55 protein-coding genes and 1 pseudogene are annotated in these 55,589 nt (G+C 70.7%); 31 read left to right on the top strand and 25 right to left on the bottom strand.

Annotated elements, in window-relative coordinates; all coding sequences use genetic code 11:
- Positions 1-266: 266 nt before the first annotated feature.
- The 4 genes from ACWC1K_RS34040 (at position 267) to ACWC1K_RS34025 (ending at position 5,200) form a co-directional block, all read left to right on the top strand.
- Positions 267-1,667, top strand: a complete 1,401-nt coding sequence (locus ACWC1K_RS34040) for a hypothetical protein (protein ID WP_450836782.1) — start codon at positions 267-269, stop codon at positions 1,665-1,667.
- A gap of 417 nt (positions 1,668-2,084) precedes the next feature.
- Positions 2,085-3,683, top strand: a complete 1,599-nt coding sequence (locus ACWC1K_RS34035; RefSeq protein WP_344403742.1) for an ABC-F family ATP-binding cassette domain-containing protein — start codon at positions 2,085-2,087, stop codon at positions 3,681-3,683.
- Between the two features lie 362 nt (positions 3,684-4,045).
- Entirely contained in the window at positions 4,046-4,267 is a 222-nt protein-coding gene (locus ACWC1K_RS34030; RefSeq protein WP_004002281.1) for a helix-turn-helix domain-containing protein, read from the top strand.
- Positions 4,268-4,396: 129 nt separating this feature from the next.
- Positions 4,397-5,200: an enoyl-CoA hydratase/isomerase family protein gene (locus tag ACWC1K_RS34025; protein WP_450836781.1), complete on the top strand. Its 804-nt coding sequence runs from the start codon at positions 4,397-4,399 to the stop codon at positions 5,198-5,200.
- A 100-nt stretch (positions 5,201-5,300) separates the two neighbouring features.
- On the opposite strand, the gene ACWC1K_RS34020 is transcribed toward ACWC1K_RS34025, so the two are convergent.
- Positions 5,301-6,014, bottom strand: a complete 714-nt coding sequence (locus ACWC1K_RS34020; RefSeq protein ID WP_450836780.1) for a nucleopolyhedrovirus P10 family protein — start codon at positions 6,012-6,014, stop codon at positions 5,301-5,303.
- A gap of 87 nt (positions 6,015-6,101) precedes the next feature.
- On the opposite strand from ACWC1K_RS34020, the gene ACWC1K_RS34015 reads away from it, so the two are divergent.
- The 5 genes from ACWC1K_RS34015 (at position 6,102) to amaP (ending at position 8,458) form a co-directional block, all read left to right on the top strand.
- Positions 6,102-6,599: an Asp23/Gls24 family envelope stress response protein gene (locus ACWC1K_RS34015; RefSeq protein ID WP_450836779.1), complete on the top strand. Its 498-nt coding sequence runs from the start codon at positions 6,102-6,104 to the stop codon at positions 6,597-6,599.
- 62 nt (positions 6,600-6,661) lie between these two features.
- A complete protein-coding gene (locus tag ACWC1K_RS34010; protein ID WP_450836778.1) occupies positions 6,662-6,847 on the top strand; it encodes a hypothetical protein in 186 nt (61 codons plus the stop codon).
- Positions 6,844-7,227: an Asp23/Gls24 family envelope stress response protein gene (locus tag ACWC1K_RS34005; RefSeq protein WP_450836777.1), complete on the top strand. Its 384-nt coding sequence runs from the start codon at positions 6,844-6,846 to the stop codon at positions 7,225-7,227. The genes ACWC1K_RS34010 and ACWC1K_RS34005 overlap by 4 nt, the downstream gene beginning before the upstream one ends.
- On the top strand, positions 7,224-7,874 hold the full coding sequence (locus tag ACWC1K_RS34000) for a DUF6286 domain-containing protein (RefSeq protein ID WP_450836776.1): 651 nt from the start codon (positions 7,224-7,226) through the stop codon (positions 7,872-7,874). The genes ACWC1K_RS34005 and ACWC1K_RS34000 overlap by 4 nt, the downstream gene beginning before the upstream one ends.
- 5 nt (positions 7,875-7,879) lie before the next feature.
- Complete coding sequence (amaP, locus tag ACWC1K_RS33995; RefSeq protein WP_450836775.1) at positions 7,880-8,458, top strand: alkaline shock response membrane anchor protein AmaP; 579 nt, start codon at positions 7,880-7,882, stop codon at positions 8,456-8,458.
- 31 nt (positions 8,459-8,489) lie between these two features.
- Here amaP and ACWC1K_RS33990 read toward each other — a convergent pair whose 3' ends face one another.
- From ACWC1K_RS33990 to ACWC1K_RS33970, 5 genes are all read right to left on the bottom strand, one after another.
- Entirely contained in the window at positions 8,490-9,245 is a 756-nt protein-coding gene (locus ACWC1K_RS33990) for an SDR family oxidoreductase (protein ID WP_450836774.1), read from the bottom strand.
- A 5-nt stretch (positions 9,246-9,250) separates the two neighbouring features.
- On the bottom strand, positions 9,251-11,038 hold the full coding sequence (locus ACWC1K_RS33985) for a glycoside hydrolase family 15 protein (RefSeq protein ID WP_450836773.1): 1,788 nt from the start codon (positions 11,036-11,038) through the stop codon (positions 9,251-9,253).
- A 70-nt stretch (positions 11,039-11,108) separates the two neighbouring features.
- Entirely contained in the window at positions 11,109-11,900 is a 792-nt protein-coding gene (locus ACWC1K_RS33980; RefSeq protein WP_450836772.1) for an SURF1 family cytochrome oxidase biogenesis protein, read from the bottom strand.
- Between the two features lie 49 nt (positions 11,901-11,949).
- On the bottom strand, positions 11,950-12,183 hold the full coding sequence (locus ACWC1K_RS33975) for a hypothetical protein (RefSeq protein ID WP_099934050.1): 234 nt from the start codon (positions 12,181-12,183) through the stop codon (positions 11,950-11,952).
- Between the two features lie 80 nt (positions 12,184-12,263).
- Entirely contained in the window at positions 12,264-13,253 is a 990-nt protein-coding gene (locus tag ACWC1K_RS33970) for a DEDDh family exonuclease (RefSeq protein ID WP_450836771.1), read from the bottom strand.
- 315 nt (positions 13,254-13,568) lie between these two features.
- On the opposite strand from ACWC1K_RS33970, the pseudogene ACWC1K_RS33965 reads away from it, so the two are divergent.
- The 3 genes and pseudogenes from ACWC1K_RS33965 to ACWC1K_RS33955 form a co-directional block, all read left to right on the top strand.
- A pseudogene (locus ACWC1K_RS33965) lies at positions 13,569-14,646 on the top strand (amidohydrolase family protein); the annotation flags it as partial.
- A gap of 24 nt (positions 14,647-14,670) precedes the next feature.
- Positions 14,671-15,384, top strand: coding sequence for a VIT1/CCC1 transporter family protein (locus ACWC1K_RS33960; protein WP_351481638.1), 714 nt, complete (start codon positions 14,671-14,673; stop codon positions 15,382-15,384).
- 127 nt (positions 15,385-15,511) lie between these two features.
- Entirely contained in the window at positions 15,512-16,558 is a 1,047-nt protein-coding gene (locus ACWC1K_RS33955) for a zinc-dependent alcohol dehydrogenase family protein (RefSeq protein WP_450836770.1), read from the top strand.
- 3 nt (positions 16,559-16,561) lie between these two features.
- Here ACWC1K_RS33955 and ACWC1K_RS33950 read toward each other — a convergent pair whose 3' ends face one another.
- The 4 genes from ACWC1K_RS33950 to ACWC1K_RS33935 all read right to left on the bottom strand — a co-directional run bounded on the left by ACWC1K_RS33950 (position 16,562) and on the right by ACWC1K_RS33935 (position 22,283).
- Positions 16,562-17,566 carry a CopD family protein gene (locus ACWC1K_RS33950; RefSeq protein WP_450836832.1) on the bottom strand — a complete coding sequence of 335 codons (1,005 nt, stop codon included), beginning with the start codon at positions 17,564-17,566 and terminating at the stop codon, positions 16,562-16,564.
- Positions 17,567-17,672: 106 nt separating this feature from the next.
- Positions 17,673-19,037 (bottom strand): CoA transferase, encoded by a 1,365-nt coding sequence (locus tag ACWC1K_RS33945; protein WP_450836769.1) that lies wholly within the window; start codon positions 19,035-19,037, stop codon positions 17,673-17,675.
- Positions 19,038-19,122: 85 nt separating this feature from the next.
- On the bottom strand, positions 19,123-20,649 hold the full coding sequence (locus tag ACWC1K_RS33940; protein ID WP_450836768.1) for a S8 family peptidase: 1,527 nt from the start codon (positions 20,647-20,649) through the stop codon (positions 19,123-19,125).
- A 107-nt stretch (positions 20,650-20,756) separates the two neighbouring features.
- Entirely contained in the window at positions 20,757-22,283 is a 1,527-nt protein-coding gene (locus ACWC1K_RS33935; protein WP_450836767.1) for a S8 family peptidase, read from the bottom strand.
- A 252-nt stretch (positions 22,284-22,535) separates the two neighbouring features.
- Here ACWC1K_RS33935 and ACWC1K_RS33930 point away from each other — a divergent pair, with 252 nt between their 5' ends.
- From ACWC1K_RS33930 to moaA, 3 genes are all read left to right on the top strand, one after another.
- Complete coding sequence (locus ACWC1K_RS33930; protein ID WP_266953941.1) at positions 22,536-22,892, top strand: DUF485 domain-containing protein; 357 nt, start codon at positions 22,536-22,538, stop codon at positions 22,890-22,892.
- A complete protein-coding gene (locus tag ACWC1K_RS33925) occupies positions 22,889-24,514 on the top strand; it encodes a solute symporter family protein (RefSeq protein ID WP_450836766.1) in 1,626 nt (541 codons plus the stop codon). Before ACWC1K_RS33930 ends, ACWC1K_RS33925 begins: the two co-directional genes overlap by 4 nt.
- A gap of 178 nt (positions 24,515-24,692) precedes the next feature.
- Positions 24,693-25,682 (top strand): GTP 3',8-cyclase MoaA, encoded by a 990-nt coding sequence (moaA, locus tag ACWC1K_RS33920; protein WP_450836765.1) that lies wholly within the window; start codon positions 24,693-24,695, stop codon positions 25,680-25,682.
- Positions 25,683-25,696: 14 nt separating this feature from the next.
- On the opposite strand, the gene ACWC1K_RS33915 is transcribed toward moaA, so the two are convergent.
- Complete coding sequence (locus tag ACWC1K_RS33915; RefSeq protein WP_450836764.1) at positions 25,697-25,915, bottom strand: hypothetical protein; 219 nt, start codon at positions 25,913-25,915, stop codon at positions 25,697-25,699.
- A gap of 237 nt (positions 25,916-26,152) precedes the next feature.
- Positions 26,153-26,551 (bottom strand): DUF3099 domain-containing protein, encoded by a 399-nt coding sequence (locus ACWC1K_RS33910; protein WP_450836763.1) that lies wholly within the window; start codon positions 26,549-26,551, stop codon positions 26,153-26,155.
- 246 nt (positions 26,552-26,797) lie between these two features.
- Here ACWC1K_RS33910 and ACWC1K_RS33905 point away from each other — a divergent pair, with 246 nt between their 5' ends.
- Positions 26,798-27,076, top strand: coding sequence for a GlsB/YeaQ/YmgE family stress response membrane protein (locus tag ACWC1K_RS33905; RefSeq protein ID WP_351481612.1), 279 nt, complete (start codon positions 26,798-26,800; stop codon positions 27,074-27,076).
- Positions 27,077-27,189: 113 nt separating this feature from the next.
- Here the strand turns inward: ACWC1K_RS33905 and tyrS are convergent, their stop codons facing one another.
- Genes tyrS through ACWC1K_RS33890 form a run of 3 tightly spaced genes read right to left on the bottom strand, consistent with a single transcriptional unit; the run spans position 27,190 to position 31,429 of the window.
- Entirely contained in the window at positions 27,190-28,458 is a 1,269-nt protein-coding gene (gene tyrS / locus ACWC1K_RS33900; RefSeq protein ID WP_450836762.1) for a tyrosine--tRNA ligase, read from the bottom strand.
- Between the two features lie 56 nt (positions 28,459-28,514).
- Entirely contained in the window at positions 28,515-29,909 is a 1,395-nt protein-coding gene (locus ACWC1K_RS33895) for a metallopeptidase TldD-related protein (protein ID WP_450836761.1), read from the bottom strand.
- Entirely contained in the window at positions 29,906-31,429 is a 1,524-nt protein-coding gene (locus ACWC1K_RS33890) for a TldD/PmbA family protein (protein ID WP_351481607.1), read from the bottom strand. Before ACWC1K_RS33890 ends, ACWC1K_RS33895 begins: the two co-directional genes overlap by 4 nt.
- A gap of 256 nt (positions 31,430-31,685) precedes the next feature.
- Here ACWC1K_RS33890 and fabG point away from each other — a divergent pair, with 256 nt between their 5' ends.
- The 3 genes from fabG (at position 31,686) to ACWC1K_RS33875 (ending at position 33,719) form a co-directional block, all read left to right on the top strand.
- Entirely contained in the window at positions 31,686-32,405 is a 720-nt protein-coding gene (gene fabG, locus ACWC1K_RS33885; RefSeq protein WP_450836760.1) for a 3-oxoacyl-[acyl-carrier-protein] reductase, read from the top strand.
- A gap of 5 nt (positions 32,406-32,410) precedes the next feature.
- Positions 32,411-33,178, top strand: a complete 768-nt coding sequence (gene fabI, locus ACWC1K_RS33880) for an enoyl-ACP reductase FabI (protein WP_450836759.1) — start codon at positions 32,411-32,413, stop codon at positions 33,176-33,178.
- A gap of 193 nt (positions 33,179-33,371) precedes the next feature.
- Entirely contained in the window at positions 33,372-33,719 is a 348-nt protein-coding gene (locus ACWC1K_RS33875; protein ID WP_450836758.1) for a hypothetical protein, read from the top strand.
- Here ACWC1K_RS33875 and ACWC1K_RS33870 read toward each other — a convergent pair.
- Positions 33,700-34,389 (bottom strand): FadR/GntR family transcriptional regulator, encoded by a 690-nt coding sequence (locus ACWC1K_RS33870; RefSeq protein WP_450836757.1) that lies wholly within the window; start codon positions 34,387-34,389, stop codon positions 33,700-33,702. The genes ACWC1K_RS33875 and ACWC1K_RS33870 overlap by 20 nt on opposite strands.
- Positions 34,390-34,459: 70 nt before the next feature.
- On the opposite strand from ACWC1K_RS33870, the gene ACWC1K_RS33865 reads away from it, so the two are divergent.
- From ACWC1K_RS33865 to ACWC1K_RS33850, 4 genes are all read left to right on the top strand, one after another.
- Positions 34,460-35,758 (top strand): CynX/NimT family MFS transporter, encoded by a 1,299-nt coding sequence (locus ACWC1K_RS33865; protein WP_450836756.1) that lies wholly within the window; start codon positions 34,460-34,462, stop codon positions 35,756-35,758.
- Positions 35,759-35,801: 43 nt separating this feature from the next.
- Positions 35,802-35,918: an SGM_5486 family transporter-associated protein gene (locus ACWC1K_RS33860; protein WP_097262240.1), complete on the top strand. Its 117-nt coding sequence runs from the start codon at positions 35,802-35,804 to the stop codon at positions 35,916-35,918.
- A gap of 171 nt (positions 35,919-36,089) precedes the next feature.
- Positions 36,090-36,296, top strand: coding sequence for a hypothetical protein (locus tag ACWC1K_RS33855; protein ID WP_450836755.1), 207 nt, complete (start codon positions 36,090-36,092; stop codon positions 36,294-36,296).
- Positions 36,297-36,361: 65 nt separating this feature from the next.
- On the top strand, positions 36,362-36,880 hold the full coding sequence (locus tag ACWC1K_RS33850) for a SixA phosphatase family protein (protein WP_450836754.1): 519 nt from the start codon (positions 36,362-36,364) through the stop codon (positions 36,878-36,880).
- A gap of 109 nt (positions 36,881-36,989) precedes the next feature.
- Here the strand turns inward: ACWC1K_RS33850 and serB are convergent, their stop codons facing one another.
- Both serB and ACWC1K_RS33840 read right to left on the bottom strand, forming a co-directional pair.
- Complete coding sequence (gene serB, locus ACWC1K_RS33845; RefSeq protein ID WP_450836753.1) at positions 36,990-38,204, bottom strand: phosphoserine phosphatase SerB; 1,215 nt, start codon at positions 38,202-38,204, stop codon at positions 36,990-36,992.
- A gap of 615 nt (positions 38,205-38,819) precedes the next feature.
- Positions 38,820-40,673 (bottom strand): streptophobe family protein, encoded by a 1,854-nt coding sequence (locus tag ACWC1K_RS33840; RefSeq protein ID WP_450836752.1) that lies wholly within the window; start codon positions 40,671-40,673, stop codon positions 38,820-38,822.
- Between the two features lie 241 nt (positions 40,674-40,914).
- Here ACWC1K_RS33840 and ACWC1K_RS33835 point away from each other — a divergent pair, with 241 nt between their 5' ends.
- On the top strand, positions 40,915-43,434 hold the full coding sequence (locus ACWC1K_RS33835) for an FHA domain-containing protein (RefSeq protein WP_450836751.1): 2,520 nt from the start codon (positions 40,915-40,917) through the stop codon (positions 43,432-43,434).
- Between the two features lie 103 nt (positions 43,435-43,537).
- On the opposite strand, the gene ACWC1K_RS33830 is transcribed toward ACWC1K_RS33835, so the two are convergent.
- The 3 genes from ACWC1K_RS33830 to ACWC1K_RS33820 all read right to left on the bottom strand — a co-directional run bounded on the left by ACWC1K_RS33830 (position 43,538) and on the right by ACWC1K_RS33820 (position 46,366).
- A complete protein-coding gene (locus ACWC1K_RS33830; RefSeq protein WP_450836750.1) occupies positions 43,538-44,287 on the bottom strand; it encodes a transglycosylase SLT domain-containing protein in 750 nt (249 codons plus the stop codon).
- Between the two features lie 340 nt (positions 44,288-44,627).
- Positions 44,628-45,671 (bottom strand): S-adenosylmethionine:tRNA ribosyltransferase-isomerase, encoded by a 1,044-nt coding sequence (locus ACWC1K_RS33825; RefSeq protein ID WP_450836749.1) that lies wholly within the window; start codon positions 45,669-45,671, stop codon positions 44,628-44,630.
- Positions 45,668-46,366 carry an SDR family NAD(P)-dependent oxidoreductase gene (locus tag ACWC1K_RS33820; RefSeq protein WP_450836748.1) on the bottom strand — a complete coding sequence of 233 codons (699 nt, stop codon included), beginning with the start codon at positions 46,364-46,366 and terminating at the stop codon, positions 45,668-45,670. Before ACWC1K_RS33820 ends, ACWC1K_RS33825 begins: the two co-directional genes overlap by 4 nt.
- 225 nt (positions 46,367-46,591) lie before the next feature.
- Here ACWC1K_RS33820 and ACWC1K_RS33815 point away from each other — a divergent pair, with 225 nt between their 5' ends.
- From ACWC1K_RS33815 to ACWC1K_RS33805, 3 genes are all read left to right on the top strand, one after another.
- On the top strand, positions 46,592-47,770 hold the full coding sequence (locus tag ACWC1K_RS33815) for a GAF domain-containing sensor histidine kinase (protein ID WP_450836747.1): 1,179 nt from the start codon (positions 46,592-46,594) through the stop codon (positions 47,768-47,770).
- Complete coding sequence (locus tag ACWC1K_RS33810) at positions 47,763-48,404, top strand: response regulator (RefSeq protein WP_450836746.1); 642 nt, start codon at positions 47,763-47,765, stop codon at positions 48,402-48,404. Before ACWC1K_RS33815 ends, ACWC1K_RS33810 begins: the two co-directional genes overlap by 8 nt.
- Positions 48,405-48,573: 169 nt before the next feature.
- Positions 48,574-48,819 (top strand): chaplin, encoded by a 246-nt coding sequence (locus tag ACWC1K_RS33805; RefSeq protein ID WP_450836745.1) that lies wholly within the window; start codon positions 48,574-48,576, stop codon positions 48,817-48,819.
- 198 nt (positions 48,820-49,017) lie between these two features.
- Here ACWC1K_RS33805 and ACWC1K_RS33800 read toward each other — a convergent pair whose 3' ends face one another.
- Positions 49,018-49,806: a hypothetical protein gene (locus ACWC1K_RS33800; protein WP_450836744.1), complete on the bottom strand. Its 789-nt coding sequence runs from the start codon at positions 49,804-49,806 to the stop codon at positions 49,018-49,020.
- A gap of 140 nt (positions 49,807-49,946) precedes the next feature.
- Between ACWC1K_RS33800 and ACWC1K_RS33795 the strand changes: the two genes are divergently transcribed.
- The 3 genes from ACWC1K_RS33795 (at position 49,947) to ACWC1K_RS33785 (ending at position 52,339) form a co-directional block, all read left to right on the top strand.
- Positions 49,947-50,738: an ABC transporter ATP-binding protein gene (locus ACWC1K_RS33795; RefSeq protein ID WP_389082847.1), complete on the top strand. Its 792-nt coding sequence runs from the start codon at positions 49,947-49,949 to the stop codon at positions 50,736-50,738.
- A 93-nt stretch (positions 50,739-50,831) separates the two neighbouring features.
- Positions 50,832-51,263 carry an NfeD family protein gene (locus ACWC1K_RS33790; protein WP_450836743.1) on the top strand — a complete coding sequence of 144 codons (432 nt, stop codon included), beginning with the start codon at positions 50,832-50,834 and terminating at the stop codon, positions 51,261-51,263.
- A gap of 131 nt (positions 51,264-51,394) precedes the next feature.
- The gene (locus ACWC1K_RS33785) at positions 51,395-52,339 is read left to right on the top strand and encodes an SPFH domain-containing protein (RefSeq protein WP_450836742.1); all 945 of its coding nucleotides are present in this window, start codon (positions 51,395-51,397) and stop codon (positions 52,337-52,339) included.
- A gap of 62 nt (positions 52,340-52,401) precedes the next feature.
- On the opposite strand, the gene ACWC1K_RS33780 is transcribed toward ACWC1K_RS33785, so the two are convergent.
- From ACWC1K_RS33780 to ACWC1K_RS33770, 3 genes are all read right to left on the bottom strand, one after another.
- Entirely contained in the window at positions 52,402-52,908 is a 507-nt protein-coding gene (locus tag ACWC1K_RS33780; protein WP_450836741.1) for an HNH endonuclease, read from the bottom strand.
- A 144-nt stretch (positions 52,909-53,052) separates the two neighbouring features.
- Positions 53,053-53,592 carry a YbhB/YbcL family Raf kinase inhibitor-like protein gene (locus tag ACWC1K_RS33775; protein ID WP_115908979.1) on the bottom strand — a complete coding sequence of 180 codons (540 nt, stop codon included), beginning with the start codon at positions 53,590-53,592 and terminating at the stop codon, positions 53,053-53,055.
- 42 nt (positions 53,593-53,634) lie between these two features.
- Positions 53,635-54,417, bottom strand: coding sequence for a sporulation protein (locus ACWC1K_RS33770; RefSeq protein ID WP_450836740.1), 783 nt, complete (start codon positions 54,415-54,417; stop codon positions 53,635-53,637).
- A 137-nt stretch (positions 54,418-54,554) separates the two neighbouring features.
- Here ACWC1K_RS33770 and ACWC1K_RS33765 point away from each other — a divergent pair, with 137 nt between their 5' ends.
- A complete protein-coding gene (locus ACWC1K_RS33765) occupies positions 54,555-55,196 on the top strand; it encodes a DNA-3-methyladenine glycosylase (RefSeq protein ID WP_450836739.1) in 642 nt (213 codons plus the stop codon).
- The last annotated feature ends 393 nt before the right edge of the window (positions 55,197-55,589 follow it).

Raw genomic sequence — 55,589 nt, 5'->3', positions numbered from 1 at the left:
CGCACCCGCTCCGCCGGCCCCCCCGCCCCGCCCGCGGGGTCCTCTCTGCCGGTGTCTCACCCCGCTCGTGCGACCCCGTCCGGCACCCCCGCCCACGGCGCCGGGCCGGAGCGGAGCTGAACAGTCGAGACGATTCCGTTTAAGGCCGTACCACTGGCCTGTTCCCGTCCCCGAGCCGCTCGCCGGTCCCCGTGCGTTGGCCAGTCCCGGCACCGGCGGTGACATTCCGTTTGGGTTTTCGGACCGTCAACCGGAAGACTGCACCCGTGACGTCCCGTATCCCGCGCGACTCCAGGCTTCGACTCGTCGGCCCGCGATCCCTGTCCGCCGCCCCCAGAGCCGTGAACCAGCGCCGCCCGCGCCGCGCCGCGCCCCGCCCCCCGGAGGGCACACCGGCACCCGCGGAGCTGGCCAGAATGGCTCGCTCCCAGCTGGCCGCCGCGGCCCGCGTCGCCCGCTGGGCCGACGCCGCGCTCGGCCCGGGCAGCGACGGCGCGACCGCCGACGGCAAGGCCACCCTCGCCGACGCGACCGCGGAACGGGCCGCGCGGGACCTCGGCCTGACCGTGGCTCAGGTCCGCGCCGACTGGGACACCGCCCGCCTCGCCGGCCTCGTCGAGGTGCACGGCGACAGCGCCCGCCCCGGCTGGCGACTGCGCGCCTGGAACCGCGACGACAGCGCCGTCCTGCGCGGCTGGGTCGCCCTCTTCGACGCCTGGTCCCTCGCCCACGGCGAGCCCGCGGACCACGAGCCCGCCGCCGTCGCCGAGGTCGTCTCGGCCATGCCCCAGGTGCTCTCCTTCCTCCAGCTGTCCGCCGGGCCCGTCCCGGTCGACCAGCTCCTCGACCTCCTGGAGCAGCGGGTCACCGAGCTGCGCACCGAGCGCTGCGAGATCCCCTACGGCCCGCAGCCCGAGCCCGCCGAGCAGCCCGAGGCCCTCGACGCCCCGCTCGCGCCCCTCCTCGACTGGGCCCTGCACGCCCTCGCCTCCGTCGGCGCCCTCACCTACGGCGGCGGACAGGCCACCCTCACCCCGCTCGGCAGCTGGGCCGTCTGGGTCAAACTGGAGCAGATCTGCGTCGCCGCGCAGAGCCCCGCAGGCAACATCGAGGTCGCCGCCGACGAGATGCTCCGCGGCTGCGCCCAGCTGCGCCCCAACGCCGCCCGCGCCGAATACCGCGCCTGGCTCGCCGCCCGCCCCGTCGGCAGCGCCGTCACCGAACTCATCGCCGCCGCCCGCGGGGACGACGCCCTGCTGCGCGGCCTCGCCTTCGAGGCCCTGCGCGTGGTCGGCGCCCCCGCCGAGCCCGACGTCCGCTCGGTGGCCGAGGAGCCGACCCTGCGCCCGTACGCCCTGCTGTGGCTGGCCGAGCACGACGGCATCGACCCCGAGGACGCCCACGAGGTCCTCACCCGCGAGGAGGCCACCTGGCTGTGGGTCGACACCGCCGCCGCGGTCGCCGACCACGGCGAGGCCCCGATGCTCGTACGCCACCTCGAGTCGGCCGTTCAGCCGACGGTCCCCCTGCTCCTGGAAGAGGTGCGCGCCGTAGGCCACCCCCGCACCGTCCAGGTCCTCGTCGCCCTCGCGGCGGCCCACCCGGACCCGGCCCTGGCGAAGGCGGTCCGCCGGGCTGCCTTCCAGGTGCACACCGGCCGTAGTTGAGCAGGAGGCGAAGCCCTCGGCGGCCCGGCGGGGCTTTCGGGCGGGCGGTCTGGCAGCGGCTTTCAGGGGCGCGGGGCTGTGACATCAGCGGCTCCGCCGCGGGGCGCGCCCAGCCATCACGGCGCCGCAGTCGCACGACGGCATATCGCGGCACATGACACGGGGCTCGGCGCATGGCCTACGTGCCGTACGTCACGCCGGCGCCTGATCGTCACCCAGCCCTGCCCGGCGGCGGCACGGACGTCCCAGCTCATCGCGTTCGACGACCCGGGCCGCAGGCGGCCCGAACACCCGAACACAGAAAAAGTGCTTGCACGGCCCCGTTAGACTTGGCCCATGGCCATTCTCCTCGCGCATTAGACGGCGGGAACGCCTCAGCCGCCCACCCGCCAACCCTTTCTGCCCTGGAGCCTGTCCGTGATCTCCGCCTCCGGTATCGAGCTGCGCGCCGGTGCCCGCGTCCTCATCGAGTCCGCCTCCTTCCGCATCGCCAAGGGCGACCGCATCGGCCTGGTCGGCCGCAACGGCGCCGGCAAGACCACCCTCACCAAGGTCCTGGCCGGTGAAGGCATCCCGGCCGGCGGCACGGTCACCCGCTCCGGCGAGGTCGGCTACCTCCCGCAGGACCCCCGCACCGGCGACCTCGACATCCTCGCCCGCGACCGCATCCTCTCGGCCCGCGGTCTCGACGTGCTGATCCGCAAGATGCGCGACAACGAACAGCGCATCGCCAACGGCCAGGGCGCCACCCGCGAGAAGGCCCTCAAGCAGTACGAGCGCCAGGAGACCGAGTTCCTCACCAAGGGCGGGTACGCCGCCGAGGCCGAGGCCGCCACCATCGCGGCCGCGCTCAACCTGCCCGACCGGGTGCTCGGCCAGCCGCTGCACACGCTCTCCGGCGGTCAGCGCCGCCGTATCGAACTGGCCCGCATCCTGTTCTCCGACGCGGACACCCTGCTCCTGGACGAGCCGACCAACCACCTCGACGCGGACTCGATCGTCTGGCTGCGGGACTACCTGAAGACCTACCGCGGCGGCTTCATCGTGATCTCCCACGACGTCGACCTGGTCGAGACGGTCGTCAACAAGGTGTTCTACCTGGACGCCAACCGCGCCCAGATCGACATCTACAACATGGGCTGGAAGCTCTACCAGCAGCAGCGCGAGGCCGACGAGAAGCGCCGCAAGCGCGAGCGGGCCAACGCCGAGAAGAAGGCCGCCGCCCTGCATTCGCAGGCCGACAAGATGCGCGCCAAGGCCACCAAGACGGTCGCCGCGCAGAACATGGCCCGGCGCGCGGACAAGCTGCTCTCCGGCCTGGAGGCGGTGCGCCAGAGCGACAAGGTCGCCAAGCTGCGCTTCCCCGAGCCCGCGCCCTGCGGCAAGACACCGCTCACCGCCGAGGGACTGTCGAAGTCGTACGGCTCGCTGGAGATCTTCACCGACGTCGACCTGGCCATCGACAAGGGCTCCCGCGTCGTCATCCTCGGCCTCAACGGCGCCGGCAAGACGACCCTGCTCCGCCTGCTCGGCGGCGTCGAGAAGCCCGACACCGGCGAGGTCGTCCAGGGCCACGGCCTCAAGCTGGGCTACTACGCGCAGGAGCACGAGACCCTCGACCCGGAGCGCTCGGTCCTGGAGAACATGCGCTCCTCCGCGCCCGACCTGGACCTCGTCGAGGTCCGCAAGGTGCTCGGCTCGTTCCTGTTCTCCGGCGACGACGTCGACAAGCCGGCCGGTGTCCTCTCCGGCGGTGAGAAGACCCGCCTGGCCCTCGCGACGCTGGTCGTCTCCTCCGCGAACGTGCTGCTGCTGGACGAGCCGACCAACAACCTCGACCCCGCCAGCCGCGAGGAGATCCTCGGCGCCCTGCGCACCTACAAGGGCGCGGTCGTCCTGGTCACCCACGACGAGGGCGCGGTCGAGGCGCTGCAGCCCGAGCGGATCATCCTGCTGCCGGACGGCGTCGAGGACCTGTGGGGCGCGGACTACGCGGACCTGGTCGCCCTCGCCTGAGCGGGCCGGAGCGTCAGCACAGCTTGATCGAAGGGGTGATCCACAGCGTATGGATCATTCGGCCGATCCGTGATCCATCATCTGTGTGAGATCTCCTCGTACCGAGGTGTGTCCTACATCCATTTCGCGGCCGAGCCCTTTATCGACAAGGGCTCGGCCGTCGTACGTCTCTGACCTGGCACTTCATAAAAGAACCCGTTCGGCGGTACGAACGCAGCCGGGAGGAATTACTGATTCCGCTTGTGGGGATGCGCTCCTGTCGTCAAAACCCTGTCTCACGGACCTTGCCGAATGGGTGGCCATGAAAGCCCGGAGGGGTGATCATGAGGGGACCAGAGCGCACTTCCCATGAGGAGGCACGGGTGGCCGAGACTCTGAAGAAGGGCAGCCGGGTAACCGGCGCCGCGCGCGACAAGCTCGCGGCAGACCTGAAGAAGAAGTACGACTCCGGTGCGAGCATTCGGGCGCTGGCCGAGGAAACCGGCCGCTCGTATGGCTTTGTGCACCGGATGCTCAGTGAGTCGGGCGTCACGCTCCGTGGGCGTGGCGGGGCGACGCGGGGCAAGAAGGCCGCCTCGTCCTGATCCCGGGCGGCCCATCGGCTTCGATGGTGGCCACCCGGTCGGTCGGCAGATCGGCCGGGTGGTTACTGTGCAGTCACTTAGCTTTGCGCTTTAGCTTGCTCTGCTGACCGCACTCATCGGAGGCACTCCATGGCTTCGCCCGCCCAGGACCTCGGTCCGGTACTCGACAAGGACGGCGTACGGCTCACCGTCGACGACGCGATCGCCACGGTGACGCTGACCAACCCGGCCAAGCGCAACGCGCAGAGCCCCGCGATGTGGCGTGCGCTCGCCGAGGCCGGGCGGGTCCTGCCGGGGTCCGTCCGCGTCGTCGTGCTGCGCGCCGAGGGGCAGTCCTTCTCGGCCGGGCTCGACCGGCAGATGTTCACGCCCGAGGGAATCGAGGGCGAGCCGACGTTCATCGACCTCGCGCGCAGCAGCGACGGTGAACTCGACGCGAGCATCGCCGAGTTCCAGGCCGGCTTCACCTGGTGGCGGCGGAGCGACCTCGTGTCCATCGCCGCCGTCCAGGGCCACGCCATCGGTGCGGGCTTCCAGCTCGCGCTCGCCTGTGACCTGCGCGTCGTCGCCGACGACGTGCAGTTCGCCATGCGCGAGACCAGCCTCGGGCTGGTGCCGGACCTGACCGGGACGCATCCGCTGGTGGGGCTGGTCGGCTATGCCCGCGCGCTGGAGATCTGTGCGACCGGGCGTGCCGTCCTGGCCGAGGAGGCCGTCAGTACGGGCCTCGCCAACATCGCGGTGCCGGGCGATCAGCTCGACGGTGCGGTGCGGGATCTGGCGTCGGCGATTCTGGCTGCGCCGCGGGACGCCGTGATCGAGACCAAGGCGCTGATCCGGGGGGCGTCGGGGCGGTCCTACGACGAGCAGCGTGCGGCTGAGCGGGCTGCGCAGGCGCGGCGGTTGCGGGACCTCGCCGGCCTCGGCGAGTGACCCTCCGGCGGTGCGGGGTCTTTTGCCTGCGGCGTCGTGGCTGGTCGCGCCCCGCGGCGGAGCCGCATGTCGATACGGCCCCGCGCCCCTTGGGGGCGCGTCAGCCGACCGCCGTTACCAGCACCGCCACCGTCGGGTGATCCGGTAGCGACTCCGCGACCGCCGCACGGACCTCGCGGGCCACGTCCGCCGCCCGGTGGTTCGCGCTCACCGCGAGTTCCACGCGCGCGTGGCGGTGCGGCAGGCTGCCCTCCTCCTCGAGGTCCGTGAGGTGCACCGCCGCCCGGCCCAGGCCCCCTGTCAGATGGGCGACCCCCGGGACCATCAGGGCGGCGGACGCCACCCGCAGCTCGTCCGCGTCGTCGGGCTCCGCGGCGCGTGGCGGCTCCGGGGCTCGTACGGGGGCGGGTTCCGGTTCCTCGTCCAGCAGGGCCGTGACCCGCAGGTCCACCTCGGCCAGCGCCAGGCCGAGCAGCTCCGTCGCCGCGGCTGCCAGCGTCGTACGTACGAGGGCCGCCCTCGCCGGCAGCGGCTCGGACGCCGTCGTGGCGAAGTCCGCCGTCACGCGCAGCGGCCCGGGCGGCAGGGCGCTCGGCGGTGGCGGTACGGCGGGGTCGTGAGCGGTGTCCGGGTCGGCGAGCGCGATACGGAGCGCGTCCAGCCGTACCCCGCGCAGTTCCCCGGCCGCGCGCCGGAGCACCGCCTCGGCCGCCTCCTGCGAGATCCACGCGCCGTCGTGCGGCCCGCCCAGCGGCAGGAGCCTGCCCAGGCCCAACTGGTGCCGTACGGTCTGCGCCCACCGTTCCGTCGTCATTCCTCCAGCCTGCCGCATCCCCGGCGCGCGGTGGCGTAACCCCACTTACCGTGGTCATAGGACGACGACCGAAAGGGACGTGCGGCGATGACGGACATGACGGAGCAGAACCGGACGAGGAACCCCCAAGGAACGAGCGAGGCCGCGGACCCCTCGACGCTGCGCAAGGCGCAGCCGACGCGGCGCGGCGGAGGAGACCCCGCCACCCGGGGGCGGACGACCATCGCCGACGGGGTCGTGGAGAAGATCGCCGGACTGGCCGCGCGGGACGTGGTCGGCGTGCATGCCCTCGGCAGCGGGCTCAGCCGCACCTTCGGGGCCGTGCGCGACCGGGTCCCGGGCGGCTCGAAGTCCGTGACGCGGGGTGTCAAGGCCGAGGTGGGCGAGGTGCAGACGGCACTGGACCTGGAGATCGTCGTCGACTACGGGGTCTCGATCTCCGATGTCGCCCACGCGGTCCGGGAGAACGTCATCGCGGCGGTGGAGCGGATGGCCGGCCTCGAGGTCGTCGAGGTCAACATCGCGGTGAGCGATGTGAAGCTGCCGGAGGAAGAGGACGAGGAGCCGGAGCCCCGGATCCAGTGACCGGCCGGCCCGGACGACCGCACCACCGAACCGGACAACCGCACCACTGAGGGGAGCGCACGATGAGCAGGGCCGTGGTCGGCATGATCGCCGGAATGGCGCTGGGCTTCGCCGGATACTTCGGCGGCTTCGGCGCCTTCCTGCTGGTGGCCGCCCTGGGCGCCATCGGGTACGTCGTCGGCCGGTTCCTGGAGGGGGATCTGGAGATCGGCGAGTTCTTCCGTACGCGTGACGACCGCCGTCGGTGAGCACGGTGAGCGACGGTGTCGGTGAGCTGCGCAGATCCACGGCCACCGTCGCGCCTGGCGAGCGCGGGGCCACCAGGATCGCCGACCGGGTGGTCGCCAAGATCGCCTCCCAGGCGGCCAGGGAGGCCCTCAGCGACCGGACCGAGGACAGCTCACCCCCGCACGCCACCGTCGTCGTCCACCATGAAACCGCACATGTGCGCGTCCACATCGAACTCGACTACCCCTGCGACATCGGTGCCCGGTGCGCGGATGTGCGTCGACATGTCGCTTCGCGGGTAGGCGCGTTGGTGGGCATGGAGGTGCCGGAGGTCGCCGTCCACGTGGAGCGGCTGCATCTGACTTCGGCACACGGCGTGGCACAGGGGAGGACGCGATGAGCGAGCCCCAGGGCTTTGAGGGCACCACACAACGACTGCCGGTCATCGAGAAGGCACCCGCCGACGAACCGGCCTACGGGCCTCCGCCGTCCGGACACGACGGCGATCAGGGCCGCTTCTGGTCGGCGCGCCGCATTCCCGCGGGCATCGTGGCGCTGCTGGTCCTGGCGGCCGCGGGCCTGTTCCTGTACGACATCGCGGCCGTACGGGCGCACCGGCCCGCGATGGCCTGGCGCCGCGAACTCGCCCGTCAGCTCGCAGAGCGCCACCTCGACGACACCTGGGTGCTCGTCGGCGCCGGCGTCGCCGCCGTCCTCGGCCTCTGGCTGCTCGTGCTGGCGGCCACGCCCGGTCTGCGCGGGGTCCTGCCCATGCGGCGCACCCACGCCGACGTCCGGGCCGGACTGCACCGCGAGGCGGCCGCCTTCGTGCTGCGCGACCGCGCCATGGAGGTCGCCGGCGTCCAGTCGGTACGGGTCCGGATGCGCCGCGCCCGCGCCGACGTGTACGCCCTCTCGCACTTCCGCGAACTGGGCGACGTACGCGCCGACCTGAACGCCACGCTCGACGACGCGATCAGCGGCCTGGGGCTGACGCACCCGCCCGCGCTGTCCGTGCACGTACGGCGTCCCGGACGGAAGGGGTGAGGGCGATGCTCAGGATCGTCAACCGGGTACTGATCGGGATCGTCGGACTCGTCCTGCTGGTGGTGGGCGGCTCGGTCCTGGCCGTCGGGCTGGGCGCTCCGCCACCGTCCTGGTGGATCCACGACGGCCGGCACGACGTCCTGCTCAGCGACGCCGAACGCACCCGCTGGCAGGGCTCCGGCTGGTGGTGGCCCACCGTCATCGCCGCACTGGCCGTCCTGGTGCTGCTCGCCCTGTGGTGGCTGACTGCGGTCCTGCGCCGGCGCCGCCTCGCCGAGGTCCTGGTGGACACCGGTGACGGCGAGGGCGCGCTGTTGCGGGGCCGGGCCCTGGAAGGCGTCCTGGCGAGCGAGGCGGGCGGCCTGGAGGGTGTGGCGCATGCCCATGTCCGGCTGACCGGCCGCCGCACCGCCCCCGAGGCGCGCGTGCGGCTCCACCTGGAACCGCATGTGGACCCGGGAACGGCTCTGGACGACCTCACGACCCGCGCCCTGACGCACGCACGCAATTCCGCGGGTCTTGCCGCATTCCCCGCGGAGGTGCGGATGAAGGGCGTCAAACACCGTGCGGAAAGGGTGAGTTGATCCCGCTGGGGCCTCGGTCCTTGGACGGCTCTCAGAATCCGTGGCGCATTCCGCCGTCGACCGGGACCATGATTCCCGTCAGATAGGAAGCCGCCGGGGACAACAGGAAGGCAGCCGTACGACCGAACTCCTCCGGCGTGCCGTAACGCCGCAGCGGAATACGGGATTCGTTGGCGGCCCGGGTGGCCTCGGGGTCCGCGGACAGTCCGTCCAGCTCGCGCACCCGGTCGGTGTCGATACGCGAGGGCAGCAGACCCACGACCCGAATTCCGCGCGGGCCCAGCTCGTCGGCGATCGACTTGGCGAACCCGGCGAGTCCCGGTCGAAGCCCGTTGGAAATCGTCAGCCCCGGAATCGGCTCGTGCACCGACCCGGACAGCACGAACCCGATGACACCCCCGGCCTCCAGCTCACCAGCCGCCGCGCGAGCCAGCCGTACCGCTCCCAGGAACACCGAGTCGAAGGCCGCCCGCCACTGCTCGTCCGTGGTGTCGGCGACGAACCCCGGCGCCGGCCCACCCACACTCACGAGAATCCCGTCGAACCCCCCGAACCGCTCACGCGCCGCCGCGATCAGCCGCGCCGGTGCCTCCGGATCGGCGTTGTCGACGGCCAGCCCGACAGCGTTCGGTCCCAGCTTCTCCGCCGCGGCGAGCGCACGCGCCTCGTCCCGCCCCGTCACGACCACCTTCGCGCCGTCCGCGACGAGCTCACGCGCGGCGGCGTTGCCGAGGCCCCGCGTGGCCCCGGTGACGACGTACACCCGGTCCTTCAGTCCAAGATCCATGGCCCCTATCCTGCCTCGTCGTCCCCGAACAGGGCGAGGGCGGTGTTCACCAGGCCGACGTGGCTGAAGGCCTGCGGGAAGTTGCCGAGCTGGCGGTCGGCGACGGGGTCGTACTCCTCGGAGAGCAGGCCCACGTCGTTGGTGAGCCCCACCAGCCGTTCGAACAGCTCCCGTGCCTCCTTCTTGCGGCCCGTCATGTGCAGGGCGTCCGCGAGCCAGAACGAGCACACCAGGAAGGTGCCCTCGTCGCCGGGCAGCCCGTCGACCGTCGTCTCGTCGGTGCTGTAGCGGCGCAGGAAGCCGCCGTGGCCCAGCTCCTCGCGGATCGCGTCGATGGTGCCGGCCACCCGCGGGTCGTCCGGCGGCAGGAATCCGACGCGCGGGATGAGCAGCAGGGCGGCGTCGAGTTCGCGGGAGCCGTAGGACTGCGTGAACGTGTTCCGCTCGGCGTCGAAGCCCTTCTCGCACACCTCGCGGTGCACCTCGTCGCGCAGCGCGCGCCAGCCGTCCAGGTCGCCGTGCAGCTTCGGGTTCTCCTCCAGCGTGCGCACGGCACGGTCGGCGGCCACCCACGCCATGATCTTGGAGTGGACGAAGTGGCGCCGGCCGCCGCGCACCTCCCACAGCCCCTCGTCGGGCTTCCGCCACTCGGCGTGCAGCCAGTCCATCAGGGAGGCCTGGATCTCCCACATGTGCGGCTTGACGGACAGGCCCGATTTCCAGGCCAGCCACAGCGAGTCCAGCACTTCGCCGTACACGTCCAACTGCAGCTGGTTCACGGCCTCGTTGCCGATCCGTACGGGCGTCGAACCCGCGAAGCCGGACAGCCACGACAGCTCGAACTCGGGCAGCCGCCGCTCGCCCGCCAGGCCGTACATGATCTGCAGGTCGGCCGGGTCGCCCGCGACCGCGCGCAGCAGCCAGTTCCGCCACGCCTCGGCCTCCTTGTGGTAGCCGCAGGCCAGGAGCGCGCCGAGGGTGAGGGTCGAGTCGCGCAGCCAGCAGTAGCGGTAGTCCCAGTTGCGCACCCCGCCGAGCTCCTCGGGCAGGGAGGTGGTGGGGGCGGCGACGATGCCGCCGGTCGGCGCGTAGGTGAGGGCCTTGAGAGTGATCAGGGAGCGCAGCACGGCGTCGCGGTGGGGACCGTCGTAGCGGCATGCGGAGGACCACTTCTGCCAGTCCTTCACGCTGGAGTGCAGTGCCTTGTACGGGTCGTTCCGGGGCGGGCGGGGGTGGTGTGAGGGGTGCCAGGTGAGCACGAACGCGGCCTTCTCCCCCTTCCTGACAGTGAACTCCGAGTGCGTGCCGTAGTCCTCGCCCCAGGTGTGCACCGGGGGTTCGGTGCGCAGCCACACCGAGTCCGGGCCGGCGATCGCCACCCGGTTGCCGTCGGATCTGCGCATCCACGGCACGATCGAGCCGTAGTCGAAGCGCAGCCGCAGCGTGCTGCGGACGGTCACCTTGCCGTGCAGGCCCTCGACGATGCGTACGAGGTCGGGGGCGCGGTCGCGCTGCGGCATCAGGTCGGTGACGCGCACCGCGCCCTCGTCGGTCTCCCACTCGGTGTCCAGCACGAGGGTGCCGGGGCGGTAGGCGCGGCGGGTGCAGGGGCCCTTGGCGCCCTTGGGCGCGATGCGCCAGTGGCCGTTCTCCTTGTCGCCGAGCAGCTTGGCGAAGCAGGCCGGTGAGTCGAAGCGGGGCAGACACAGCCAGTCGACGGAGCCGTCCCGGCCGACCAGGGCCGCGGTCTGTTCGTCGCCGATGAGCGCGTAGTCCTCGATACGGGGGTGCACGGAGTTGCGGGTTCCCGCGAGGACCCCGGGGCAATCCGGGGGTGGGGCCGGGGGAGTGACCGGCGGGTGGCTATACCGCCGCGGGTTCCGCTTCCTCCGCCTGCTCCCTGGCGGCCGCTTCCTCCCGGTCACGGCGCTCGCGTCGTACCAGCACCCACCAGCCCACCGGGACCCCGGCGGCGAACAGCCACCACTGGATCATGTACGCGTAGTTCAGCGGGGCGTCCTCGCTGCCGGGGTCGGAGATCTGCTCGGGGCTGTTGCCCTTCGCCTCCGGCGCCGTCTGCTCGATGTAGCCGCCGAGGACCGTGGCCCCGAGCCGCCGGGCCTGCTCCTCGCTGTTGATCAGCATGACCTGCCGGTCCGGCAGCCCCTTGATCTCCTTGATGCCGCTCGCCGCGGTCGTCTCGTCGGCCTTCAGCCGCCCCTGGATGGTGACCTTGCCGGCGGGCGGTGCGGGGATCTTCGGGAAGGTGGTCTGCGCCCCGTTCGCCGGGATCCAGCCGCGGTTGACCAGCACCACCTTGCCGTCCGTCAGGACGAACGGGGTCAGGACATGGAAGCCGACCTCGTCGTCGGAGTTGGTGCGGCGCCTGACGACTTCCTCGCGGGCGGTGTCGAAGGTGCCCGTCGCGGTGACGGTGCGGTACTTGTCGGCGCTGGTGACCGCGTGCCCGGGGGAGGTGAGCCGCTCCACGGGGACCGGCTTGGCGTGCAGCGCCGCGGAGACCAGGTCGTTGCGGGCGGTGCGCATCTCGTAGCGGTGCTTCTGCCAGATGCCCAGCCTGATCATCGTGGGGATCAGGAGGAGGGCGATCAGGGTGAGAATCACCCACTGCCGGGACAACAGGAAGCGGTACACCCCACGACCGTACAACTCGGTCGTGGGGTGCTTTCGGGCGGGTGGCGGGTCACACCTTGTCGACGATGCCCACCTTGCCCTCCTCGCGGGCGCAGTGCGCTCCGCAGAACCACTGGCCGTCGACCTCGACCCCCTGCCCGATGATCTGCACACGACAGTGCTCGCACACGGGTGCCATGCGGTGGATCGCACAGGAGAAGCAGTCGAAGACGTGCACCGCTCCCTGCGCATGCACCTCGAAGGTCATTCCGTAGTCATTGCCACATACTTCACAGGTCGCCATGCGCCACAGGGTGAGCCGTCGCCGCCGCGCGGGCGAGCGGGCGGCGGGCGAGTCGCACGGCAATCACCCGTCCGTACGGGTCATCCGTCCGCGGGCTCCACATCCCTCAGCAGCTGGCCGAACGCCGCCTCGTCCACCACCGGTGTCCCGTACTGGCGGGCCTTGACCACCTTCGACGTGCCCGAGTCCGGGTCATTCGTGACGAGCAGGCTGGTCAGCCGGGACAGGCTCGTCGCGACATGCAGCCCCGCCTCGACCGCACGGTCCTCCAGCAGCTCCCGCTCGACGGAGGTGTCCCCGGAGAAGGCGATCCGCATGCCCTGCTTGAGTGGTTTGCCGTCTTCGTAACGACCTGGGTTGGGATACGGGCATACGGGCCTTTTGCGGGAGGGGCGCCAACTGCTCGGCCGATAGCTGCCGTAGCCCCCGCTCTGCTGGCCGATCCGGGGCACGGGCCGGTCCGCCCACTCCGTCAGCGGTCGGCACTCGTGCAGCGGCAGCCGTACGCCTCCGGCCGCGGCGGCACGCAGACTCGGCCGGAACGCCTCCGCCAGCACCCGCGCGTCGTCCAGCGCGTGGTGCGCACGCTGCTGCACGACACCGAAGTGGGCGGCCAGCGACTCCAGCTTGTGGTTGGGCAGCGGCAGACCGAGCTCCTTGGAGAGCGCGATGGTGCACAGCCGCTGCCGCACCGGCGCCTCGCGCTGCGCACGCGCGTACTCCCGGGCGATCATCTGCCAGTCGAAGACCGCGTTGTGCGCGACGAGCACCCGGCCCTCGAGCCGGGTCGCGAACTCCTCGGCGATGTCCTGGAAGAGGGGCGCGCCCTCGAGCGCCTCGCTCGTCAGACCGTGGATCCACACCGGCCCCGGGTCCCGCTCCGGGTTGACCATCGTGTACCAGTGGTCCTCGACCTCGCCGCGCGCGTCCAGCCGGTAGACGGCCGCGGAGATTATCCGGTCGTCCCGGGCCAGGCCGGTGGTCTCCACGTCAACGACCGCGTATCCCTGCGGATACGCGGCCGGCCACGCTGTGGGGGAGGACGCTGCGGTCGGAAGGTCTTCGAGCATGGTCCCTGAGGATACGGCCCGGCACTGACAGTCCTGTCCGTCAGGTGGCCTTCCCCGCCGGTCTGTTCGAGTGCCGCGAATGGCGCGAATGTCTGTGCCCCCGGCTATGGACCTGTTCGGCAGCCGGTACGACCGTGCCGCCCGCCCGGCGTGTGACGGTCGACGGAAGGGCGGTACGGCTATGGCACGCGTACGGCACGGGGCGCGGACCGAGGCGGAGATCGCCGCCGCGCGGAGATGGCGCGGCTCGGCATCCGCAACGAGACCTTCGCGGCCAAGTGGTTCCAGGACAACGAGGAAGGCCTGCGCGGCGGTTGGGACACCGCCCGGCGGCTCAAGGAGCTCGACGGCGACGGAGTCGCGGCCGAGGTGGTGTTCCCGGACGCCGACGCCGTGGACAGCCGCACAACCGCTGGCTTGCCGCCTTCGTGTCGGAGTACCCCGAACGGCACTGCGGGGTGGCCCTGTTGCCGATCACCGCCGAGGTGCCGAAGGTGGTCGCCGAGATCCACCGCGCCAGGGAGTCCGGGCTCGACGCCCTGCTGATCCCCTCCCTGTGGGGTGACAGGGAGCCCCGTACCACGACCGCCGTTACGACCCCGTGTGGGCGGCCGCGGCCGACTGGGGGATGCCGGTGACGACGCACCCGGGTTCGGGCCTGCCGGAGCTGTACTCGCAGTCGTACGACCCCGTCTGGGCCGTCTGCGCGGAACTCGGCGTCCCGGTGAACCACCACGGCGGCTCGGCCTCCCCGCCGCTCGGCGACGAACCGGCCGCCCGCGCCGTGTTCATGGTCGAGGCGACCTGGTTCGCCCATCGCGCCCTGTGGCACCTGGTCTTCGGCGGCGCCTTCCGCCGCCACCCCGAGCTGAAGCGGGTGCTGACCGAACAGGGCTCGGGCTGGATCCCCGGGGTGCTCGACATGCTGGACTACCACCACGGCCGCCCGGTCGCGGCCGCGACCAGGGTGACCACCGCCGAGTCCCGGTTCGGCGCGGGCCTCGCCGCCCGCATGGGCAAGCCGCCCTCCGAGGTGTGCCGCGACAACTGCTTCGTCGGCGCCAGCTTCATGTGCCCCCACGAGGTGCCGCTGCGCGACCGCATCGGCGTGGACAAGATCATGTGGGGCAGCGACCATCCGCACGACGAGGGGACCCGCCCGTACTCCAGGGAGGGCCTGCGCATCGCCTACGCGGGTGTGCCGCGCGACGAGGTCGCCGCCGTGGTCGGGGGCAACGCGGCCCGCCTGTACGGCTTCGACCTGGACCTGCTGGATCCGATCGCGGCGAAGGTGGGGCCGACGGTGCCCGAGTTGGCCGAGCCGCTCACCGAACCGCCGGCGGACGCCACGAGCCCGGCGTTCGCCCGGGGAGCGTCGGTACGGGTGTGGTGACCCCCGCGGTGGGATCCTCCCGGTGTGACGGAACCAACGCACGCCGGCGAGGCCCACGGGGGCGCACTGGGTGAGCGGCTGAACTGGCTGCGCGCGGCCGTGCTGGGCGCGAACGACGGCATTGTCTCCACCGCGGGGCTCGTCGTCGGTGTGGCCGGCGCGACGGACCACCGCTCGGCCCTGCTCACCGCCGGTCTCGCGGGCCTGCTGGCCGGGTCGATGTCGATGGCCGCCGGGGAGTACGTGTCGGTCTCCACCCAGCGGGACTCCGAGATGGCCGCACTCGCCCTGGAACGGCGGGAGTTGCGCGAACAGCCCGAGGCCGAGCTGGAGGAACTCACCGGGCTGCTGCAGGAGCGCGGCATGTCCCACGAGGTGGCCAGGGAGGCGGCCGAGCAGCTCACCGAACGGGACGCACTCAGGGCGCACGCGCGTGTGGAGCTCGGCATCGACCCCGACGAGCTGACCAATCCCTGGCACGCGGCGTGGGCGAGCTTCCTCGCGTTCACCGTCGGCGCGCTCCTGCCGCTGCTGGCGATCGTCCTGCCGCCCGTTCACTGGCGGCTCCCGGTCACCGTGGTCTGCGTCCTGGCCGCCCTCGTCCTCACCGGCTGGACCAGCGCACGCCTCGGCGGCGCCCGGCCCGGGCCGGCCGTACTGCGCAACGTCGCGGGCGGAGCGCTGGCCATGGGCGTCACCTACGCGGCCGGGACGCTCCTGGGGGCGGCCGGGGTCTAGCAGGCCCGAATTCTCGCTGGTCGGCGCCGCCCTCGGCGAGCGGCGGGCGTCCGCGGCGGCGTACCGTGAAGTGCGCCCGACCACCCCCCGAGCGCACCCATGACACCGCACGAGAAGGACCCTCGCCATGCGCGCCACCACCATCCACGCCCCGTACGACATGCGCGTGGAGGACGTGCCCGAGCCCGTGGTGCAGCTGCCCACCGACGCCGTGGTGCGGGTGCTGCGCGCCTGTATCTGCGGCAGCGACCTGTGGGCGTACCGCGGCGAGGCGGCCCGGGAGCCGGGGCAGCGCATCGGGCACGAGTTCCTCGGCGTCGTGGAGGAGACCGGCAGCGAGGTCTCGAACATCAGGCGAGGTGACCTCGTCGTCGCGCCCTTCATGTGGTCCGACGGCAGCTGCGACTACTGCCGCGAGGGGCTCACCACCTCCTGCGAGCACGGAGGCTTCTGGGGCTCCGTCGGACACGACGGCGGCCAGGGCGAGGCCGTGCGCGTGCCGTTCGCCGACGGCACCCTTGTGCAACTCCCCAAGGACGCGGCCTCCGACGACCACCTGCTGTCCGCCCTGCTGACCCTGTCGGACGTGCTCGGCACCGGCCATCACGCGGCCCTCGGCGCGGGCGCCCGCCCGGGAGCCACGGTCGCCGTCGTGGGTGACGGAGCCGTCGGCCTGTGCGCGGTGCTCGCCGCCAGGCGGCTGGGCGCGGAGCGGATCATCACTCTCGGCCGCCACCAGGCCCGCACCGACATCGCACGCCGCTTCGGTGCCACCGACGTCGTCGCCGAACGCGGCGACGCCGCCGTCGAGGCCGTACGCGAACTCACCCGCGGACAGGGCGCACACGCCGTCGTCGAAGCCGTCGGCACGGAACAGTCCATGCGCACGGCGGTCCACATCACCCGCGACGGCGGCGCGATCGGCTTCGTCGGCGTGCCGCACGGCAGCGGCACCGGTGTCGACCTCGGCGTCATGTTCGACCGGAACATCGCACTGCGCGGTGGCGTCGCACCGGTCCGCGCCTACATCCCGGAACTCCTGCCCGACGTCCTGGACGGCACCGTCGACGCCTCACCGGTCTTCGACCTGACGGTCGGTCTGGAGGGCGTCCCCGACGGCTACAAGGCCATGGACGAGCGTACGGCCCTCAAGGTGCTCGTCACCAACGACTGACCGTCACGACCAGCGGATCGGCAGCGGCAGCGCCGTCAGCAGCCCCGACACCAGGACCACCACGCCCAGGGCGGCGACCTCCAGGCGTGCGGGGGAGCAGGCGGTCAGCGGGTCGGCGGCGCGCCGCAGCCGGATCCGGGCCCACAGGGCGAGCAGGGCGACGGTGGCCACGAGGATCACCTTGGCGAGCAGGGTGCGCCCGTACGCCGTCGTCGTCAGCTGGTCCAGGATGGTGTGCGACGGCATGCGGCGCAGCGAACTCCACACCCCGGTCGCGGTGATGGCGGCGAGCAGAACGGCCGCCACACGCGCGTAGAGCCCCAGCAGGGCCGCGCCCGTCTCGGAGGGCCCCCACCGGCGCAGCGTCCGCAGTGTGTGCAGCAGACCGCCCGACCACAGTGTCGCGCACGTCAGGTGCACGACCGTCAGCGCCGACCCGAGCAGCGGGCTGTGTTCGGTCGTGGGGTGCGCGCGCAGGGCTTCCGCGGTGATGATCGCCGCCAGTGGCAGCACCTGGGCGGCGGGGCGGCGCGAGAGGGCGCAGAGACCGGCCGCGAGAAAGGCGTTGACCTCGACCAGCGCGAGCCTGCCGTCCCGCGAGTCGTAGAGCCCGCCGACGTTGATGTCGGCCAGGCTGTGCGGCACCAGGTTGCCGGTGGACACGACCGAGGCGAGACCCAGTGCGGCGACGAAACCGGCGGCGGCCGCGTACGGTGCCCAGCTGCGGGGCGCGGTGTGCGGAGCGTCGGGCAGCGAACGGGCCAGACGCTTCACGAACAACTCGCCCACCGGCACGCACAACGCGGCGAACAACACCGCCCGCAGCAGCGCGATCCCGCTGACACCTGGTGCGGCGGCCTCCCCCGTGCCGTGCAGCGCGACGGAGGGACCCAGCAGCGGTATCAGCGCGGCAAGGGCCACCAGGACGAGTACGGCGACGGCTCGGCCGGCCCGGTGGCGCCGTACGGGCTCCCCGGCCTCGGCTTCCCCGGCCGTGGGTTTTATCAGGGTCACCTCACGATGTTCGCCAGCCGCCGCAGAACCGGGCAAGTGGAGTAAGACAACTGGGGTACGGCATTCTGCTCACAGGTACGCTTTCTGACGCTCCCGTGACTCAGACCCACCGCGCGGGATCCGTCCCCCAGGGCACCGGCGGCCGCGCCCAGTCGGCCGGCCCGCCCGCGAAGGACACCGGCGGCAGCGCGTACCGCAGCCGCCCCAGGGAGCTGTCCGACTCGGCGAGCCAGGGACCGGGCCCCTCGTACGAGTCGTCGCCCACGGCGCCGGCCCCGATGCCGTTCACGAGCCACTCGGCGGTACGCGCCAACGCCAGCCGTACGAACCGGCTGCCGCCCTCGCGCGACTGCTCGGTCAGCGCCCGCAGCACCGCCGCCGCCAGCAGATACCCCGTCCCGTGGTCGAGCGCCTGCGCGGGCAGCGCGCCCGGCTGCTCCAGGGAGCCCTCGCGGGCGGCGATCCCCGACGCCACCTGCACCAGGCTGTCGAAGCCCCGCCGCTCGCCCCACGGCCCGTAGGCGCCCCAGGCCGACACCTGCGCCACGACCACCCCGGGCCGCCGTTCCGCCAGCGCGTGCGGAGACAGCCCGAACTGGTCAAGGGCGCCCGGCCGGTAGCCCATGACGACCACGTCCGCCGCCGCGAGCAGCTCCTCGAAGGTGCCCCGGTCGGCCGTCGCCAGGTCCAGCGTCGTCGACCGCTTCCCGAAGCCCGTGTCGGCGTGCTGGTCGGGCAGTTCGGGCAGGTGCGGGCTGTCCACGCGCAGCACGTCCGCGCCCAGCAGGGCGAGCGTGCGGGTGGCGACCGGGCCGGCCAGCACCCTGGTCAGGTCGAGGACCCGCAGTCCGGCCGCGGGCAGCAGGGGAGACCCGTCGAGCGGGGCGAGCACGCGCGCGTGCGCGGAGTCGAGCCGTGCGCGCTCCACCAGGGGCCGCGCGGCCACCGCCACGGCCTGCTCGTGCGCGGCCCACTCCTCCGGGGTCCGCAGGGCCACGGCCAGCCCCCCGGCCGCGTACACCGTCTCCTCGACCTCCAGCGCGGACCGCTCGGCCAACGCGGCTGCGACGGCGGCCACGTCCTCCGGAACGCCCAAGGCGTCCAGCAGCCGCGCCCGGTGGTGCGGATAGTTGGCGTGCGTCCGCACCCATCCGTCCGCCGTCCGCCAGAACCGGGACAACGGGGCGAAACTGACCGGCGCCCGTCCGTCGACCAGCAGCTGCCGCTCACTGTGGAAGGCCGTGGCGACGGCGCCGTCGTCCACCCGGACCCCGGGCACCGCCGACCCGCTCCGCGCTGCCGCCAGCTCGGCACCGGCCAGCGCGCAGGCACCGACACAGGCCCGCGCCAGCTCCCGTACGGGAAGGCGCCCCTGGAGAGCGTCCTCCCGCACCACGGTCGACACCCGCGGGAGAAGGGCGGCGTCGCCGCCCAGCGCAGACCATGCGAACTTGATTGCGGTCATGACTGCACTATGCATCATTGACTGAATCAATATATGGACGGCGACTCCGGGAGCCGCCGTCCTGCCGGTGCCTGCCTCTTCCCCGCTACTTGGTCACCGCGTCCAGCGCGTCCGCCGTGCCCCAGCCGTAGAAGCCGTTGTAGTTCCCCGGCCCCTCACACACCGCGTCGACCTTGCCGTCCCCGTCGATGTCGTACGGGTCCGTGCACGCCGTGCGGTCGGCCTCGGCGTACAGCAGGGCCTTCACCAGGGCGGGGGAGGCATGTGGATGGCTTGACTTGATCAATGCGGCGACCGCTGCCACATGCGGCGAGGCCATCGACGTACCGGCCATGTAGCCCCACTTGCCGCCGGGCAGCGTGCCCAGGATCAGGCCGCTGGTGGCCGGCGGGGCCGGGGCCTGGTAGCGCGTCGAGTCGCCACCCGGAGCGGCCACGTCGATGATGCCGAGACCGTAGTTGGAGAACGACGACTTGATGCCCTTCGCGCCGGTCGCCGCCACGGTCACGACACCCGGCAGCTGGGTCGGTATGTCGAGGCATTCGGACGGGTCGACCACCCGGTCGGAGGGGGTGCCGTCGTTCGGCGAGGACGGGTCCGTGATCGAGTCCGAGGCCAGGTCGTACTTCTCGTTGCCTGCCGCGGCGACGTTGACCGTGCCCTTCCGCTCGGCGAACCGCGCGGCCCGGGTGACGGCGTCCACGAGCGCCTTCTGGTCCGGGTCGTCGGTGCAGTTGAAGTACCAGGGATCGGTGTAATAGCTGTTGTTCGTGACGTCGACGCCGTGCTCGGCCGCCCACACGAAGCCGCAGACCACGGCCTCGGTGTAGAAGTAGCCCTGCGGGTTCGCCACCTTGATGCCGGCGACCTTCACGCCCGGTGCGACACCGGTCATGCCGACACCGTTCTTCGCGGCCGCGATCTCGCCGGCCACGTGCGTGCCGTGCGGGCTCTCCGAGGCGCTGGGGCGCCAGGCGCCGTCGGTCGTGTCCGGCTTGCCCGACACACAGTTGACCGAGGCGTTCCGGTTGAAGTTCGGCGCGATGTCGGGGTGCGTGTCGTCGACACCGGTGTCGATCACACCGACCGTGACCTTCGGGCTGCCCAGCGACGTCTCGTGCGCCTTGTCCGCCTTGATGGCGGCGAGGTCCCACTGCAGCGGCTCCAGCGGGTCCTGCCCGTCGACGGCCTGAACGCCCGTCAGCTCCTCGGCCGTCAGCGCCTTCGGCGCGCCCAGGTCGGTCGTCGACTGGGCGGGCAGCGGAGCGTTGCGGGTGTTGCCCGCCGACTCCACCCCGTGCACCGTACGGATGGTCCTGGCGAAGCCGGGGTTCGCCGAGTGGACGACGATCACACCGATCTCGTCGTACGACGTCACGATCGTGCCGCCGGCCTCGGCAATCGCCTTCTTCACGTACGCCGAAGCCCCGTGCCCGGCGCGGAGGTTGACGACATAGCTGAGCGAGCCCGCGTCGGCGGCGGCGGTGGTGGCCGCCGGCGCGCTGTCCGCCGCCGCGGCGGTGCCGTTCGGCAGGAAGGCGAGGGCCGTCGCCATCGCCATCCCGAGCGGGATCGCGATCGCGCGGCGGAAGCGCGGGTGAGGCGCTGTCATGGGTCGGTGTCTCCAGTTCGTTCGCGGTGCGAGCGGGGGTACGGACCGTGCGGGAGGTCCGGGGCGGCGCGGTTCCTGTCACCGCGCCGCCCGGGCGGGCACTGGATCTACTTCACTGCGCGCAGCGCGTTGACGATACCGAAACCGTAGAATCCGTTGATCCTTTTGCCGCCCACGCAGGTGGCGTCCACGACGCCGTCGCCGTCCCCGTCGTACGGGCCGGTCGGGCAGCCCGGGTTGTCGGCCTGCGCCTTGAGGAGGGCCTGCAGCTGGGCCGGAGTCGCCCAGGGGTGCGTCGACTTCAGCAGCGCGGCGACGGCCGCGACATGCGGGGTGGCCATCGAGGTGCCCTGAAGGAAGCCGTAGGAGTTGTTCGGCAGCGTGGAGAGGATGCGGCCGTTCTTCGACGGCGTGTCGGGGATCTTGTACTTGTCGCCGCCCGGGGCCGCGACGTCGATGACCCCGTCGCCGTAGCTGGAGTAGTACGACTTGGCGCCCGTGACACCGGTCGCGCTGACCGTGACCACACCCGGCAGCTGGGTCGGCACGTCGAAGCACTTGTGCGGGTCGATCGTCCGGGTGACCGGGGTCGAGTCGTCGGGGCTGGAGTCGTCGACGAGGGCGTTCGAGTCGAGGTCGTCGTTGGAGTTGCCCGCCGCGGCGACATTGAGTGTGCCCTTGCGCTGTGCATACAGCTGCGCCCTGTTGACCGAATCAACAATGGCACGTTGATCCGGGTCGTCCATGCAGTTGTACAGCCACGGATCGACGTAGTAGCTGTTGTTGGTGATCGCGACGCCATGGTCGGCGGCGAACACGAAGGCGCACACGACGCTCTCGGGGAAGAACAGCTGGCTCGCGTCCGGCTGGGCCACCGTGATGCCGGCGACCTTCACACCCGGCGCGACCCCTGCGACACCGATGCCGTTGCGGGCCGCGGCGATCTCGCCCGCCACATGCGTGCCGTGGTAGTGGGCGGCGTTCACCGGCCGCCATGAGCCGTACGTCGTGTCCGCCTTGCCGCTCACACAGTTCGCGGACTGCGAGGCGGAGAAGTTCGGGGCGATGTCGGGGTGGGTGTCGTCCACGCCGACGTCGATCACGGCGACGGTCACCTTCTTGCTGCCCGGGTCGACCTTGGCAGCCGTGTCGGCGCCGATCGCCCGGAGATCCCACTGGTCGGCCTCCAGCGGCTCCTCGCCGGCCGTGGCACTGCCCGCTGTCCTCGCGGCCTCGGCCTTGGAGAGGTACTGGACCGCCCCCTCGTCCGTCGTCCCCGCCGCGGTCACCGGCGAGGTGCGTGAGGCCCCCGCGGACTGCACGCCGGGCGCCTTGCGTATCTGCTGGGCGAAGGCGGGGTTCGTGGAGTGGACGACGATCACGCCGATCTTGTCGTACGCCACGTCGACGGTGCCGCCCGCCTTGGCTATCGCCTCCTTGACCGACTCGATCGTGCGATGGTCCGTCTTGGTGTTGACGAGATACGCGAAGTTCTCCGCGTCGGCCGCCTGTGCCGTGGACTCCGCGCGCGGGGCGGCCTGCGCGGCCGCCGGCAGGAAGCCGAGCGAGGCGGTCAGCGACAGCGCGACCGGTACGGCGAGCGCGAGCCGGCGTCTGGAACGCAGATGAGCCATGGGGTCTCCACATCATCCGGAAACGAAACCGCCCGAGACGCAGATGCTGCTCGGGCAGGTACATGACGGGCGGTGCAGGCCGAAGCTATCCCCCGGCGCCGCTGGTCAGCAATGAGTTGCCCAAGGTGAGTTCGGAAACAGGTCAAGCGAGTTGAACCTGCCCTCGCGTGGCGCCGTGACCTTGGACAGGGAGCACGAGGACACTCGCCCCCGATCCCCGTCACAACCGCATCCGCAACGCGAGGAGACTCCGTGGCCACCGAGACACCGCCCCCCTCGAAAACCCAAGCCCGACTTCCCTCCACAGAGGAGTTCGTCGCGGAGCAGGAGAGTGCGGAGTTCGGTGAACTGCGCCGCTCCCACCGCTCCTTCGCCTTTCCGCTCACCGTCGGCTTCATCGCCTGGTATCTGCTCTACGTCCTGCTGTCGAACTACGCGGACGACTTCATGGGCACCAAGCTGTTCGGCAACATCAACGTCGCCCTGGTGCTCGGCCTCGCCCAGTTCCTCACCACGTTCCTCATCGCCTGGTGGTACTCGCGGCACGCCGCCGCCAAGCTGGACCCCAAGGCCGAGGCGATCAAGTCCCGTATGGAGGGCGACGCATGAGCATCGCGCAGCAGACCGTGCTGGCCGCGGGTGAGGCGAGCGAGCACCGGCCGCTGATCATCACCCTGTTCTCGGTGTTCGTCGCCGCGACCCTCGTCATCACCGTTTGGGCGGGCCGCCAGACCAAGGACGCCGCCGACTTCTACGCGGGCGGCCGCCAGTTCACCGCCTTCCAGAACGGCCTCGCCGTCTCCGGCGACTACATGTCCGCCGCGTCCTTCCTCGGCATCGCGGGCGCGATCTCGCTGGCCGGCTACGACGGCTTCCTGTACTCCATCGGCTTCCTGGTCGCCTGGCTGGTGGCGCTGCTCCTGGTGGCCGAGCCCCTGCGCAACTCGGGCCGCTACACGATGGGCGACGTCCTCGCCTACCGGATGCGCCAGCGGCCCGTCCGCACCGCGGCCGGCACCTCCACCATCGTCGTCTCGATCTTCTACCTGCTGGCCCAGATGGCGGGCGCGGGCGTCCTGGTCTCGCTGCTGCTCGGCATCACCAGCGACGCCGGCAAGATCGGCATCGTCGCCCTCGTCGGCCTCCTGATGATCGTGTACGTCACCATCGGCGGCATGAAGGGCACCACCTGGGTCCAGATGGTCAAGGCCGTGCTGCTCATCGCGGGCGCCCTGCTGCTGACTTTCCTGGTGCTGCTGAAGTTCAACTTCAACATCTCCGACCTGCTCGGCAAGGCCGCCGACAACAGCGGCAAGGGGTCGGCCTTCCTGGAACCCGGACTGAAGTACGGCCTCACCTCGACGTCCAAGCTGGACTTCATCTCCCTGGGCATCGCCCTGGTCCTGGGCACCGCGGGTCTTCCGCACATCCTGATCCGCTTCTACACGGTGCCCACCGCCAAGGCCGCCCGTAAGTCCGTGAACTGGGCGATCGGCCTCATCGGCGCCTTCTACCTGATGACGCTCGCGCTGGGCTTCGGCGCCGCCGCGCTCATCAAACCGGACGAGATCATCGCCTCCAACAAGGCGGGCAACACGGCGGCACCACTCCTGGCCCTGCACCTGGGCGGTGTGGACTCCAACTGGGGCGCCATCCTGCTCGCCTCCATCTCGGCGGTCGCCTTCGCCACGATCCTCGCGGTCGTCGCGGGCCTGACCCTCGCCTCCTCCTCGTCGTTCGCGCACGACATCTATGCGAACGTCATCAAGAAGGGCGAGGCCACCGAGAAGCAGGAGCTGCGCGCGGCCCGCTGGGCGACGGTCGCGATCGGTGCCGTCTCGATCTGCCTCGGCGCCCTGGCCCGCGACCTGAACGTGGCCGGCCTCGTCGCCCTCGCCTTCGCGGTCGCCGCCTCCGCCAACCTGCCGACCATCCTCTACAGCCTCTTCTGGAAGCGGTTCACCACCCAGGGAGCGCTGTGGTCGATCTACGGCGGCCTGATCACGGCGGTCGGCCTGGTGCTGTTCTCGCCCGTGGTCTCCGGCAAGGAGACGTCCATGTTCCCCGACGCCGACTTCCACTGGTTCCCCCTGGAGAACCCGGGCATCATCTCGATCCCGGTCGGCTTCCTCCTCGGCGTCATCGGCACCTACCTGTCCAAGGAGGAGCCCGACAAGGGCAAGTACGCGGAACTGGAGGTCCGGTCCCTGACCGGCACCGGCGCCCACTGACGACAGCTGGAAACGGTCCCTGACCCGGCCGCGTCGTAGGTCCCTACGACGCGGCCGCGCCGTACCTCGTGGGATCGGGCCGCTGTTGTTGTCAGTGACGTCACGTAGGCTCACAAGTGACGGAAATGATGGACCGGCACTGATCCGTATCTGATCAGCTACGAGGGAGGGGGCCCACGTGCTCATCGACACCTACGGCCGAGTGGCCACCGACCTGAGGGTCTCGCTGACCGACCGGTGCAATCTGCGATGTACCTACTGCATGCCCGAAGAGGGACTGCAGTGGCTGGCCAAGCCCGACCTGCTCACGGACGACGAGATCGTCCGTCTGATCGACATCGCCGTCAGCTCCCTGGGCATCAAGGAGGTCCGCTTCACCGGCGGCGAGCCGCTGCTGCGCCCCGGCCTGGTCGGCATCGTCGAGCGGGTCGCCGCGCTGCACCCCCGCCCCCAGATGTCCCTGACGACGAACGGCATCGGACTCAGGCGCACGGCGACTGCCCTGAAGGAGGCGGGCCTGGACCGGGTGAACGTGTCCCTCGACACCCTGCGCCCCGACACCTTCAAGACCCTCACCCGCCGGGACCGCCACAAGGACGTCATCGAGGGCCTTCAGGCCGCCCGCGACGCAGGCCTGACCCCGGTCAAGGTCAACACCGTCCTGATGCCGGGACTCAACGAGGACGAGGCCCCGGACCTGCTGGCCTGGGCGGTGGAGCACGACTACGAACTGCGCTTCATCGAGCAGATGCCCCTGGACGCCCAGCACGGCTGGAAGCGCGAGGGCATGGTCACCGCAGGCGACATCCTGGCCTCGCTGCGCACCCGCTTCGAGCTGACTCCGGAGGGCACGGACGAGCGCGGCTCGGCCCCCGCCGAGCGCTGGATCGTGGACGGCGGCCCGCACCGCGTCGGCGTCATCGCGTCCGTCACCCGCCCGTTCTGCTCGGCCTGCGACCGCACCCGCCTCACCGCCGACGGCCAGATACGCACCTGCCTGTTCGCACAGGAGGAGACCGACCTGCGCGCAGCCCTGCGCTCCGACGCGCCGGACGAGGAGATCGCTCGCATCTGGCGACTGGCCATGTGGGGCAAGAAGGCGGGAGCGGGCCTGGACGACCCGTCGTTCATCCAGCCGGACCGCCCGATGTCGGCGATCGGCGGCTAGGGTCCGAGGAGAACCTAGGCGTCCTGCGAGGACTCCCATTCCTTCAGCAGGACCACGTCCTTGAGGAAACCCCGCACACCGAGGAACTGGGAGAGATGTTCCCGATGCTCCTCGCAGGCCAGCCATGTCTTGCGCCGCTCCGGCGTGTGGATCTTCGGGTTGTTCCATGCGAGCACCCACATGGCATCGGCACGGCAGCCCTTGGCGGAGCAGATCGGGTTCTCGTCACTCACAGGTTCGTCTCACAACCGGGCTGAACAAGGCGCGGAAAAAGCCGCCGAACAAGGCGACGCCGAGCAGCCACGGGGGGAGCTGCCCGGCGTCGGTCTGTCGCTCCGACGGGGGATGCGGAGCGCCTACGAAGTATGTCACGGGTAACCCGTCGCCCGGCACTGGAACAACATGATTGATCTGAGCTTTTCTTGAGCTTGGTGCGGAGCCGCCTTCCGTTTTCGACCCTCGCACCATGATCACGCCCGGTCGTGACGCTCGCTTCGTGCGCCCGGTGCGGGCTCGGCCGCGACATCTTCCGGGACCGGTTCCGCGAAACCGTCGTTCGTCCGCGGCGGCGCAATCATCGGACGCATCGGGACACCCACGAACGTCGACGGAAGCGACGGCGCGTTCTCCCGGCCCGCGTTCGCGATCACCACAGCGATGTAGGGGAGGACCAGTCCGAGGACCAACGCCACGATTGCGACGTGCCGTTCGACGTTCCAGAGTGAGGCCGCGAGGATCACCGACACCGTACGGATCGACATCGAGATGACGTACCGACGCTGCCGACCGCGCACGTCCTCGTCGAGGCTCGCCCGAGCCCCGGTGATCCGGAACACCTGGCTCTTGCCGCTGCCATGCTGCTTCCGCATCACATTCCACCATCCGCCCGCATCGGACCGTCCCCGTCCCCGTGCCCGATCCGCCCCCGGCAGGGAGACGGCGCCCGGACACCTCCAACGTTACGCCGCGTCTGCGCCGCCTACGAGACCGGGGCACCTCCTGGTCGGCCGGACGGCCTCAGCCGTAGCGCGTACAGCCCCACCCGGCATGCGCAGTACCGCGCATGGGCCGACACTGGGCGCAAGGCTCATATCGAGCCGTACGAGGAGGCAGCCATGGGCTGGTTGTGGGCCATCATCGTGGGATTCGTACTGGGCCTGATCGCCAAGGCGGTCATCCCCGGCAAACAGCACAGCCCCCTCTGGCTGACCACCATCTGCGGCATGCTCGGCGCGATCGCAGGCAACGCCATCGCACGCGGCTTCGGCGTCGAATCAACCCGAGGCATCGACTGGAGCCGTCACGCCTTCCAGCTGGTGGCCGCCGTCATCATCGTCTTCCTGGTCGACATGGCATACATGGCAACACTGGGCAAGCACAAACAGCGGGCGTGAGCTTGAGCGCCCTTTGAGGGGTGCGGGGCTGCGTCCATATGCGGCTTTGCCGCGTGGGCGCGATCAACCACAACGAACCAGCAGCCCGCAGAACACCCGCACCCCTGTGGCGACTACGCCGCGGCAACCTCGACGGCGGCAAGATTCTTCTTGCCCCGCCGCAGCACAAGCCACCGCCCGTGCAGCAGATCCTCCTTGGCGGGAACGGCGTCCTCGGAGGCGACCTTCACGTTGTTCACGTAGGCCCCGCCCTCCTTCACCGTCCGCCGCGCAGCCGACTTGCTGGCCACCAGGCCGACCTCGGCGAACAGGTCCACGACCGGTCCGAGCTCGGCGACCTGGATGTGCGGCACCTCGGACAGCGCGGCCGTCAGCGTCGCGTCGTCCAGCTCCGCCAGCTCACCCTGCCCGAAGAGGGCACGGGACGCGGCGATCACCGCGGCCGTCTGGCCGGCGCCGTGCACCAGCGTCGTCAGCTCCTCCGCCAGGGCACGCTGCGCGGCACGGGCCTGCGGACGCTCCTCGGTCTGCTTCTCCAGCTCCTCGATCTCCTCGCGGGACCTGAAACTGAAGATGCGCAGGAACTTGGAGACGTCCCGGTCGTCCGCGTTCAGCCAGAACTGGTAGAAGGCGTACGGCGTGGTCATCTCGGGGTCGAGCCAGACCGTGCCGGACTCCGTCTTGCCGAACTTCGTGCCGTCGGCCTTGGTGATCAGCGGTGTGCCCAGCGCGTGCACCACGGCCTCGGGCTCGACCTTGTGGATCAGGTCGGTGCCCGAGGTGAGGTTGCCCCACTGGTCGCTGCCACCGGTCTGCAGCGTGCAGCCGTAGCGGCGGTACAGCTCCAGGAAGTCCATGCCCTGCAGGATCTGGTAGCTGAACTCGGTGTAGCTGATGCCCTCCTGGGACTCCAGGCGCCGGGCCACGGCCTCCTTCGCGATCATCTTGTTCACGCGGAAGTGCTTGCCGACGTCCCGCAGGAACTCGATGGCCGACAGGCCCTGGGTCCAGTCCAGGTTGTTGACCATGACCGCGGCGTTCGGTCCCTCGAAGTCGAGCAGCGGGGCGATCTGCGCGCGCAGCCGCTCGACCCACTGGGCGACGATCTCGGGGGCGTTGAGCGTGCGCTCGGAGTTCGGCTTCGGGTCACCGATCAGGCCGGTGGCACCCCCGACCAGGCCCAGCGGACGGTTGCCCGCGTCCTGGATCCGGCGCATCGTCAGGATCTGCACCAGGTTGCCGAGGTGCAGGCTGGGCGCGGTCGGGTCGAAGCCGCAATAGAACGTGACGGGACCGTCCGCGAACGCCTTGCGCAATGCGTCCTCGTCAGTGGAGAGGGCGATGAGCCCGCGCCACTTCAGCTCGTCGACGATGTCCGTCACGGTTCTCGTATCTCCTTGATGATCTTCGGGCGGTCGGGCGACCACCGGCTACGAGGTTATACGCCCTGACTGACAGAGCTCATATTGAAGTCGGGCACCCGCAGCGCAGGCATCGCAGCCCTAGTGAACCAGTCGCTCCACTCCCTCGGCAGCGTCTTTTCCGTGCGCCCGGCCTCCGTGGCCCGCCCGAGCAGGTCCACCGGCGACTCGTTGAAGCGGAAGTTGTTGACCTCGCCGCTCACCTCGCCGTTCTCGACGAGGTAGACGCCGTCCCTGGTCAGGCCGGTGAGCAGCAGCGTGGCCGGGTCGACCTCGCGGATGTACCAGAGGCAGGTCAGCAGCAGCCCCCGCTCGGTGTTCGCGACCATCTCCTCCAGGGAGCGGTCGTCCCCGCCGGTCAGGACGAGGTTGTCGATCGCGGGGGCCACCGGCAGCCCGGTCAGGCCCGCGCTGTGCCGGGTCGTCGTCAGATGGGCCAGCTCGCCCTGCCGTACCCAGTCGGTGGCCGTGAGCGGCAGACCGTTGTCGAACACCGACTGGTCGCCGCCGGAGGAGTGCGCGATCACGAAGGGCGCCGACTCCAGGCCCGGCTCGTTCGGGTCGCTGCGCAGGGTCAGCGGCAGCTCGCTGAGCCGGTCGCCCACGCGTGTGCCGCCGCCCGGCTTGGAGAACACGGTGCGGCCCTCGACCGCGTCCCGTCCGGACGCCGACCACATCTGGTAGATCAGCAGGTCCGCGACGGCGGTCGGCGGCAGCAGCGTCTCGTACCGCCCGGCGGGCAGCTCGATCCTCCGCTCGGCCCACCCGAGGCGTACGGCGAGCTCCGCGTCCAGCGCCGCCGGGTCGACGTCCTTGAAGTCGCGCGTGGAGCGGCCCGCCCATGCGGAGCGCGTACGGTCGGGCGACTTGGCGTTCAGCTCCAGTGTCCCGTTGGGCTGGTCGTGCCGCAGGCGCAGGCCGGTGGACGTACCCACATAGCTCGACGTCAGCTCGTGGTTGGCGAAGCCGTACAGCTCGCGGCCGCCCGCACGCGCGCGTGCGAACGCCTCACCGAGCGCCGGCGCGAAGTCGGCGAACACGGTCGAGGAGGTCTCGGCGGGCGCGTCGACGAAGTCCGGCGACGGTGCGACACCCGTGACCAGCGGCTGTGCGTCCTCCGCCGGTCCGGCGCCCCGCGCGGCGGCCTCGGCGGCCCGCACCAGCGGCTCCAGCTCGTCCGTGGTCACGGCCGAGCGGGAGACGACACCCGAGGCGGTGCCCTCCTTGCCGTCGACGGTCGCGACGACCGTGAGGGTACGTCCCCGGGTCACACCGTTCGTGGTGAGCGCGTTGCCCGCCCAGCGGAGGTTGGCGGTCGAGTGCTCGTCGGCGATGACGACACAGCCGTCGGCGGTGGACAGCTCCAGCGCCCGCTCGACGATCTCGTGTGGCTTGTTGCTGCGGGCGCTCATCGACCGGCCTCCTGCGTGGTGTTGAGGATGTTGACGCCCTTGAAGAGCGCGGAGGGGCAGCCGTGCGAGACGGCGGCGACCTGGCCCGGCTGGGCCTTGCCGCAGTTGAAGGCACCTCCGAGGACATATGTCTGCGGGCCGCCCACCGCGGCCATCGAGCCCCAGAAGTCGGTGGTCGTCGCCTGGTAGGCCACGTCTCGCAGCTGCCCGGTGATCCGACCGTTCTCGATCTTGAAGAACCGCTGACCCGTGAACTGGAAGTTGTACCTCTGCATGTCGATCGACCATGAACGGTCGCCGACGACGTAGATGCCCCGGTCCACTCCGCCGATCAGGTCTTCCGTCGCCATCCCGGCCGGATCCGGCCGCAGCGACACATTGGCCATGCGCTGCACCGGCACGTGCCCGGGGGAGTCGGCGAACGCGCACCCGTTGGACCGCTCGAACCCGGTCAGCTTCGCGATCCGCCGGTCCAGCTGGTAGCCGACGAGCGTGCCGTCCTTCACCAGGTCCCAGGACTGGCCCTCGACGCCCTCGTCGTCGTACCCGACGGTCGCGAGGCCGTGCTCGGCGGTGCGGTCGCCGGTGACGTTCATCAGCTCGGAGCCGTACTTCAGCTTGCCGAGCTGGTCGAAGGTGGCGAAGGAGGTGCCGGCGTAGGCGGCCTCGTAGCCGAGGGCGCGGTCCAGCTCGGTGGCGTGGCCGATGGACTCGTGGATGGTCAGCCACAGGTTGGAGGGGTCGACGACCAGGTCGTACAGGCCCGCCTCCACGCTCGGCGCCCGCATCTTCTCGGCGAGCAGCTCAGGGATCTGCTCGAGCTCGCTCTCCCAGTCCCAGCCGGTGCCGGTGAGGTACTCCCAGCCGCGTCCGACGGGCGGCGCGATCGTCCGCATCGAGTCGAACTCGCCGCTCGACTCGTCGACCGACACGGCCGTCAGCTGCGGGTGCAGCCGCACGCGCTGCTGCGTGGTCACGGTCCCGGCCGTGTCCGCGTAGAACTTGTTCTCGTGCACGGTGAGCAGCGAGGCGTCGACGTGGTTGACGCCGTTCGCCGCGAGCAGCCGCGCGCTCCAGTCAGCCAGCAGTGCCGACTTCTCCTCGTCGGGCACGGAGAACGGGTCGATCTCGTACGACGAGATCCAGGTCTTCTCGGCGTGCACGGGTTCGTCGGCCAGTTCCACCCGCTCGTCCGAACCGGCCGCCTTGATCACCTGGGCGGAGAGCTTGGCCATCGCCACCGCCTGAGAGGCGACCTTGGCGGCGGCGTCCAGGCTCAGGTCCACCCCCGATGCGAAGCCCCATGTGCCGCCGTGCACGACCCGCACCGCGTACCCGAGATCGGTGGTGTCCGACGAACCGGCGGGCTTGGCGTCCCGGAAGCGCCAGGACGCACTGCGGACCCGCTCGAACCGGAAGTCCGCGTGCTCGGCACCCAGGGCACGCGCGCGTGCGAGTGCCGCGTCGGCCAGGGCCCGTAGGGGAAGTGCCGTGAAGGCTTCGTCGATGGTATGAGGCACCGAGGTCTCTCCTTGTTGTCGTGACCTGTGATCGGACCGGCGGTTGCTCCGATCATTTCGCGTGACCGGGCCGCGGACCACAGGTTTCGGGCCGGTACCGGGAACTTTCTGTAGGGACCCGACAGTGAGTCCCGTAAGCCACTGTCGGTGCCCGATTGTCCGCGGGAGCGCCTGGACCGATAGGTTTTCGAGGAAGCCGCCTGTCATCCAGGTGTTCGGGCGGGGGGTATCAGACCGCTATCGAAAGGGTGATCCGTTGAGCCGCTCGGTTCTCGTCACCGGAGGCAACCGGGGCATCGGCCTCGCCATCGCCCGCGCATTCGCCGACGCCGGCGACAAGGTCGCGATCACGTACCGCTCGGGTGAGCCGCCGGCCGCCCTTACGGAATTGGGCTGCCTCGCGGTGAAGTGCGACATCACCGACACCGAGCAGGTGGAGCAGGCCTACAAGGAGATCGAGGCCGAGCACGGCCCGGTCGAGGTGCTCATCGCCAACGCCGGCATCACCAAGGACCAGCTCCTGATGCGCATGTCCGAGGAGGACTTCACGTCCGTCCTCGACACCAACCTCACCGGCACCTTCCGCGTGGTCAAGCGCGCCAACCGCGGCATGCTGCGCGCCAAGAAGGGCCGCGTCGTCCTGATCTCCTCGGTCGTCGGCCTCTACGGCGGACCCGGCCAGGCCAACTACGCCGCCTCCAAGGCCGGCCTGGTCGGCTTCGCGCGCTCCCTCGCCCGTGAGCTGGGCTCGCGCAACATCACCTTCAACGTCGTCGCGCCCGGCTTCGTCGACACCGACATGACCAAGGTGCTCACCGACGAGCAGCGCGAGGGCATCGTCAAGCAGGTGCCGCTCGGCCGTTACGCGCAGCCGGAGGAGGTGGCCGCGACGGTGCGGTTCCTCGCCTCGGACGACGCCTCGTACATCACTGGAGCCGTCATCCCTGTTGACGGCGGACTGGGAATGGGTCACTGATCACCATGAGCGGAATTCTCGAGGGCAAGCGCGTCCTGATCACCGGTGTGCTGATGGAGTCCTCCATCGCCTTCCACGCCGCCAAGCTGGCCCAGGAGCAGGGCGCCGAGATCATCCTGACCGCGTTCCCGCGGCCCACGCTGACCGAGCGCATCGCCAAGAAGCTCCCCAAGCCCACCAAGGTCATCGAGCTCGACGTCACCAACGACGAGCACCTGGGCCGCCTGGCCGACCTGGTCGGCGAGGAGCTCGGCGGTCTCGACGGCGTCGTGCACTCCATCGGCTTCGCGCCGCAGGACGCGCTCGGCGGCAACTTCCTCAACACGCCGTTCGAGTCCGTGGCCACCGCCATGCACGTCTCGGCGTACTCCCTGAAGTCGCTGACCATGGCCTGTCTGCCGCTGATGCAGAACGGCGGCTCGGTCGTCGGCCTCACCTTCGACGCGCAGTACGCCTGGCCGCAGTACGACTGGATGGGCCCGGCGAAGGCCGCCCTGGAGGCCACCAGCCGCTATCTCGCGCGTGACCTGGGCAAGCAGAACATCCGCTGCAACCTGATCTCCGCGGGCCCGATCGGCTCCATGGCCGCCAAGTCCATCCCGGGCTTCAGCGACCTGGCCTCCGTGTGGGACAGCCGCTCCCCGCTGGAGTGGGACCTCAAGGACCCGGAGCCGGCCGGCAAGGGCATCGTCGCGCTGCTGAGCGACTGGTTCCCGAAGACCACGGGCGAGATCGTCCACGTGGACGGCGGTCTGCACGCCATCGGCGCCTGACGCTGCCGCTGAGCCAAGGCCGACACTGAGGGCCCGCACCCCGCCGGGTGCGGGCCCTCAGCGCGTGCCCGCCCTCGCCGAGATATCACCCGTTCGGGCTATGTGACCGGGCGGGCCGGCCCTGGACTGCGCACCCTGGAGTACGTGTTCAGCACGTGATTCCCTCCCCAGCGCGGCCGAGGAGGTCCCCCTTGTGCGCATCGTCCGCAACCTGGCCTCAGTGACCGTCGCCGTCGCTCTCGTGATGTCCCTGCCGTACGAGGCGATGCCCCACGCGCGCGTGAAGCCCGGGAAGCCGCCGGCGCCGCAGCTCTTCGGCGCGGAGTGCCGCACCAGGATCACCGGCTCCCGCGTGACCGCGTACTGCCACAACCCCTATCCGCAGACCGACGGCGTCAGCCTGCACGTCGAGTGCGCCCGCTGGTGGGACCTCGACACCGACGGCACTCCGGTCGACACAGAGCCGGCGATGACCGTACGCCTCACCGGCCGGTGCTGGAAGGAAGTCGGCTCGGTATGGATCAGTCACCAGCGGCGGTGAACCGCCCGGGACGGCACAGGAACGGATAGCTCGCCGCCTCCGCACCGGCCGCCTCGGCGTCGCCCGCGCGGATCGCGTCGACCAGGCGCGTGTGCTCCATGTACGTCTCCGGGGTGAGCTCCTGGCCGACGTCCTCGCGCAGCCAGTCCCGCAGCACCTCGCCGAGGTCCGCGTACATCGCGGTCATCACGTCGTTGTGCGAGGCCGCCACCACCGCCATGTGGAAGGTCGCGTCCGCCGTCACGAAGGTCTCCGTGTCGCCCGACCCCCAGGCCTCCTCGCGCCGCACCAGCAGCGCGTCCAGCTGCTTGAGCTCCTTCTCCGTGCGCCGCCCGGCGGCCAGCCTGGCGGCTGCCGACTCCAGCGTGGAGCGCAGCTCGGCGATGTGCCGCGGGTCCGCGTCGGCGAAGCGGCGGTGCATCACGCCCGCCAGCTCGCTCGTTGCCACGACATAGGTGCCCGAGCCCTGACGGATGTCCAGCAGGCCGTTGTGCGCGAGGGCGCGGACGGCCTCGCGGACCGTGTTCCGGGCCACCCCGAGTTGCTCGACCAGCTCGGGCTCCGTCGGGATGCGGGAGCCGACCGGCCACTCGCCCGAGGTGATCTCGTGCCGCAGCGCGGCGATGACCTGCTCGGACAGCGCGGAACGGCGGGGGTGACTCAGGGCCATGGCACACCTTCGCACGCGGCGGGCGGGTCCGTCCGACCCGGGGATGGACAACCAATCATCCAATGATTCTATGATGGACGGCATGGCAAGTGAGGAAACCCGGACGACGACGTTCACGACCGTGTCCAGTCCGGCCGCGGACGAGCCCCGACGACCCGCCACGCGCGCGTGGACGACGAGACTGCTCGTGCTCGGCATCGTCCTGTCGGCCCTCAACCTCCGCCCCGCCATCACCAGCCTGGGCGCGCTCCTCGAAGAGGTCCGCGACGGGCTCGGCATGAGCGGCAGCGTGGCCGGTCTGCTCACCTCCGTGCCCCCGCTCTGCTTCGCCGTCTTCGGCGTCACGGCCCCCCGCCTCGCCCGCCGCTTCGGACCGGGCGCGGTGGTGTGCGCGGGCATGACCGCCATCACCGCGGGCCTCTTCATACGGCCGTACGCGGGCGGCACGGCAGGCTTCCTGGCCGCCAGCGCGCTCGCCCTCATGGGCATCGCCGTCAGCAACGTCCTGATGCCGGTCATCGTCAAGCGCTGGTTCCCGGACCGGGTCGGCTCCATGACCGGCCTGTACTCGATGGCGCTGGCCCTGGGCACCGCCGCCGCGGCCGCGGTGACGGTGCCCATGACCGAGGCGCTGGGCGGCAGTTGGCAGTCGGGACTCACCGTGTGGGCGGCCCTCGCGGCGGCTGCCGTCCTGCCGTGGATCCCGTTCGTACGGCAGCGGGATGCGGCGCCCGCCGAGCAGCCGGCCGGGCGGCAGGAGCACGCGCGCGTGGAGGCGCCCGCGCTGCGGATCACCCGGAGCCGTACCGCTTGGGCGCTCGCCGTGTTCTTCGGGCTGCAGGCCACCGCCGCGTACATCACGATGGGCTGGATGGCGCAGATCTTCCGGGACGCGGGCGTGCCCGCGGGCACGGCGGGGCTGCTGCTCGCCGTCACCATGGTGATGGGCGTGCCTCTGGCCTTCGTCATCCCGCGCGTCGCCGCCCGGCTGCCCCACCAGGGGCCGATCGTGATCGCGCTGGGCGCCTGCGGCCTCGCCGGTTACGCCGGTCTGTACCTCGCACCGGCCGCCGGCGCCTGGGCCTGGGCGCTGCTGCTCGGCGTGTCCAACTGCGCCTTCCCGCTGGCCCTCACCATGGTCGGCATGCGGGCCAGGACCGGCGCGGGCGTAGCCCAGCTGTCTGCGTTCGCGCAGAGCACCGGCTATCTGATCTCCATCCCGGGCCCGCTGCTGGTGGGCGTGCTCTACCAGCACAGTGGCGGCTGGGGGCTGCCCATCGCGCTGATGGCCGCCCTGATGGTCCCGCAGATGGTCGTCGGCGTCCTGGCGGGACGCAACCGCACGGTGGAGGACGAGGCGGCCCGCTGACCCCGGCCCGACCGCGGCCGGCGCCGGGTGCGAGACTGGCCGTATGCCAGTGCTCGACCCGAACCCCCAGAACGGCCAGAAGAAGATGCTGCTCGTCTTCGGCTCGTTCCTCGCCATCTTCGTGATCATCGCCGTCATCGCGACGATCGCCTCGCCATGACCGTCCGCCGGGCGGCCCGATGGTGGGGCTAGCCCCCCCATCCCCTAGGGGGTGAGTGTCAGGGTCAACTGGGTGGATCTCCGGATGGGTTGAGGGCCTCGGATTCCGTAACTTCGAGGTGTGACCGCGAGCGGCGGATCACCCAAGACCCGAAGACCAGCGGAGGCACCCATGTCGGCCCAGTCGCACACCCGGCCCCACCCGGCGACCACGGCCGGCGTCGACATCAGGCTGCCCTGGTGGGCCCTCGTCCTGCCCACGCTCGCCTTCATCGTGCTGCTGGCTCTGATGCTGAACCCGTCGGACGCGCAGGCGGCGGCGGGTGACCCGGCGATCACCCACCTCTTCGAGCGGGCACAGCAGCTCATAGCCCGCTGAGCACCGGTTCGGCCGCCAGTCAACTCCCTGCGCCCCATGGCCTGTTTCATGCGAAGCTGGGTTCCATGAGCGTCGCAGAACCCCGCAGGATCGTCCTCTTCCGGCATGCGAAAGCCGACTGGCCACAGGTGACCGACCACGAGCGCCCCCTCGCTGAGCGGGGCCGCACGGACGCCGCAGTCGCCGGACGCAAGCTGGCCGACACCGGTATCCCCTTCGATCTGGCCCTGTGCTCCACCGCGATCCGGACCCGTGAGACCTGGAAGCTGGCCGTCCATGAATTCCCGCACCGGCCGAAAACCGTCTACGAGGAGCGGATCTACGAGGCCTCACCCGGCGAGCTGATCGCGCTGCTCAACGAGACCCCCGACGACGTGCAGAACGCCGTACTCATCGGCCACAACCCCGGTGTGCAGGGCCTCGCCGAGATCCTGGCCGGCTCCTCCGAGGGCGACGCCGGCGAGCGGTTGAACCGCCGCGGTTTCCCGGCCGCCGCCTTCGCCGTCCTCTCCTTCGAGGGGCCCTGGAAGAGCCTGGAGCCGGGCGTCGCCACGCTGCTGGACTACTGGGCGCCGACCGAGTAGCCGAGCCGGCGCATCCCTCAGACGACCGACGAAGCGAGCAGGCGACACCACGACCGAGGGGCCCGGCACCACCATGGTGCCGGGCCCCTCGACGTGCCGATGGGGGCGACTACTCCTCGTCGTGCGTGTCCGCGGCCTCGACCTCTTCGCGGGTGACGCCCAGCAGATACAGGACCGTGTCCAGGAAGGGCACGTTCACCGCGGTGTGCGCGGCCTCCCGTACGACGGGCTTGGCGTTGAAGGCGACACCGAGACCCGCCGCGTTGAGCATGTCCAGGTCGTTGGCGCCGTCGCCGATCGCCACGGTCTGGGCGAGCGGTACGCCCGCCTCCGCGGCGAACCGGCGCAGCAGCCGCGCCTTGCCCGCGCGGTCGACGATCTCGCCGGTGACCCTGCCGGTGAGCCTGCCGCCGACGATCTCCAGGGTGTTGGCCTGCGCGAAGTCGAGCCCCAGCCGCTCCTTGAGATCATCCGTGACCTGGGTGAACCCTCCGGAGACCACGCCCACTTGGTAGCCGAGCCGCTTGAGCGTACGGATCAGGGTCCGCGCCCCCGGCGTCAGCCGCACCTCGCTGCGCACCTTGTCCACCACGGACGCGTCGAGCCCCTCCAGGAGCGCCACGCGCGCGTGCAGCGACTGCTCGAAGTCCAGCTCTCCGCGCATCGCGGCGGCGGTGACCTCGGCGACCTTGTCCTCGCAGCCGGCGTGCGCCGCGAAGAGTTCGATCACCTCGTCCTGGATGAGCGTCGAGTCGACGTCCATGACGACCAGTCGCTGAGCCCGCCGGTGCAGGCCCGCCGCGACGACCGCCACATCGACACCCAGTGCCGCGGCGTCCGTCACCAGGGCGGTGCGCAGCGGCTCGGTCTCGACGCCGGACACCGCGAACTCGACGGCGGTGACCGGGTACTTGGCGAGGCGGAAGATGCGGTCGATGTTGCCTCCGGCGGAGGCGATCTTGGCGGCGATCCGGGCGGTCGCCTCCGCAGTGAGCGGGTGACCGAGAACCGTGACCAGTGAGCGTCCGAGGCCGCGCGGGCGGTTGTCGCCCCGCCCGGAGATGATCTCGGCCTGCATCTTCATCGACTCCGCCCAGCTGTGGACGGTGGCCCGCAGATCCCCTTCCAGCCCGTGGGGCGGCGGGGTCACGAGCGCGCACAGCGTGAGCCGGCCACGGGTGACGACCTGCTCGATGTCGACCACGTCGACGGAGTAGGCGGCGAGGGTGTCGAACAGGCCGGCCGTGATGCCCGGCCGGTCCTTGCCGAAGATCTTGACGAGGAGGGTGGGGACGTCAGAGGTCGAGGTCTGCGATGCGCTCATGGTGTACCCACCGTATCCGGCACCCAGTGCCGCCCGCCGCCGCGGTCCGCCTGCCGGACACGGAACACTGGGTGTCGAGCAGATGTCGAAGGCCTTACGGCCGGACCACTGGGCTGAGACGCCCCCGGCGGGCCCCTCGTCCCGGGCACGGCTCCTCGTTCCGGCGGCCTCCTCGTCTCGGGCACGGCTCCTCGTTCCGGCGGCCCTCTCGTCTCGGGCACGGCTCCTCGTTCCGGCGGCCTCCTCGTCTCGGGCACGGCTCCTCGTTCCGGCGGCCCTCTCGTCCCGGGCGGCCCCCTCGGCCCGGCCGCGGCGAATCCCGGCGGACGGCTCAGCGCGGCATACGTACGGCGGACAGCCCGGTACCGCCGGATGGCGATGCGTCCGGCTCAGCGTCCAATCGGCCGGTAGGCGGCTGACGCGTAGGCCACCTGGTGGTACCGGCCGCAGCCGCCGCGCCGGGTCCCGGCGAGTGCCGCTTGCGGCGCGTCGTGCCGGACGGCCCGGTCGCGTCGGGAGCGGTGTATCCCGCTCCGCCGCCTGGTCGGCGACCCCTGTCCCCCGAGCGGCACACGCGCGCCGGACTGCCCCGTTCCACGGCGGCCGACGTGTGCCTCAGGCGTCGCCCTTCGGCCGACCCGGAGGGGGCGGCGGCTGGGGCGGGGGCGGGCCCTCGTTCGGGCGGGGGTTCGGCCGGTTCCCGCGGCGGGGGCGGGGCGGGAGGCCGTCCATCGGACGCGCCACCGTCGGTGCGCCGTACACGTCGCTGTTGCCACGACCGGGTGGCGGCGAGCCGGCGGGCGGCCGTCCACGGCCGGGGGCACCCGGCGGCCCCTGCCGGTCCGGCGGTCGCGCGTCCTCAGGCTCCCGCAGCCCCTCCGGCAGCTGCAGATACGGATTGGTGGTGGGGTTCGGCGCCCGGTACGGCGTACTGGGCGTGTACGGCCCCGACGAGCCCCCGGCTTCGCGCACGTACTGCGGATACCCGGCGTCCCCGGCCGGCGCCCCCGCGCCCCCGTCGCTCAGCGCCAACGGCGCCGCCCGCCGCCCCGCCGCGCCGCTCGCCCACGCCAGCAACGCCCCGGCACCCCCCGCTCCCGCACCCCACAGGGCGCCCAGCAGCAGCGCGATGCCGAGGTGCCCGTGCAGCTCGATCCCGGCGCCGAACGCATCGAAGCCCAGCACCGACAGCGAGGCATCCACCGACACCTCCGTGAGCCACGCGAGCAGCGGCAGCGTCAGCGCCGTGACGATCCCCAGCCGCACCGCGCACCGCCCGGCGAAGGCGAGGGCGCCCGGACCTCGTACACCCGAGGAACCGGAAGCCGGTGAAGCCCCCGCCCCCACCGGCGTCCGCACCGCGGCCAGCACCCCCGCGAGCAGCATCATCACGGCCGCCGCCACCCCCAGCAGCCACACCCGCCCGTCCAGGTCGGCCAGCCGCCCCAGCGTCACCGACCGGTCGGTCTTCGCGGTGAGCAGGTTGTCCAGCGGATCCGGCAGGAACTTGGTCAGTACGCCGGTCGCCCTGCCGTCGAACGGCACGAACAGGCCGATGGGGATGCCCAGCCAGGTGCCGTTGGGCGCGCCCAGCAGCGCGGCGCCGAAGATCCGCTTCGGATGGTCGTCACCGATCGCCGCGTACGCCCCCGCCGCGAGGCTCGCCGCCACCGCCATCAGCATCACCGTGACGATCGCCGACGCCGCCGGCCGTACGACCCGGTGCACGGCCTCCCAGCCACGCGGCAGGGGAGTGCGGCGCGAGGCCAGCAGGGCGATCAGCAGGATGCCGGCCGACCAGCCGAGGCCGCCCAGTAGCGTGGGCGCGGTGTCGACGGTGAAACCGACCGCCGCCTTTGCGTGGATGAGGTTGCCGATGTTGTCCGGGAGCAGCCCGCCGATGTCCCCGATGTCGCCGAGACCCGGGATGTTGACGCCGCCCCCGTCCCCGCCGCCTCCGCCGGGCAGCTTGTCGAGTCCCAGCGAACCGCCGTCGATGGTGATGACGTCGTGCCCCGCCCAGGCCAGCCCGCCCAGCGTCGCCACGAACAGCGCCACCACCGTGCCCGCGCGCGCGAGGAGTTCGGCCGGCGCGATCACAACTCCCGCCGCCCGCAGGGACCGTAGGAAGAACCACGAGAGCAGGAGCGCCCCGACCAGGCTCACCCCCAATGGCGTGATCGTGACGGCCGTATGCGCCTGCGCGCCCTTCAGGCCGAACGCGGACACGTCGCCGGACGGCGTCACCGAACCACCCGCCCCAAGTGCCACCACGGCCGCGGTCATCGGCCCGAGCGAGCCCGACGCGTCCGCCTCCAGCAGATGCAGGCCGAGCGCCGCCGTACCCGCCATCCCGATCAACGCCCAGCTCACAGAGGCGATCGCGGACAGCAGGACATCTCCCCACGGCACCCTTGTGCCGCTCCCGGCGGACTCGACGCTCGACGACGTGCCCATGGACGCGCTCATGGCAGACCCCCCGATCCGCATTGCGGCACGGCGGCCGCGCATGTCCCCCTCGCGTGGATTACCACTCTCCGGGCCGTTTTCAACCCCGTCAACGGAACCGGCTGATGCGTATGCGCGTGATGGTTCACAAGGCCCGACTTTCGGTCAGGGGGGCGAGCCTGAAATAGTTCCCGACGATGTTCGACATCCCTAGACTCCCTGTGTTGGGGGTAACTCGGGGGACTACTCAGTGGGGCATGGAGTGCCGGAACTCGTACTGGAATTGAATGGACGTACCTGGACGCTCGACCCGTCCAGGCCGTACACCCTCGGACGTGATCCGCAGGGGGACATCGTGCTCGACGACGCCAGAGTGTCCTGGCGTCATGCCACGATCCGCTGGGGCGGCCGCAGTTGGGTCATCGAGGACCAGGGCTCCACCAACGGCACGTTCGTGCAGGGGCAGCGGATCCATCACATGGAGATCGGGCCCGGCTCCGCGGTGCACCTCGGCAACGCGACCGACGGCCCGCTGGTCAACGTCACCGGCGCGGCGGCCGCCGTCGCCCAGCCCCAGCAGCAGCCGTACGCCGCCCAGGGCGCGGGCCCCGGCTGGGCCCAGCAGGCACCGCAGCAGCAGACACCGCCGCAGCACCAGGCCCCGCAGCCCGGCTGGCAGCAGCCGCAGCAGGCCGCCGCGCCGATTCCGCAGCAGCAGGGCCCCGGTGCCGGCGCGGGGGCGCCGCCGGTCTACGGCGACCGCAGCCCCACCACGTTCCACCAGTTCTCCATCGGCCGCGTGATGCGCATCGGCCGTGCCCTGGAGAACGAGCTGGTCGTCTCCGACCTCCAGGTCTCCCGGCACCACGCCGAGTTCCACTCGACGCCCGACGGCCGCATGGAGATCCGCGACCTCGGCTCGCACAACGGCACCTACGTCAACGGCCAGCCGATCCCCAAGGGCGGCTCGGCGCTGCTCGGCCCGACCGACATCGTCGGCGTCGGCCACTCCACCTTCCGGATCGTCGGCGACCACCTCGAGGAGTTCGTCGACACCGGTGAGGTGTCCTTCTCGGCCCGCCACCTGACCGTCACGGTCGACGGCGGCAAGCAGATCCTCAAGGACGTCTCCTTCGGCGTCCCGGAGAAGTCCCTGATCGCGGTCATCGGCCCGTCCGGCTCGGGCAAGTCGACCCTGCTCAAGGCGCTCACCGGCTACCGCCCGGCCAACCAGGGCGACGTCCTCTACGACAACCGGAACCTGTACAAGCAGTTCGCCGAGCTGCGCCAGCGCATCGGTCTGGTCCCGCAGGACGACATCCTGCACAAGGAACTGACCGTCAAGAAGGCCCTCAAGTACGCGGCCAAGCTCCGCTTCCCCGCCGACACCACCGGCGCCGAGCGCGAGGCCCGCATAGACGAGGTGCTGCGCGAGCTGAAGCTGGACATCCACAAGGAGAAGAAGGTCACCTCCCTCTCCGGCGGCCAGCGCAAGCGCGTCTCGGTGGCCCTGGAGCTGCTCACCAAGCCCTCGCTGATCTTCCTCGACGAGCCCACCTCGGGTCTCGACCCGGGCATGGACCGCGACGTCATGCAGCTGCTGCGCGGCCTCGCCGACGACGGCCGTACGGTCCTCGTGGTCACCCACTCCGTGGCCGAGCTGGCGCTGTGCGACAAGCTCCTGGTGATGGCCCCGGGCGGCGCGGTCGCGTACTTCGGACCGCCGGAGGAGGCGCTGAACTTCTTCGGCTACGACACCTGGGCCGACGTCTTCTCCGCCTTCGAGAACTACCGCGACTACGACTGGGCCGGACGCTGGAAGGGCTCACAGCACTACCAGATGTACGCCGCGGACATCGACGCCGTTGCGCCACAGTCCGTACAGATGCCTCCGATGCAGGCGATGAAGCCGCCGAAGCCGCAGGGCTGGATGAGCCAGTTCGGCACCCTGGTGCGCCGTTATGTCTCGGTCATCGCCTCCGACAAGGGCTTCCTCGCCCTGACGGTGATCCTGCCGCTCGTCCTCGGCTCGGTGAGCCTGCTCATCGACTCGGGCAAGGACCTGCTGGTCAACACGGAGATCAACCCGACGACCCAGCAGCCGGTCCCGAACGGCACGGCCACCACCGTCCTGCTGATCCTCGCGGTCGGCGCCTGCTTCGCCGGCGCCGCCAACTCCGTCCGTGAGCTGATCAAGGAACGGGTCATCTACGAGCGGGAGCGCGCCACCGGCCTGTCCCGCTCCGCGTACCTGATGTCCAAGGTCTTCGTGCTCGGCTTCATCACGGTCCTGCAGGGTCTGATGGTCGGCATGATCGGCTTCGCCAGCCGGAAGATCCCGACGGAGGGCCTGGTCCTCAAGAATCTGCCGCTGCTCGAGCTCACCATCCCGGTCATGGCCCTGGGCTTCACCTCGATGATGTTCGGCCTGATCATCTCCGCACTGGTGAAGACCTCCGAGAAGACCATGCCGCTGCTGGTCATGTTCGCGATCGTCCAGGTCGTCTTCACCGGCTGCCTCTTCGCGCTGAACGGCGCGATCGGCGTCAACCAGTTCTCGTACCTGATGCCCTCGCGCTGGGCCGTCGCCGCCGCGGGCGCCACGCTCGACTTCAACCGGATCAGCCCGCCCGGCAAGGGCAAGCCCAACGACCCCCTGTGGGAGCACACCGTGGGCGCCTGGAGCATGGACATGATCGCCCTGATCGCGCTCGGTGTGATCTGCGCGTTCTTCGTGGCCCGCTTCCTGCGCCGCCACGAGCCGGAGGTCATGCGCAAGTAGCCGCGGTCCTACGACGCTCTCGTACGGCGTTTTCGTACGACGCGAAGGGCGGCACCCCTCGGGGGTGCCGCCCTTCGTTCACGTGAAGAGGTCCGCGCCGACCTCAGTACGCGCTGTTGACGTTGTCGATCGAGCCGTACTTGTCGGCCGCGTAGTTGGCGGCGGCGGTGATGTTGGCGACCGGGTCGTAGATGTTCCACGACGTGCCGTTCACGTGGTAAGCGTTGAAGGTCGGCGGGATGACCTGCAGCAGGCCCTTCGACGGGATGCCGTTGATGGCGTTGATGTCCCAGTCGTTGATGGCCATCGGGTTGCCCGAGGACTCCCGCATGATGTTGCGGTACAGGCCGTTGTAGCTGCCCGGTATGCCCTTGGCCTGCATGATGTCGAGCGCGTTCCTGATCCAGCCGTCGAGGTTGTTCGCGTAGGTCTTGGTGACCGGCTTGATCGCGGCACGGTGGGCGGACCGGCTCGCGGCCTCCTTCGCCTTGCGCGCGGCGGCGGCCTTCTTGGCCGCGGCCGCGGCGGCGGCCCTCTTCGCGGCGGCCTTCTTCGCGGCAGCCGCGGCGGCGGCCTTCTGCTTGGCCTCGGCCTTGGCCTTGATGTCCTGGGCCTTCAGGCTGGCACCGGCGAGCTGGTCGGTGACGCTGGCCTTGACGTCCTTGATCTGGTCGGAGCCGTACTCCACCTTGGCCGTCGAGACGGTGGCCTCGTTCGTGGTCGTCTCGGCGTTGCTGGGCACCGCGGAGAACGCGAGAGCGGCGGCACCGAGGGTGGCGACACCCGCCATCGCGACCTTCTGGTGACGGGTCAGCGAGCGACTGAGACGGCGAATGTTGGTGTTCTTGAGCATGGCAGACGGACCTCTTCGAATAGCGCGGAGGTCGCTCTCTGTCAGGCGGGGGACACGGGTCCTTCCCGCACAAACGCCGCGGGGGGAACCCGCGGCGCTGAGCGACGACAGCCATTCTTAGCGGCCGCAAAATGTCGTGGCAAAGGTGTGACGTACGATCCCCGGTAGTGGATCGGGCAAGGGCAAAAACGGACAGACTGGACTGTTCGTCCCGCTCATGAGGGGAGGGTTGTCTCCTATCGCCCTTCGTACGTGATCTGCGCCCTATGCGCGGGCTCACATCGACGCCGCAACAGTCTCACCATGAGTTGCTAGAGCGATTCACTGCGTGAGGGTCCTCCTACGGGAGGATGAGGTGGACGTCCCCGAACTCGTGCCACAGGTAGAGCCCGCGCAGCGCCTCCTCGTAGCTGCGGTCGATCGCGGCCCGACCGGCGATCGCCTCCAGCATCAGCAGATGCGAGGCCTCCGGCTCGTGCAGCCCGGTCAGCAGCCCGTCCACCACCCGTACCCCGCGCTCCGGGGTGACAACCAGATCCGTCCACCCTGCACGCGCGCGTACGACGCCGTCGGGCCCCGCCGCCGACTCGACGGCCCGGACAGCCGTCGTCCCGACCGCGACCACGCGTCCGTCGCCCGCCCGTACGGCATTGATCAGCCGGGCCGACGCCGCCGGCACCGAGAACCGCTCCGCATACGGCGGCTCGTGCGTCTCCGCCGAGGCCACCCCGGTGTGCAGGGTGACCGGTGCGAACTGCACACCCCGGCTCACCAGCTCCGCCACCAGCCTCGCCGTGAAGGGCCGCGCCGCACTCGGCATCTCCGCACTGCCGGTCCCGTCGGCGGACGGCAGCGCGAACACCGTCTGGTACACGGACAGCGGCTGATCCCGCTCCGTATAGGAGTAGCGAATGGGCCGCCCGTGCTCCCGCAGCAGCCCGAGGACCCCGGCCCCTGACGCACGCGCCCACCACAACCGGTCGCCGCGCGCGCTCAGCGGCTCCTCCAGGACGAGCCGTACGCCCCCGGGCAGCCGCACCTCCAGACCCGCAGGCCCGGCCGCACGCGCGCGCGTGGTGCCCTTCCCGTCCGGATCCCGCAGCTCGACCGCCCACCGCCCGTCGTCCCCGCGCGTGGAGAAGTGCACCACCACGCGCGCGTGCCCGGCCCACCCGTCCACGGCGGCGGCCAGCGTGGGCGAGGTGTTCACCACGAGCAGATCCCCGGCCCGCAGCAGCCGCGGCAGCTCCACGAACGCATGGTGCGACACCTCGGTCCCATGCGACACGAGCAGCCGTACGGCATCCCGGTCGAGCCCCGCCCCGCGCTGCTCGACCGGAATCCGGGCCGACAGCTCCTCCGGTACCTGCACCGCCACCGTCATCGCTGCCCCTCCAGCAGGGCCGGAGCCGCATAGCGGCCGCTCGCCGGGCGCTCGTCCAGCAGCCGCAGGAACGCCGGTACCACAGTCGCCGGTGCCGGCCGGGGATCACCGTCGTCCGGTACGGCCGCCGTATACAGGTCCGTGGCCATGTCCCCGGGGTCCACCGCCCAGACCCGCAACCCGGGCTCCTCCTCGCCGAGCACCGCCGCGAGATGGTCGAGCGCCGCCTTCGACGCCCCGTAGCCGCCCCACGTCTCATAGGCCTCGGCGGCCGCGTCCGAGCTGACCGCGATCACCGCGGCGGCCCCGGACGACCGAAGCAGCGGCAGCGCCTCCTGGACCAGGCCCAGTGCGGCCACCACGTTCACCTCCAGCGCCCGCCTGAACCCCTCCAGGGGCAGCTGCTCCAGCCGTACGAGCGGCTCGGCGCCCAGTGCGCTGGCGTTGTTCACCAGCAGATCGAGGCCGCCCAGTTTCCCCGCGGCCGCCACCAGCTCCGCCCGGTGAACGGCGTCCGTGACGTCGCCGGGCATGGCGCTCACGTGTGTGCCGTACGCGGACACGGCCTCGGCCGCCTCGGTGAGAGTCCCCTCCGTCCTCGCGTCGAGCACCAGATCCCAGCCGCGTGCGGCCAGTGCCTCGGCCAGCGCCCTCCCCAGCCCCTTCGAAGCCCCTGTGATGATCGCTACCGGCATGACACGTCCCCTCGTCTCACCCGCCCGTCCTTCGGCGGTGACCTCAACCTAGGAACCGCGCCGCCCACCCCGCCTCGGACGCGGGCCCCAACCAGCCGGGGTCCTTCGGACTAAGCCGCCCGTCCCGGCCCCCGGACCTAGTCCGCCCGCCCTAGGCCCACCGGCGCAGCCCGCGCCGCCACAGGTCCGATCCGCGTTGTCACACCTCGCCGGTACCTTGAGGGCATGAGTCACGGCCCCCGGTCCGGCCTCACCGCGGTGAGTTCCGCGCTGCTGGCCATGAGCAGGCATCTCGAGGTGCGCGACGTCCTCAAGACGATCGTCGCCTCGGCCCGCGAGCTGCTCGACGCGCAGTACGCCGCCCTCGGCGTCCCCGACGACCATGGCGGCTTCGCCCAGTTCGTCGTCGACGGCGTGAGCGACGCCCAGTGGAAGGCCATCGGCCCGCTCCCGCGCCAGCACGGCATCCTCGCCGCGATGCTGCAGGAAGCGAAGATCGAGCGCCTCGCCGACGTCCGCAAGGACCCACGCTTCGAAGGCTGGCCCTCCGCCCACCCGGACATGTCCGACTTCCTGGGCCTGCCCATCAGGGACGGCGACGAGGTCATCGGCGCGCTGTTCCTCGCCAACAAGCTGCGCCCTGTGGGGGGAAGCCCCCCACACCCCCCCTGCCCGAAGCCGGAAGGCAGCTGCGGCTTCACCGAGGAGGACGAGGAACTCCTCGCCATCCTCGCCCAGCACGCCGCGATCGCCCTCACCAACGCCCGCCTGTACGAGCGCAGCCGCGAGCTGACCATCGCCGAGGAGCGCTCCCGCCTCGCCCACGAGCTGCACGACGCGGTCAGCCAGAAGCTCTTCTCGCTGCGCCTGACCGCACAGGCCGCCGCCGCCCTCGTCGACCGCGACCCCTCGCGTGCCAAGGGCGAGCTGCAACAGGTGGCCGCGCTGGCCGCCGAGGCCGCCGACGAACTGCGCGCCGCCGTCGTGGAACTGCGCCCCGCGGCCCTGGACGAGGACGGGCTGGTCGCCACCCTGCGCACCCAGATCCAGGTCCTCGACCGCGCCCACACCGCGCGGGTGACCTTCGGCATCTGTGGGGTGCGCGCCCTGCCCGCCGCCCAGGAGGAGGCCGTCCTGCGCGTCGCCCAGGAGGCCCTGCACAACGCCCTGCGGCACTCCGGGGCACGGCAGGTGGACGTGACCCTGGCCCGCCGCGACGGCGGGACGGTCCTGCGCGTCACCGACGACGGCAGCGGCTTCGACCCGAAGTCGATACGCCGCGCGGGACGCCACCTGGGCCTGGTGTCCATGCGGGACCGCGCGAGCGGGGTCGGCGGCGTGCTGACCGTCGAATCGGCGCCCGGAAAGGGCACCACGATCGAGATGGAGGTCCCCGGTGGCTGACACAATCAAGGTGCTGCTCGTCGACGACCACCAGGTGGTCCGCCGCGGCCTGCGCACGTTCCTCGAGGTGCAGGACGACATCGAGGTCGTGGGCGAGGCGGCCGACGGCGCCGAAGGGGTCGCCCGCGCCGAGGAACTGCAGCCCGACGTCGTGCTGATGGACGTCAAGATGCCCGGCATGGACGGCGTCGACGCCCTGCGCAGACTCCGCGAGCTGAACAATCCGGCGCGCGTGCTGATCGTCACCAGCTTCACCGAACAGCGGACGGTGGTCCCGGCCCTGCGCGCGGGCGCCGCCGGATACGTCTACAAGGACGTGGACCCGGACGCCCTGGCCGGCGCCATCCGCTCCGTCCACGCCGGGCACATCCTGCTCCAGCCCGAGGTCGCGGGCGCCCTGCTCTCCCAGGAGGAGGCCAACTCGGGCCAGGGGCGCGGTGGTTCGCTCACGGAGCGGGAGCGCGAGGTGCTGGCCCTGATAGCGGACGGCCGCTCGAACCGCGAGATCGCGCGCGCCCTCGTCCTGTCCGAGAAGACAGTGAAGACCCATGTCTCGAACATCCTGATGAAGCTCGACCTGGCGGACCGCACCCAGGCGGCGCTGTGGGCCGTGCGCCACGGCGTGACCGGCTGAAACACGCCGAGCCCCGGGACGCCACGGCAATACGGAGGGTTCCGCTCCGGACTGAGATTCATACCGTCGTGGGAATGTCCCCCGGATGGCGCATCCTCCGTGGATCTCCGCCGTTCTTCAGTGCGTGCTGCGGCGATTGCCGCGGCAACCGCTAGGGAGGGCTTGGAAAGTGAAGAACCTGAAGAAGGCAGCGGCTGTGACGATGGTGGCCGGCGGTCTGCTCGCCGCTGGAGCCGGAATGGCCTCCGCCACCGGCGGTGCGCACGCCGACGGGACGGCCGTGGGCTCGCCGGGCATCGTCTCGGGCAACGTGGTCCAGGCCCCGGTGCACGTGCCGGTGAACGTCTCGGGCAACAGTGTGAACGTCGTCGGCGTGCTGAACCCCGCCTTCGGCAACCTGGCCGTCAACCACTGACGCAGGCCACACCGCATGCACTGATTCCGGCCTCCCGGGCATCCCGGGAGGCCGGTCAGTATTTCACGGCGCCGGCCGGGGTTTGTCTTTCAGCCCGTCCGGCGTTTGAGGACGAGGCCGTTCAGGCCGACACGGGGGCCTGGGGGCAGAGCCCCCAGACACGCCCACACAGACCCCCCGCCCCAAAGAACCCAACGCTCACCGCACCCCCCGCTCCCGCTCCTCCACAACGGAGTTGTACGCGGCGACCTGCGCCCGCCGAGCCGTCCGCTCCACCGGCCGCAGCGCCTCGGTCCGCGCCCCCATCTCACCGGCGCTCACCGCACCCCCGTGCCCGTTGCCCTGAGCAAGGGAAATCAACAGCCCCACCCGCTGCGCCAGCTCCAGCACCCGCACCGCCCGCGGCGGATAACCCGGCGCCAGCACCTCCCGCCCCCGCTCGGCCCGCGCCCGGTACGCATCGATCGCCGCCTCCGCCACCGGCCCCGACCCGGCGACGTCCAGCCGCGCCAGCACCTCCGTCGCCTCCCGCAACGCCTCCGCCAGCTCCCGCTCGGCCTCACCCAGCGAGGGCACATCGGCTGGCGGAGCCTCCCGCACCGGCAGACAGCGCCAGACGACCTCCACATGCACATCGCCGTCGGGCCCGGCCTCGTACACCTCCGGCACCAACCCGAACGCGGCGCCATGGCAGAGCACCGCCTCCTCGGCGTCCATCGCCCGCGCATTGAAATCCGGCGGCCCGCTCAGCCCCAGCGGATGCCCCGGCGCGGGCAACGCGACCCGCAGTCCCGTGACGCCGAGCGCCCTCAGCCGGCCCAGCGCCAGCGTGAGCCCGACGGGCGCCGACTCACCGGGCAGCCCCTCCATGCGATGCACGGCATCGTCCCCGACGATCGCCAGCACGGCGTCGTCCGGCGAGACAAGTCCGGCCAAAAGGGCGTTTCCCCAAGCGGCAAAGCGTCCTGAACGCGGTTCCGAGAGCATGCCTCCACCCTAAGGACCGGACCGATGGAATGGGCCGGGCGGCCGGTGGCGTAGATTTCATCGAGGGCTGCGCCCGAAAGCGCGCACGCGACAGCCGAGACGCCGAGACCGGTCACACTGCAAGGGGAGACAACGCGCTCATGAGCGATGTTCTGGAGCTTCAGGACGTATCCGTGGTCCGGGAGGGCCGGGCTCTGGTGGACCAGGTCTCCTGGTCGGTGAAGGAAGGCGAGCGCTGGGTCATCCTCGGCCCCAACGGCGCCGGCAAGACGACCCTTCTGAACGTCGCCTCCAGCTACCTCTTCCCCAGCAACGGCACCGCCTCCATCCTCGGCGAGACCCTCGGCAAGGTCGACGTCTTCGAGCTGCGCCCCCGCATCGGCATGGCCGGCATCGCCATGGCAGACAAGCTCCCCAAGCGCCAGACCGTCCTGCAGACCGTGCTCACCGCCGCCTACGGCATGACCGCCGGCTGGCACGAGGACTACGAGGACATCGACGAGCAGCGCGCCCGTGCCTTCCTCGACCGCCTCGGCATGACCGAGTACGTGGACCGCAAGTTCGGCACCCTCTCCGAGGGCGAGCGCAAGCGCACCCTCATCGCCCGCGCGCTCATGACCGACCCCGAGCTCCTGCTCCTCGACGAGCCCGCCGCCGGCCTCGACCTCGGCGGCCGCGAGGACCTGGTCCGCCGCCTCGGCCGCCTCGCCCGCGACCCGATCGCCCCCTCGATGATCATGGTGACCCACCATGTCGAGGAGATCGCCCCCGGCTTCACCCACGTCCTGATGATCCGTCAGGGCAAGGTCCTCGCCGCCGGCCCGCTGGAACTCGAGCTCACCTCCCGCAACCTCTCTCTCTGCTTCGGCCTCCCGCTCGTCGTCGAACAGGTCGGCGACCGCTGGACCGCCCAGGGCCTGCCGCTGTCCTGACTGTGTGAAGCCCGCGCGAAAACACGGGCAAGAAGCCCACCCAGCCACATCGCGCCCTGTCCGAGGCAGGACCCGCGGTCCTACCATGACCATGTGAACGACATCGACGCATGGGTGTGGTGGCTCGTCGGCGCGGCTGCGCTCGGAATCCCGCTCGTGGTGACCGCGATGCCGGAGTTCGGCATGCTCGCGGTGGGCGCCGTCGCCGCCGCCGTCATGGCAGGAATGGGCTTCGGTGCCGTGGCCCAGGTACTCGCCTTCGTCGTCGTCTCGGTCGCCCTCATCGCCGTGGTACGCCCCATCGCGGTCCGGCACAGCGCGCAACGCCCCCAACTCGCCACGGGAGTCGAGGCGTTGAAGGGCAAACAGGCCGTCGTGCTCGAGCGCGTCGACGGCTCCGGAGGCCGGATCAAGCTGGCCGGCGAGGTCTGGTCGGCGCGCTCGCTCGACGCCGACAGCGCCTACGAAGTGGGGCAGGAAGTGGATGTCGTGGAGATCGAAGGGGCCACCGCGATCGTCATCTGACCTCGTACGACTCAACTGAAGCGAACAGCCCACGAGTTGTGCGACGGTCTGTCAGACTCGACCAGCAAGATCTTCAACAACCATAAGATCTTCCGAAAGCGCCGAGGCGGAGAAGGGTACGGGGAACGACGATGGAACCGGTCATCATCGTCCTGATCATTCTGGTGGTGTTGGTCTTCATCGCCCTGATCAGGACAATCCAAGTCATCCCACAGGCCAGCGCCGCCATCGTGGAGCGCTTCGGCCGCTACACGCGGACGCTGAACGCGGGCCTCAACATCGTCGTCCCGTTCATCGACACCATCCGCAACCGCATCGACCTGCGCGAACAGGTCGTACCGTTCCCGCCGCAGCCGGTGATCACCCAGGACAACCTGGTCGTCAACATCGACACGGTCATCTATTACCAGGTGACCGACGCCCGGGCCGCGACCTACGAAGTCGCCAGCTACATCCAGGCGATCGAGCAGCTCACCGTCACCACGCTCCGCAACATCATCGGTGGCATGGACCTCGAGCGGACCCTGACCTCCCGCGAGGAGATCAACGCGGCCCTGCGCGGAGTCCTCGACGAGGCCACCGGCAAGTGGGGCATCCGCGTCAACCGCGTCGAGCTCAAGGCCATCGAACCGCCCACCTCCATCCAGGACTCGATGGAGAAGCAGATGCGCGCCGACCGTGACAAGCGCGCCGCGATCCTCACCGCCGAAGGTACGCGCCAGGCCGCCATCCTCACCGCCGAAGGTGAGAAGCAGTCCCAGATCCTGCGCGCCGAGGGTGAGGCCAAGGCCGCCGCCCTGCGCGCCGAGGGCGAAGCCCAGGCGATCCGCACGGTCTTCGAGTCCATCCACGCCGGCGACCCCGACCAGAAGCTCCTCAGCTACCAGTACCTCCAGATGCTCCCGAAGATCGCCGAGGGCGACGCCAACAAGCTCTGGATCGTCCCCAGCGAAATCGGCGACGCCCTCAAGGGCCTCTCCGGCGCCATGGGCAACTTCGGCCCGTTCGGCGGCAACTCAGGCGGCGGAGGCTCGGAGAAGGCCCCGGATCGCCGAGAGAAGCCGTCGATCGACTGACGTCTCTGTACGACACTGGGGCTCACCTCCGTCGGGAGGTGAGCCCCAGTCCCGTGTACGGCCTAGGCGGCGGGCTGAGCCAGCCAGTCGGGCAGCGCCTCGAAGTCCTCGGCCCCCAGCGTCAGCAGCATCGCATTCTGCGGCGTCGGCTCGAACGGCTGCCGCAGCAACGGCATACCCGCCTGCTCCGGAGTCCGGTCCGCCTTGCGGTGGTTGTCCTCCGCACACGAGGCCACCGTGTTCAGCCACGAGTCCTGACCGCCCTGCGCCCGAGGCACAACATGGTCCACGGTGGTCGCCCGCCGACCGCAGTACGCGCACCGGTGCCGGTCCCTGATCAGCACACCCCGCCTCGACCACGGTGCTTGTCTTCGGAACGGCACCCTCACGTACCGGCACAACCGGATCACCCGGGGCACGGGTATGTCGACCGCGGCTCCACGCATGCGCAGTTCGGGGTGGGCCTGCTCGACAACGGCCTTGTCCTGCAGCACCAGAACGACGGCTCGATTCAACGTCACCGTCGACAGCGGCTCGAAGCTCGCATTCAGTACCAGCGTGTCCCGCATCCCAGCCCACCTCCCGTGCAGTCGGCCCACCCCCTGGCGGGCTTGGATCAACTCTGGCCGGGCACGCCGAGATGGACAACGCAATAAAAACTGCCCGCCCCTGATCAATTCCAAGACCAGAGGCGGGCAAACGTTCCATGAACGTCAGTCTTCGGCGGGCACCTCGTACTCACCGATCAGCTGGGCACGCGCGATCGCGTGGAACCGCAGATTGAAACCGATGACGGCGGGAGAGGCATCGGAGTCCGGACCCAACTTCTCCTGATCCACGGCGTACACCGTGAACACATACCGGTGCGGCCCGTCCCCGGGCGGCGGAGCGGCCCCGCCGAAGTCCTTGCTCCCGTAGTCGTTGCGCACCTGCACGGCACCCTCGGGGAGCCCCTCGAACTTGCCGCTGCCCGCACCGGCCGGCAGCTCGGTCACCGAGGCCGGGATGTCGAAGACGGTCCAGTGCCAGAACCCGCTGCCGGTGGGGGCATCCGGGTCGTAGCAGGTCACGGCGAAGCTCTTGGTCTCGGCGGGGAAACCCTCCCACCGCAGCTGCGGCGAGGTGTTGCCGCCCGCGTAGACCTGAGCATCCTTGAGCGTGGCGCCCTCCTCGACGTCCTCACTCGTCACCGTGAACGACGGCACGGGCGGATGGAAGTCATGGGGGAGCGGCCGCCGCTTGAGCTCGGTCACCTCGGTACCTCCTGATCGATGACGGAATCAGCAGTTCCGAGCCTAGAACCAGTTGCGCTTGCTGCCGACCTCGGACAGCCACTGGTTGAGGTACGCCGCCCAGTCGGTCCCGTAGAAGTCCTGCAGACCCACCTGGAAGGACCGGAACGTGTCACTGCCCTCGCTGAACAGACCGGGCTTCTTGTCCATCTCCAGGATGACGTCCATGGCGTGCTCGTCGGCCACGAAGCTCAACTCGACCTGGTTCAGCCCGCGGTACTGCGACGGCGGGAAGAACTCGATCTCCTGGTAGAACGGCAGCTTCTGCCGCGTGCCCCGGATGTGTCCGCGCTCCATGTCCGCGTTCTTGAAGCGGAAGCCCAGCTGGATGAACGCGTCCAGGATCGCCTTCTGCGCCGGCAGCGGGTGCACATTGATCGGGTCCAGGTCACCGGAGTCGATGGCCCGCGCGATCGCCAGCTCCGTGGTGACACCGATGTGCATCCCGCGCAGCGCCTGCCCGTCGATCATCGTGACCGGCGTCTCCCAGGGAATCTCGAGCCCGAACGGCACCGCGTGCACGGCCCCGGCCTGCAGCTCGAAGGCGCCACCGAGCTGCACCTTGGTGAACTCGATGTTCTGCTTGTACTCCTCGTCGCCGCTCTCGACCTCGACCTTGGCCTGCAGCCCGACCGACAGGCCCTCGATGTCCTGGTTCACGGACCCGCCCTGGATCCGCACCTCACCCTGGACGACGCCGCCCGGAACGACGTTGACCTCGGTCAGCACCGTCTCGACCGAAGCTCCGCCGGCCCCCAGGCTCGCGAGCAGCTTCTTGAACGCCATGTCTCTCCCTATACGTGTGGACCCTTGATCCCTACAAACGCGATCCGGGTACGGCCGGTTCCGCCCCACACCCTGGCAAGGAGAGGGAACCTTGACCAGCCCTTGGTCTCCACCCGTCTGGACTAGGCTCGTGCCCCATGATCGCGCCACCGGACCGTACGCCACTCGCCAGGGAGTTCTTCGACCGCCCCGTCCTGGAAGTCGCCCCCGACCTCCTGGGCCGCATCCTCGTGCGTACGACACCGGAGGGTCCGATCGCCCTGCGCCTCACGGAGGTCGAGGCCTACGACGGCCCGAACGACCCCGGCTCCCACGCCTATCGCGGCCGCACGGCCCGAAACGGCGTGATGTTCGGTCCGCCCGGGCATGTATACGTCTACTTCACCTACGGCATGTGGTTCTGCATGAACCTGGTCTGCGGCCCCGAAGGGAAGGCGAGCGCGGTCCTGCTCCGAGCCGGCGAGGTCATCGAGGGCGCCGAGCTCGCCCGCAAACGTCGACTCTCGGCCCGAAATGACAAGGAACTGGCCAAAGGGCCTGCCCGCCTTGCCACGGCCCTGGACGTGGCCCGTGATCTTGACGGCACGGACGCCTGCGCCCCGGGGCACGCCCCCTTGAAGATCCTGACGGGCGCAGCCGTCGCCCCCGACCAGGTACTCAACGGTCCACGCACCGGCGTGGCAGGTGACGGGGGCGTCCACCCGTGGCGCTTCTGGATCGCCAACGACCCGACGGTGAGCCCCTACAGGGCCCACGTTCCGAGGCGCCGCTCAAGTTGACGCGTCCCTGGAAGCTGCGTAATGTAGCCCGAGCCGCTTGAACCGGGTACGGCAATCGCCAGCAGCCGGAAGCGGCCAAACCACTACCTACGATCGCCCCTTGGCGGGGTCGAATTCGGCGTGCCTGCATGCCTGAATTCGGACTCGCGGAACTCGATTATGAGTTTGTCGGGGGACTCGGTTAACGTAGTGAATGTCGAAAGGCCCCGCCGACAGGGAATCAGGCCCGAAAGGATCTGATAGAGTCGGAAGCGCCGGAAAGGGAAACGCGAAAGCGGGAACCTGGAAAGCACCGAGAAAATCGGATCGGGAAACGGTCTGATAGAGTCGGAAACGCAAGACCGAAGGGAAACTGCCCGGAGGAAAGCCCGAGAGGGTGAGTACAAAGGAAGC

The organism is Streptomyces sp. NPDC001492, from assembly GCF_053597275.1.
This window is presented reverse-complemented; position numbering and strand designations above follow the sequence as displayed.

Bases quoted from the DNA above. Each gene is read 5' to 3' on its own strand.
- ACWC1K_RS34000 (WP_450836776.1), top strand. From the start codon at position 7,224: ATGAGCGAGCCCCAGGGCTTTGAGGGCACCACACAACGACTGCCGGTC.
- ACWC1K_RS33800 (WP_450836744.1), bottom strand. From the start codon at position 49,806: ATGCTCTCGGAACCGCGTTCAGGACGCTTTGCCGCTTGGGGAAACGCC.
- ACWC1K_RS33850 (WP_450836754.1), top strand. From the start codon at position 36,362: ATGAGCGTCGCAGAACCCCGCAGGATCGTCCTCTTCCGGCATGCGAAA.
- ACWC1K_RS33815 (WP_450836747.1), top strand. From the start codon at position 46,592: ATGAGTCACGGCCCCCGGTCCGGCCTCACCGCGGTGAGTTCCGCGCTG.
- ACWC1K_RS33955 (WP_450836770.1), top strand. From the start codon at position 15,512: ATGCGCGCCACCACCATCCACGCCCCGTACGACATGCGCGTGGAGGAC.
- ACWC1K_RS33905 (WP_351481612.1), top strand. From the start codon at position 26,798: ATGGGCTGGTTGTGGGCCATCATCGTGGGATTCGTACTGGGCCTGATC.
- ACWC1K_RS33780 (WP_450836741.1), bottom strand. From the start codon at position 52,908: ATGCGGGACACGCTGGTACTGAATGCGAGCTTCGAGCCGCTGTCGACG.
- ACWC1K_RS34025 (WP_450836781.1), top strand. From the start codon at position 4,397: ATGGCTTCGCCCGCCCAGGACCTCGGTCCGGTACTCGACAAGGACGGC.
- ACWC1K_RS33795 (WP_389082847.1), top strand. From the start codon at position 49,947: ATGAGCGATGTTCTGGAGCTTCAGGACGTATCCGTGGTCCGGGAGGGC.
- ACWC1K_RS33990 (WP_450836774.1), bottom strand. From the start codon at position 9,245: ATGGATCTTGGACTGAAGGACCGGGTGTACGTCGTCACCGGGGCCACG.
- ACWC1K_RS33860 (WP_097262240.1), top strand. From the start codon at position 35,802: ATGCCAGTGCTCGACCCGAACCCCCAGAACGGCCAGAAGAAGATGCTG.
- ACWC1K_RS34015 (WP_450836779.1), top strand. From the start codon at position 6,102: ATGACGGACATGACGGAGCAGAACCGGACGAGGAACCCCCAAGGAACG.
- amaP (WP_450836775.1), top strand. From the start codon at position 7,880: ATGCTCAGGATCGTCAACCGGGTACTGATCGGGATCGTCGGACTCGTC.
- ACWC1K_RS33910 (WP_450836763.1), bottom strand. From the start codon at position 26,551: ATGCGGAAGCAGCATGGCAGCGGCAAGAGCCAGGTGTTCCGGATCACC.
- ACWC1K_RS33865 (WP_450836756.1), top strand. From the start codon at position 34,460: ATGATGGACGGCATGGCAAGTGAGGAAACCCGGACGACGACGTTCACG.
- ACWC1K_RS34020 (WP_450836780.1), bottom strand. From the start codon at position 6,014: ATGACGACGGAACGGTGGGCGCAGACCGTACGGCACCAGTTGGGCCTG.
- ACWC1K_RS33830 (WP_450836750.1), bottom strand. From the start codon at position 44,287: ATGCTCAAGAACACCAACATTCGCCGTCTCAGTCGCTCGCTGACCCGT.
- ACWC1K_RS33870 (WP_450836757.1), bottom strand. From the start codon at position 34,389: ATGGCCCTGAGTCACCCCCGCCGTTCCGCGCTGTCCGAGCAGGTCATC.
- ACWC1K_RS33925 (WP_450836766.1), top strand. From the start codon at position 22,889: ATGAGCATCGCGCAGCAGACCGTGCTGGCCGCGGGTGAGGCGAGCGAG.
- ACWC1K_RS33940 (WP_450836768.1), bottom strand. From the start codon at position 20,649: ATGACAGCGCCTCACCCGCGCTTCCGCCGCGCGATCGCGATCCCGCTC.
- ACWC1K_RS33785 (WP_450836742.1), top strand. From the start codon at position 51,395: ATGGAACCGGTCATCATCGTCCTGATCATTCTGGTGGTGTTGGTCTTC.
- ACWC1K_RS33820 (WP_450836748.1), bottom strand. From the start codon at position 46,366: ATGCCGGTAGCGATCATCACAGGGGCTTCGAAGGGGCTGGGGAGGGCG.
- ACWC1K_RS33825 (WP_450836749.1), bottom strand. From the start codon at position 45,671: ATGACGGTGGCGGTGCAGGTACCGGAGGAGCTGTCGGCCCGGATTCCG.
- ACWC1K_RS33765 (WP_450836739.1), top strand. From the start codon at position 54,555: ATGATCGCGCCACCGGACCGTACGCCACTCGCCAGGGAGTTCTTCGAC.
- ACWC1K_RS33975 (WP_099934050.1), bottom strand. From the start codon at position 12,183: ATGGCGACCTGTGAAGTATGTGGCAATGACTACGGAATGACCTTCGAG.
- fabI (WP_450836759.1), top strand. From the start codon at position 32,411: ATGAGCGGAATTCTCGAGGGCAAGCGCGTCCTGATCACCGGTGTGCTG.
- ACWC1K_RS33770 (WP_450836740.1), bottom strand. From the start codon at position 54,417: ATGGCGTTCAAGAAGCTGCTCGCGAGCCTGGGGGCCGGCGGAGCTTCG.
- ACWC1K_RS34010 (WP_450836778.1), top strand. From the start codon at position 6,662: ATGAGCAGGGCCGTGGTCGGCATGATCGCCGGAATGGCGCTGGGCTTC.
- ACWC1K_RS33935 (WP_450836767.1), bottom strand. From the start codon at position 22,283: ATGGCTCATCTGCGTTCCAGACGCCGGCTCGCGCTCGCCGTACCGGTC.
- serB (WP_450836753.1), bottom strand. From the start codon at position 38,204: ATGAGCGCATCGCAGACCTCGACCTCTGACGTCCCCACCCTCCTCGTC.
- ACWC1K_RS33970 (WP_450836771.1), bottom strand. From the start codon at position 13,253: ATGCTCGAAGACCTTCCGACCGCAGCGTCCTCCCCCACAGCGTGGCCG.
- ACWC1K_RS33855 (WP_450836755.1), top strand. From the start codon at position 36,090: ATGTCGGCCCAGTCGCACACCCGGCCCCACCCGGCGACCACGGCCGGC.
- ACWC1K_RS33895 (WP_450836761.1), bottom strand. From the start codon at position 29,909: ATGAGCGCCCGCAGCAACAAGCCACACGAGATCGTCGAGCGGGCGCTG.
- ACWC1K_RS33945 (WP_450836769.1), bottom strand. From the start codon at position 19,037: ATGACCGCAATCAAGTTCGCATGGTCTGCGCTGGGCGGCGACGCCGCC.
- ACWC1K_RS33840 (WP_450836752.1), bottom strand. From the start codon at position 40,673: ATGAGCGCGTCCATGGGCACGTCGTCGAGCGTCGAGTCCGCCGGGAGC.